Genomic DNA, 57,671 nt, shown 5'->3' with positions numbered 1-57,671 from the left:
ACTGCGCCAGCCTGACGTCGTGGTGGTGGAGCAGCTCGTCGACCCGAGCGTGGACGCTCGGCCCCACGGCGCCGTGCGCCGGCAGCATCCTCGCGTCGGCGCGCTCCTTCACGAGGCGGAGCGAGGCGAGGTAGTCCGAGAGGGACATGTGCCGCTCGTCGGTGACCTCGAACCCGATCGACGGGGTGATGCGGGGAAGGATGTGGTCACCGGTGAAAAGCACGCCGATGTCGTCGCTGGCGAAGCACACGTGGCCGCGGGTGTGCCCGGGGGTCGCGAGGGCCTCGACGGTCAGGTCGCCGAGCTCGACCTTGTCACCGTCGTGGAGCCAGTCGGTCGGCTCGGCGTACTTCTCCGACCCCGACTGCGGATGCAGGAACGGCTCGACCATCGACATCGGGACGCCGCTGCGGGTCAGCGACGAGACGAACGCCCGCCTGCCGTGGGTGCCGTCCTGGATCGCGTCGAGCGAGGCCCGCTCACCGGCGCCGAGGAGCACGCGGCACCCTCGGCTCCGCATGAGCTCGACGGCGAGCGTGTAGTGGTCGGGGTGGACGTGCGTGACGGCGATCGTGCTGACGTCGCCGAGCGAGGCGCCGACGGCGCCCAGCCCGCGCTCGAGGTCGCCCATCGCGTCGCCCGCGAACCACCCGGCGTCGACGAGCCCCACCGATCTGGCCCCGACGATCGCGTAGACGTTGGTCGCCTCGAGGGCGTCGCCAGGCATCTCCACCGGGATGCGGTGCACGTCCGGGGCCACCGTCTCGACGACCACATCTGCCCACTCACGTCGCTTCGCCATCACGCCTCCAACTCGGTTCACCCTTGGGTCGTACCGCCGGCGCTGGCTTGACAGCGTCCGACGACTTTCCTATGTTACCAACCAATCAGTTGGCTTTGGAGGTCGGCATGGACATGCTCGTGGAGACGATAGCCCCGGAGCACGAGTTCCGTCATCGCCCCGACGACGACCCGGCGTACAACGAGAGCACCTACTACAACTTCTCGTCGAGCGAGGCCGGGATCACCGGGTGGGTCCGGGTCGCCATGCAGCCGAACCAGCCGTCGGCGCAGGCGGGGATCCTGCTGTTCCTGCCCGGCGAGACCCTGTTCGACTACCGGCGGACCCGCGAGGTCTCCCCCGACCAGCTCAGCGCTGGGGGTCTGCACATCGAGATCGTCGTGCCGCTGGAGAAGCAGCGCCTCCGCTACGAGGGCACCCTCGCCTCGTTCGCCGATCCCCGCGTCCTCAGCACCCCGTCGGACGCGTTCAAGAAGGCGCCTCGGCGCCAGGTGACGATCGACCTGACCGTCGAGGGTGACGGGCGGTCCTTCGGCACCAACGGCGACGACCCCGCGAACGTCGTGGAGTCGACCATGGCGCTCGGGCACTTCGAGCAGTTCATCACGGTCAGCGGTGAGATCACCGTGGACGGCGCGTCCCACTCGCTCGACGGCGCCGGTCTGCGCGACCACTCATGGGGACCGCGCGACTGGGCCGGTCCGCTCTGGTACCGGTGGATCACGGCCAGCCTCGACGACGGCTCCGCGATCATGGTCCTGTACGTCGCACGCCGCGACGGCGAGGTGACGCGCGAGGCTGCGGTCGTCCGCGACGGTGTGTTGAGTGCGGCCGAGTTCGAGAACGTCACCGTCACGTGGACACCGGACGGCTTCGGCGAGCGTGTCGTCTGCGCCCTGCAGACCGACGACGGCCCGCTGACCCTCACGGCGACGGCGAAGGAGCCGGCGACCTTCGCGCCCCTGCGCCACAGCCGCACGGACGACGACGGCACCGTCCTGGACACCCGCATCGGCTACGCGCCGTACGAGTTCCTCACCAGCGACGGTCGACGCGGCACCGGCATCGTCGAGATCCTCGACCAGATGGTCGACGGACTCCCGATCGGTATGCGCACCGCGACGGACTCTCGATGACGACGTCCACGCATGCGCCCCGGTCCGTCACGCCCGAGGCGCAGGACTGGCTCGCGCGGGCACTGCCCGAGGCGGTCCCGCCGTTCCATCTGGTGGCCATCACCGGCGGCTACAGCATGCTGACATCGCTGATGACCGACACCGCCGGAAACACGTGGGTCCTCCGGCAACCCCCATCCGGGCAGAGCAGTGGCGGCGCCCATGACCCGTTCCGCGAGTCACGCACGATGGCGGCGCTGTGGGAGTCGGACGTGCCCGTACCCCGGGTCCGGGCCACGGGTACGTCCGACGATCCGCTCGGTCCGTGCCACGTCACCGACTTCGTCGACGGTCTCGTGCTCACCGAAGCCGCTCAGGCGCAGGCGGCGCTGACCCCGGAGGCCCTCCGAGTAGCGACGACGAATCTCGTGGAGGCGCTGGCGGCGCTGCACGATGTCGACCCAGAGGCTGTCGGGCTCGGAGATCTCGGCCCGAAGGAGAACTACAACGGTCGGCAGATCCGCCGCTGGCACTCCATCCTGGACACCCTCGCCGAGGCCGCCGCACCGGAGGTCAGCCGTCGCATCCCTGGCCTGCGGGCCGTCGGCGACGACCTGGCACGACGTCTCCCGGTCGACACCGCCGGCCGTCTGGTGCACGGCGACTACCGGCTCGGCAACACGATCACCGCCACGGACGGGACCATCCGCGCCATCTTGGACTGGGAGCTCGTCACCCGAGGGGAGCCGCTCGCCGACCTCGGGACGCTGCTCGTCTTCTGGGATCCCCCTATCGAGGCGATGCTCGGCACCCGCGTGCCGACCGCGGCGCCCGGATCGATCAGCGCCGACGAGGTGGTCGACACCTACGTGGGCGAGACCGGCGCTGACGTCAGCGACCTGTTCCTCTACCGCGCGCTGGCCAGCTGGAGACTCGCCTGCCTGACGCTGCGCACGGCCGTGCGGTTCGGCGATGGAGCCGGCAACAGCGACGCAGACCCGCTCTTGTTCCTCCGCACCTGCGACGTGTGGACCAGCCTCGCCCGCGAGCAGCTCTCGGTGCGAACCGGCGCGTGACGGCCCACGTCGTCGACGCGGGCCGTCACCGTCGGAGTCGCGTTGTCAGCCGTCCGCGAGCCGGGTCCACCGCCGCGGCAGGCTGCTGAAGGTGGCACCGCGCGACGGCGGGATGGCCTCGGCGTAGAGCCGCCGACCGTCGACCGGGTCGAGATAGCTCCGCTCGACGATGCCAGGGACGATCTCCTCGTCGAGCACCAGGCAGCCGTCGAGCCATAGGTCGGGAGCGTGGGCGAGGACGGCGCCGCTCTCGGTGGCCACCGCCGTCGCGCCGCGCTGCTCCACCCCTGCGTACAACGGGAGTGCCGGCTCGTCGAGGTCCGACGCGCGTGCCGGGGAGCTCTGCGGGCGGGCCGCAGGCGCTGCCTCGGTGAGACGCCGACCGAGCAGCGTCTCCCGCAGTGCGAGGGTCGCGTCGAGATCGAGCCCACCGTCGCTGACCGCGACGCCGTAGACCGCCTCGGCGTCGTCGACCGACACACGGCCGGTGACGAGGTCCGCGACGACGGCTTCCGGGTCGCGCGAGAGGGGATCTCCGTAGCCGCCGCCGGAGGCGATCGCGAACTCGATCGCCTCGTCGTCGGTCACCACGACGTCGCTGCACTTGGCGGGCAGCACCTCCTGGGACCCGTCCGCGCAGTGCTTGACCATGTGGTTCACCGCACCGGGCGAGCCTCCGGCGGCCCCGTTGATGGGCATGCGCTCGCGGATACCGATGAACTGTCCCTGGATGACTGGGGTGCGGTGCGGGCGGATCTGCATGTGGCACCCACCTCCGCCGCGATAGGCGCCGGCGCCGAAGCGGCCGCGGCGGATCCGCTTGAAGTCGGCGATGACCGGATAGAGCAGCTCGAGCATCTCGACGTCGATCGCCTCCATGATGGGCTTGCGCGTCACCATGAAGGTCCACAGGTCCGTCCCGTCACGGTCGTGGCTCCCCGACGCGCCACCCATCGCTCCGTCGAGCATCATCCAGCCGTCGGGCATTCCATCCGGCGTCGTGTAGGCCCAGGTCTGGATGCCCATCGCGGTGTGGGCGATCGGGCCCGTCTGGAACGGGCGCGCCTCCGACTCGGGCGAAGCCGCGATGGCGAGCATGACGCACTCGGTGGCCGCGCTGCTGGCATTCATGGCCACGTCGCAGTGGGCCGACGCGATCGGCGCGGGAGGCGCGCTGTCGACGACGGAGCCGGGCGGGCAGACGAGCGTGACAGGGTCGAACATCCCCTCGTTCAGCGGCAGCTCACTCACGAGGATGTCCGAGATGTCACCGACGACCCCGGCCGCGACGATGTGCGGCGTGGTGTTGAAGTAGTGCTGCGTCTGCGCGGGCGCCCCGGTGAAGTCCACGAGGAGCTCCTCACCGGTCACGGTGACCTCGCACGGCAGCTCGTACAGGTCCTCGCCCCACTCGGCCCAGGCACTCGTGCGGTAGGTGCCGTCGGCGAGCTGACCGATCCTGCGTCGCATCTGGACACGAGCCAGGTCACGCAGCTGTGCCACGCCGGTCTCGAACCACGCGGGGCCGCGGTCGCGCGCGATCTCGGCCAGCTTGTTCTTGGCGACCATGCACCCCGCGACCAGGCTCCGCAGGTCCATCTCGACCAGATCGGGCACCCGGACGTTCGTCCGCAGGATCTGCCAGACGTCCCGCTGCTCCTCGCCGGCCCGGAAGAGCCGCACCGGCGGCATCCGCAGGCTCTCCTGGAAGCAGTCGGTCGCCTCCGGGGTCCAGCTCCCGAAGACCATGCCGCCCATGTCCATGAGGTGGCCGGAGTTGACCACCCAGGCGACGACGGCGCCGTCGACGAACACGGGGACCTGGACCAGGACGTCCTGGGAGTGCAGCCCGCCACCGTTGAAGGGGTCGTTCGAGAAGAACACGTCGCCGTCGGTGATCGACGACCCGTGCGTCTCGAGCGTGACCCGCACGGCGGGGCCGCAGACGCCGAAGTGGTGCGTCACCGCTCCGCCGGCGACCATCAACGCGCCGTCGGCGTCGAGGATGGTGCACGAGTAGTCGCGGCACTCGGCGATCACCGGGCTGATCGCGGTCCGCTCGATCGCGATCGCGCCTTCGTCGGCGACGGCCTGCAGCCGCGAGCGGAGCACCTGCAGCTCGACACCGTCCAGGTGCGGGAGCTCGGAGATCGTGGTCATGAGCGGTCGTCCTCCATCACGATGGTGCGGAACTCGTCGAGGCGGGCGCTGAAGCCTTCCGGCACCCAGGTCGTGGTGTCGTCGGAGTCGATCACCACCGGGCCGGACAGCCGGTGTCCGGGGAGCAGGTCGCTCCTGTCGTACACGTCGGTCGCGGCGGGAGCGGCACCCTGCACCATCTGCACGTCCCGCTGCCGACGGGGCTCGGCCTCTTCGGTCGCGCGCCGAGGGTCTGGCACGAGCGTCGCCCGGACCGTGCGCCCGATGCCGGTCGCGCGCAGGGTGACGACCTCGACGGGTGCCCCGCTCACGAGGGCACCCTGGCCGTAGCGCGACTCGTACTCCGCCCGGAACCGCGCTGCCTGGCGCTCCTGGTTGTCGGCGTCCATGCCGCCCTGCCAGACGAGCTCGTGCTCGAACTTCTGCCGGCTGAAGCGGAGATCCGCCGAGATCACGATCTCGGTGGCGCCCCCGTCGATGCCGTCCGCGGCGAGGTCGTCGCGTACGCCCCGCACGAGGTCCGCGAGGACGTCGTCGAGCGGACCCTGCGGAGCGGGGACCGTGCTCGTCACCGAGCGGCTCCGCTCGCGTCGTACGTCCGAGGTGGACGCTCCGAACGCCGACAGCACCGAGGCGAGCTCGGGGACGAGGACGCGGCGGATCCCGAGCGCCGACGCGATCTCGGCGTTCGCCAGACCGCCGCAGCCGCCCATGCTCACGAGCGTGAACGCGCGAGGGTCCGCTCCGCGCTCGGCGAAGCGCGCTCGCAGCGCCCGCACCATGTTCGCCCGGGCGATCTCCCAGACTCCCCACGCCACGTCACGGGCATTCGAGCCGAGGCGCTCGCCGAGCTCGGCGCAGGCCTGACGCGCACGCTCGGCGTCCAGCGCCATCCCGCCACCGAGGAAGTGGTTCGGATCGACGAATCCGAGGACCACGAGCGCGTCGGTGACCGTGACGGCCTCCCCACCGCGCCCGTAGCAGATCGGACCGGGATCGGCCCCGGCCGACTGCGGTCCCACCTGAAGCATCCCCACCGAGTCGACCCAGGCGATGGACCCGCCGCCTGCGCCGACCGAGTCGATGTCGATCATGGGCATCGCCGTCCAGAACCCCATGAGGTTCCCTCGGGTACGCCGCGCGGGCTCGCCGCCGGAGATGAAGGAGACGTCGTACGACGTTCCTCCCATGTCACCGCTGACGGCCTCCGTCACCCCGGCAGCACGGCACACCTCCAACGCGGCGACGACACCAGCCGCGGGGCCCGACTCGGCGAGGATCGCGGGAGCAACACCCGCCTCGTGGACCGACACCGAGCCGCCACCGGAGTGGACCAGCAGCGGGGGGTGCCGCAGGCCGTGATCCATGAGCGTGGACACGAGACGTTCGACCCCGGTCAGGGCGCCGGAGGTGTAGGCGTTGAGGAGCGCGAACTGGGTGCGCTCGAACTCGCGCACGATCGGGAGGAGCTCCGCCGCCGACACGACGGCGAGTCCGGGATGGCTGCGGCGCAGCAGATCGACAGCGAGACGCTCGTTCTTGTCGTTGGCGGGCGCCCAGAGGAACGAGACGACGACCGCCTCGACACCGAGGTCGTCCACGAGGTGTCGACCGGCGGCGCCGAGCTCGGCGGGGTCGAGCTCCTTCAGGACCGATCCGTACCGGTCGACCCGCTCCGTCACTCCGACGATGTTGGCGGGGCTCACCAGCGCAGGGGGCGGGAGGAGCCAGCCGTCGGAGGGGATGCGCATCGCCCGCGCGATCGGCATCAGGTCCTCGAAGCCCGCGGTCGTGATCAGGCCCACCCGGCGACCCGCGCGAGAGGCGATCGCGTTCGTCACCGCCGTCGTGCCGAGACCGAACCGGTCGACACGAGGCAGCAGAGCCTCGAGCGTCGAGCCCACGCGCTCGGCGACGAGCCGGCACGCGGCCAGAACTCCCTCACCCAGGTCGTGCGGTGTCGTCGCGGCCTTGGCTCGCCAGACGGTGGCCCCGTCTCCGAGGACGACGTCGGTGAAGGTTCCACCGACGTCGACGCCGATGCAGAGTCCGGTCGAGTCCATGCGCGCTCCTCCTGTGCGGTGGCTGCCTGCGGGGACTATACCGACCAACTAGTTACTTGGGAATAGCCGAATCTCGTCCACTCGGCGACGCCGCCAGCGGCGGGCGCTTCGGCCAGATCGCGTCAGAGCTCTCGAGCCAGCGGGGCAGGATGAGCAGCGCCTCGGCCTCAGCGGTGACAGTGCCCTCGGCGTCTCGGCACGTCGCCCGCATGACCCGTTTGAGCCCGTCGAGCTCCTCGAGCCACGCGTCGACCGTGACCCTGCCGAGCGGCGTCGGGCGCCGGTAGCTCACCGTCAGCCTCGCCGTCATGCCGAGCTTGCCCACAGCAGCGGCCGCCTCGGTGAACAGCTGGTCGAGGACGAGGGCGATGACCCCGCCGTGCACGCACCCGGGCGGGCCCTCGTAGACGGCGCCCAGCTCGAGCGTGGCCGTGGCTCCCCTCTCGTCCCAGACCATGGCGTGCTCGCCGATCGCGACGGCCAGCGGGTTCCGCAGACCGAGGACGGCGTTGCCGTGCTCGCGTGCGCCCCCGTCGTGACCGAGCTCGATCCCGAACGACCCGTCGCGCGCCGTCTGGAGCAGGCGCGCAGTCACCGCCTCGACGGCCGACGTGGCGCGATCCACCTCGTCGAGGTCGACCTCCGTCCGCAGCTGTGCGTCGCACAGGGCCCGCACCGCGTCCGTCAGGGCCGCGTGGGCCCGATCGCTGCGTTCCAGGTGCTCTGCCGTGAGCGACGTCCGGGAGTACGTGACGAGGCCGTCGGTCATTGCTCGCTCCCTGTCACGGCGTCGCCGGTGGGAAAGACGAGTAGAAGGCGATCGACGTCCGTTCGTCCATCGCGGGACCGGGGGTGATGCCGGCAGCGCCGAGGGCAGCGAGCGCCTCGGGGACCGGTCCCTCGATCTCGTAGATCGCGAGGTACCGGAAGTCGCTGTCTCCCGAGCCGGCCGCCGGCTCGTCGAGTGCCACGTAGCGCCGTGCCCCGACGAATCCAGGGACCGACAGGATCTCCGGCACATGCTGGTCGGAGTACCACGTGTTGAACTCGTTCTCGCGCCCGTCGACCGGGTTCGTCCTGACTACCATGATCGCGCTATTCATCAGTGCTGGCTCCTCTCGCCAAGGTGTCGTGCTACGAGCTGGCGATCGCCGGCTGCGGGGACGGCAGCGTCAGGATCGCGTGGACGGGGCAGTCGAGCAGGGCGCGCCGCACGCCCTCCTCGTCCTCCGGCGCCACCTCCCCGGTCCCGGCGAGCGAGACGTAGCCCCACTCGTCGAGGGAGAACGTCTCCGGGGCGTGGGCGGCACAGAGGCCGAAACCGTCGCACAGTGTTCGGTCGAGCTTGATCTTCACCTCAGGTGTCTCCTCTCGGTGCTCAGCTCGCCGTGGGCAGGGCCACGGCGAACGGCGGATCGGACAGTCGGTCGGCGACGGCGGCGCAGGTGCTGCAGCCGTCGTCGAGGTGCGCGGAGACGAGGTCCGGGAACTCGCGCAGCAGGCTCGCGGCGACGTTCGTCGCGCCGTCCAGCGTCCCGCACGCTCCACGCCCCCGGAGGAAAGTCGACCAGTGGCGCAGGCGCTCCACGTCCGACTCCTGCGCCCGGTGGTCACCGAGCGCACCGAGCACCGCGCTCATCGCCGCCGTTCCGTTGAAGCAGGACCCGCACTGCCCCGCGTTCTCGCGTGCGAAGTACGCCATCACCGCCGCGGAGACCGCGACCGGACAGAGGGTCGACGAGATCACCGACACCGCGCCACAGCCGAGCCCGCTGGCGGCAGCCTTCATCGCGTCGTAGTCGAGCGGGACGTCGAGCGCCTGCGGCCCGACCACCCCGGAGAAGTAGCCGCCCATCAGGAAGCCGCCGACCGACCCGACGTCCTCCCCGAGCCAGCTCAGCACCGACCGCAGCGTCTCGCCGAACGGCACCTCGTACAGGCCGGCCGAACGGCACCCGGTGAGCGTCAGCAGAAAGGTGCCCGGCGAGGTGTCGGTGCCGACCTCGCGGTAGAGGCTCGGCCCCAGGCGCTGGACTACCGGCAGGTTCGCCAGCGTCTCGACGTTGCTCACCATGGTCGGCCGACCACCGACGCCCTCCTCGAACGGGCGTGGCGGCTTGTCGGTCGGGAGGGCCGGGCCACCGTTCAACGCCTGGACGGCAGCGGTCTCCTCCCCGGCCACGTACGACGGCTCGACGACGGTCACCGTGACCCGCGCGTCCCAGACTCCGCTCCCGGCGAGCTCGTCCAGCGCCAGCTCGACGCTGAGGGCGCTGGTCGGGTCGGAGACGTAGAGGTGGAGGGTGTCGCTGCCCGTCATGGTCCCGGCGAGCCGCAACCCGTCGAGGACGAGGTGCGGGCGGTGCCGGAGCAGCCACCGGTCCTTGACCGAGGCAGGCTCGCCCTCCTCTCCGTTGGCAACCACGACCGGTGAGCCGTTCGCGCGTACCGTCGCGATCTTCTGGCTGATCGGGAAGGCCGCACCGCCACGGCCCCGTACGCCGGCCTGCAGGACGTCGTCCAGCAGCCGGTCGGCGTCGTCGACCGCGGCGTATCCCCCGGTCGCGAGGTACGCGGCGAGATCCTCGCGTTCGGCAAGCTCCGTCAGGAGACGCGGCTCGATGCTCGGGTAGGACGCGACCACCTCCATGGAGACGGCGTCGTCTGCTGTCAGGCTCATCGATGTCCTCTCATGCCGTCACGATGACGTTGTCGCCGTCGATCCGGACGGGGTACGTCCGGATGCTCCACTCCGGCTTGACGGCGGTCGTCCCGGTGGCGAGCTCGAACCCCCACTGGTGCCAGGGGCAGTAGATGAACTCGCCGTCCCTCACCTCCGCGGCGCCACCGGGCAGGTCGGTGTCGACGACCGTCTGGCCGTGGGTACGACCTCCGCACAGCGGTCCGCCCTCGTGAGGGCAGTAGTTGGCGATCGCGTAGAACTTGCCGTTCACGTTGTAGACGCCCACGCCGTACCGCCCGATCGGGACGACCTTCGATGCGCCGGGCTCGATCTCGTCCACGGTCGCGACGACGTGCTCGCGCCCTCGGGCGAGAGGCGCCTTGACCGTCTCTCTCTCGCGCATCTAGTACGGCCTCTTCTGACCGGGCAGAGCAGGAACCGTGCTCGGCAGCTTGAAGAGCTCGATCGAGTTCTCGAACATGATCTTGTCCCGCCACTGCTCGGGCATGTGCTTGGCCACCCACTGCGGGTCGTCGAACGTCCAGTGCGGGTAGTCCGACGAGAACAGCAGGAGCTTGTCGGCCTCCATCCACTCGAGCGCGTGGGTGAGCTCGAGCTTGTCCTCCGGATAGTCCAGGGGCTGGGTCGTGAACCAGATGTGGTCCTTGACGTAGTCGGACGGCTTGCGCCTCAGACCGTTCTCCGGCCCACGCGCCGCGTAGATCGCGTCCATCCGCCACATCAGCGGCAGGACCCAGTTGAACGCGTGCTCGATGAACACGATCTTCAGCGTCGGGAAGCGATCGAACACGCCGTCGAAGATCAGGCTCATGACCTGGTTCGCGGCGAGCATCGAGTAGGAGACCATCAGGTCGTGGTTGTACGTCATGAACCCGACCGGTGACATCGGCAGCTCGTTGTGCTGGCCTCGCCCGAGGTGGCACGCGACAGGGATGTCGTGGCGGGTCGCAGCCTCCCAGATGGGGTCGTACTTCGGGTGCCCCCAGGAGGGACGCATCTCGGCGCTGATGAGGACCTGGGACATGTACGGGTGTCCCACCCACTCCTCGATCTCACGAGCGCCCGCCTCCGGCATCTCGATCGCGGCGCAGATCGAGCCGCGGTAGCGCTGGTGCCAGTTGTTCTCGCTGTCGAGCCAGCACTTGTCCTGCCACTTGTTGTACGCGGAGGCGATCTCGTGTGCCTCCTCGTCGGTCTGCCCGCCGTTCGGGAGAGGACCGAGGATCGCGATGTCAGAGCCGGCGTCCATGATCAGCTGCCGGAACGTGAGGTCGGGATCGGACCCGGCGAAGTTGCCGTCGTCGGGGAACGAGTCGGTCCTCATCGCGTACGCGTGGTTGTAGTCGGGCGCGTCGTAGTACACCGGATTGCCGGCCATCGCACTGCGCTGCGCGAGCAGCTTGCGCAGGCTGTCCGAGATGAACTGGTCGATCTCTCCGTAGCGCGGAGTCGGGTGGACATCGCTGTCGACCACGCGAACCTGCACCTGCTCGGAGCCGACCTTGCGTTCTTTCGTCGTGTCGATCGTCATCTGTCTCTTCCTCTCGTGGAGTGGCCGATCGTTGGTGGGTCGATTCAGGCGGGTGCCGGCACGGCGGCATCGAGCCCGTAGAGGGTGGCCGCGTTGCCACCGAGCACCTTTGCTCGCTGGTCGTCGCTCCAGGCTCTGGGGAGGTCGTCGGGACCGACGGTCTGCCAGCTCGGGTAGCTCGAGCCGAAGAGGAGCATGTCCTCCTTGCCGGTCATCCGGAGCCACTCGTCGGCGAAGTCCGCGTCACCAGGACCGTCGAGCAGTCCGTTCACGAAGTAGACGTGGTCGGGCAGGTACGAGCTGGGGATGTTCGGCGACCACGGCGTCTGCTCCAGGTGCGGTCGGCCGAAGGTGTCGAACCGCCAGATGAACGGTGTCAGCATGTCGGCCGCCCCGTCGGTCCACACCACCTTGAGATCGGGGAACTCCTGGAAGACCCCCTCCGCGATCATGTTGAGGAGGTGCCAGACGAAGGTCATCGGCTGGTACGCCGCGAGGTGGGAGTACGTACGCGTGATGCCCGACGGTGTCGGAGGGTGCGTGATCCCCGCACCCATCTCCAGGTGGACCGCGACCGGGAGGTTCGCGTCGCAGGCGGCCCGCCAGAGCGGCTTGAAGTGGGACCGCCCGTACGGCTCCTCGGTCTGCATCGGGAGCCCGATCTGCACGATGCGCGGATGCCCCTTCCAACGCTCGATCTCACGGACCGCGCCGTCGATGTCGCGCGGATTGACCCGGATCGTGCCGCGGAACCGGTCAGCGTAGGTGTCGGACTCCAGCCACCGCTCGACCAGCATCTGGTTGGTTGCGGAGAGGATGGCCGTGCCGAGGTGCCAGTCGGGGAGGATCGATGCCGCGGTCATCGGGTGCAGGATCGCGAAGTCGAAGCCTCGGTCGTCGAGGATCACCTTGCCGACCTGCTCGGGGTCGGATCCGGGGTGGGTCCCGTCGGGGTTGTCCGATCCCTCGACGTACCTCGGGCCGGGCGGGGCGAACCAGGCGACGTCCACGTGCGGATAGCCCCGGCTCTTGAAGGGCTCGCGCAGGTAGGTGCGTAGGTCAGCATCGGACTTGAAGAACACCTGGACGCTCGCGTCGATCAGGTGACCACGTGGTGCGTTCATCTCGGCCTCACTCTCTCTCGGAATGCCAGTCGTTCTCGGAGCGCCAGGGAAGCAAATTATTGCTCCGCTAGACGGTACTGCGGGAATGTCGAGGCTGCAGGGATCTCGCGTCCCACAAGCCTCTGATCTGGGAGCTCGTTCGCGGTGTCGCGCGGGATGAACCACACGAGGACGCTCGCGACGACGCCTGCGCCGGCGAGCACCCAGCACGTGACGTGGATGGTGGTGAGCGTCGGGAACTCGTGACCGCCGACCACGACGGCGGTCGCGGACGTCAGGGCGGCCAACGCCGCGGTGGACGCCGAGGTACCGATCATCCGGCACAGCGAGTTGACGCCGTTCGCCGACGCCGTGTGACGTCGCGGCACGGCCGACATGATGATCATCGGCATGGCCGCCATCGCGAGCGTGCTGCCTGCGCCGATCAGCACCGAACCGAGCACGACATGCGCAACGGTGTCGTCCAGAAGCACCCGCAGCGCGTACGCGACCGCCATCGTCAGCGAGCCCGACAACAGGACGAGACGTCCGCCGTACCGGCGCAGCAGCAGACCGAGCAGCGGGGCGGCGACCACGAAGACGGCAGCGGGCAGCGCCATCGCCAGACCGGTCTGGCCGGCGGTGAGGCCGAGCCCTGCCTCGATCTCGGCGGGGCTGCCGAACTGCAGCGAGGCGAGCAGCAGGTTCGAGAGGAGCCCGAGCGCGATGATCACCGAGGCGACGTTCGTCAGGAGGACCGGGCGACGAGCGGTCAGTCTCAGATCGATCAACGGCTCGTGCTTGCGCAGCTCCCAGGGAACCCACACCGCGACCGCGACCACGGCCGCGACGAGGAGGGAGAGCGTCGTGGCGCTCGCCCATCCCCAGGTGTTCCCCTGGGAGAGGACGAGCAGGAACGGCACCAGTCCCATGGCCAGCAGGACGGCGCCGACCCCGTCGAACCGCTCTTTCCTGCCGTCGGGTGCTCCGCGAGGGAGGAGCCACCAGGCGGCGAGCGCCAGCAGCCCGGCGAACCCCGCGACGAGCCAGAAAAGCGAGCTGTAGCCGAGCGAGCCGTACAGCAGGCCCGCCAGCGGGAGCCCGACGGCCGAACCGATCCCGAGGGTGGCGCTCACCAGGGCGATCCCGGAGCCGACGCGCTCGGGGGGAAGGACGTCCTTGAGGATGCTCATCGAGACCGGGAGGACCGACGCGGTCACGCCCTGCAGCGTGCGGCCGACGAGCGCCACGGCGTAGTCCTCGGTGAGCGCGAGCATCACCGAACCGACGAGGAGCACGACGAGCGCGAGGAGGACGAGGCGCCGCTTGCCGTACATGTCGGCGAGCCGGGAGACGATCGGCGTCGCCAGTGCCCCGGCGAGCATCGTCGCCGTGATGATCCACGAGGCCTCGACCGTCCCGACCCCGTAGATCTCCGGCAGCCGCGACACGAGCGGAAGCAGCAGCGTCCCCTGCAGCGCCGCGAGGACACCCGTCACGGCGAGCACGCCGATGGTCGCCCACGGCGGGACGGGATGACGGTCTCGGGTACGGATCACGCCGTTTCCCCGTCGATGGTCTGCTCATCGATGAAGGCGAGGAACGACGGCGCGCCGTCGACCCAGAACTCGAAGCCGACGTCCTCGCCGTCGCGGCGTCGTACGCCGCGCTGCTCCCAGGCGTCCTCGGGCCACGGCGGCTCGATCAGCCGCGCACCCTCGATCAGCGACAGCACCTCCCGCGACGTCCGCGCCGGGTGGTCGTAGTCCTTCACACCCCCACGCACGATCAGCGTCGGAACCTTGACCTGCGCGAACTCCCAGTCAGCCACACCCGGGATCGCCTCGTTCGCCTTCGGGATGTACGCGTCGAACCAACGCTCCATCACCCGCTCGAACTCCTCGGCCCCGACCTCCAGCAGCCGCTCCTTGTTCCGAGGGTTCGCCTCGCACAGATCCGCCCAGCTCCCCGCCGCACCAGGAATCGAGAGCACCGCCTCGATCCCCCCAGCACGAACCGCCCGAAGCTCCGGCAGCACGTACACACCCGCCAGACTCATCGTGGAGAACGTGCCCCCGACGATGCACCAGGTCAACAGCTTCGTGACCTTCTGCGGATACATCATCGTGAACACGATCATGTCCCGGGCACCGCCCGATCCCCCGGCCGCGACGACCTTCTCGATCCCGAGCACGTCGAGCATCAACCCGAGCGTCTCCGCCCGCATGTGCGACTCCGACCGCCCGTACAGCTGCACGTCCGAACGACCACAGTTCGGCCGATCCCACAGCAGCACCCGCTTGCCACCCGCAGCCAACGCCTCCGCCAGCTCATGGACACCGCCGTAGTCCTTGCCGAACCGACCACCCGGCGTCAGCACCACCACCTCGCCGTCCTCCGGACCGACGAACTCGTACACCACGACCCCGCCGTTGACCTCGACCTCGGCGTCGGGCATCTCCATCTCCCGTCCTCGATGGTGTCGACTACTCGTTGACGCTCACTCGTCGATGAAGGCGAGGAACTCGGGAGCGCCCAGCTGCCAGAAGTCGAACAGGCTGCCTCGGCCCTGTCCGGTGGCCGCCGCGGCCTGCTCCCAGGCGTCCTCGGGCCACGGCGGCTCGATCAGCCGCGCACCCTCGATCAGCGACAGCACCTCCCGCGACGTCCGCGCCGGGTGGTCGTAGTCCTTCACACCCCCACGCACGATCAGCGTCGGAACCTTGACCTGCGCGAACTCCCAGTCAGCCACACCCGGGATCGCCTCGTTCGCCTTCGGGATGTACGCGTCGAACCAACGCTCCATCACCCGCTCGAACTCCTCGGCCCCGACCTCCAGCAGCCGCTCCTTGTTCCGAGGGTTCGCCTCGCACAGATCCGCCCAGCTCCCCGCCGCACCAGGAATCGAGAGCACCGCCTCGATCCCCCCAGCACGAACCGCCCGAAGCTCCGGCAGCACGTACACACCCGCCAGACTCATCGTGGAGAACGTGCCCCCGACGATGCACCAGGTCAACAGCTTCGTGACCTTCTGCGGATACATCATCGTGAACACGATCATGTCCCGGGCACCGCCCGATCCCCCGGCCGCGACGACCTTCTCGATCCCGAGCACGTCGAGCATCAACCCGAGCGTCTCCGCCCGCATGTGCGACTCCGACCGCCCGTACAGCTGCACGTCCGAACGACCACAGTTCGGCCGATCCCACAGCAGCACCCGCTTGCCACCCGCAGCCAACGCCTCCGCCAGCTCATGGACACCGCCGTAGTCCTTGCCGAACCGACCACCCGGCGTCAGCACCACCACCTCGCCGTCCTCCGGACCGACGAACTCGTACACCACGACCCCGCCGTTGACCTCGACCTCTCCCTCAGCCATCCGTACGCCTTCCTCTCGTTGTGTCATGCGACCACTGCGCGCCCTGCGGAGTGGTCTGTCTGCGCCGACGTGTCGAGCTGCGGCTCATCCGTCGCCGACTCGTCCAGCGGGAAGTGGCAGGCCGCGAAGCGGCCAGGACGCACCTCGCGGACCTCCGGCTCCTCCCTCGCGCAGACCTCCTGCGCCAAGGGACATCTCGTACGGAAGCGGCACCCCGTCGGTGGGTTCAACGGTGACGGGAGATCGCCGGAGAGGGCCGCTTCCTGGATCTGCGCCTCGGGGTCCGGTTCCGGGATCGACTGGGCCAGCGCCCGCGTGTAGGGATGCGCCGGCGACGCGAAGAGGTCGTCGGAGCTGGCCACCTCGCAGACCTTGCCGAGGTACATCACGACGATCCGGTCGCTCAGGTTCTTGACCACGGCGAGGTCGTGCGCGATGAAGACCATCGTGAGCTGGTAGCGCTCCTTCATCTCCTCGAGCAGGTTCATGATCTGGGCCTGGACCGACACGTCGAGCGCGGAGACCGGCTCGTCGCAGATGAGCACCTCGGGGTCGAGCACCATCGCGCGGGCGATGGAGATGCGCTGGCACTGACCGCCCGAGAACTCGTGCGGACGTCGGTCGGACGCCGTGTCCGGGTCGAGCCCGACCCGTTCGATCATCGACTGGACCCGCGCCGCGACCTCCTTCCTGCTGCTGCCGCCCTGGACACGAAGCCCTTCGGCGATGATGTCCTTCACCTTGCGGAGCGGGTTGAGTGACGAGATCGGGTCCTGAAAGATCATCTGCAGCTTGCGCCGCTGCCGGCGCAGGGTGGCGCCCTTCGCACCCGCGATCTCCGCCCCTTCCAGCAGGATCGATCCGGAGGTCGGTGCCGGCAGCTGCATCACGGCCTTCGCCACGCTCGACTTGCCGCACCCGGACTCGCCGACCAGTCCGACCGTCTCTCCTCGCCTCGCGTCGAAGCTCACGTCCGACACCGCGTAGACACGTTCGCCCCGGCTCCCGACGTACTCGACCGTCAGGTTGCGGACGCTGAGCACGATGTCCTGCTCGTCGCGCAGGTGCGCCGTCCCGCTGCCGGCCATCAGACCGTCACCCCCGACAAGACGGGCGTTCCGGCCGCGGTCACGCCTGCTTCGATGTTGCGCCGGCGAGCGACGTCTCCCTCGGGCGTCCCGAGGGGGAAGAAGCACGCCGCGGAGTGGCGCTCGGAGTCCGGTGTCGTCACCAAGGTCGGGGTCTCCTTCGTGCAGCGGTCCTGGGCGGACGGGCAGCGTGCGGCGAAGCTGCATCCTGGCGGTGGATCGACGATGGTCGGGGGTCGCCCGGGGATCGACGCGAGCCTCGTGTGGCTCGGATGGTCGAGCTTCGGGATCGCGTCGATGAGCGCCCGCGTGTACGGGTGACGCATGTGGGAGAAGAGGCGTCGGGTCGGCGCCATCTCGACGACGCGCCCGGCGTACATCACGGCGATGTTGTCGGTCCGCCCGGCGACGACGCCGAGGTCGTGGGTGATGAGGATCATCGCCATCCCGGAGCTCGCCTGGAGGTCTCTCAGCAGGTTGAGGATCTGGTGCTGCACCGTGACGTCGAGCGCCGTGGTCGGCTCGTCGGCGATCAGGAGCTTGGGCGAGCACGAGATCGCCAGCGCGATCGTGACGCGCTGCCGCATTCCGCCGGAGAGCTCGTGCGGGTACTGGTCGAAGCGCTTCTCCGGCTCGGGGATGCCCACCAGGCTCAACAACCGTACGGCCTCCGCGCGCGCCGCCTTGGCGTCCAGGTCGAGGTGGTAGCGCAGCGTCTCGGTCAGCTGCTTCCCCACGGTGACCACCGGGGTCAGCGACGTCATCGGGTCCTGGAACACCATCGCCAGGTCGACGCCCCACAGGTGCTTGTTCTTCTTGGGGTTCACCGTGGCGAGGTCGACGCCGTCCAGCCTGATGTGGCTGCCGTCCAGGACGCGGGCGTTGGGCGCAAGGATCTTCATGATCGCGCGGGAGAGCACCGACTTGCCCGAGCCCGACTCGCCGACGACGCCGAGTGTCTCCCCCTTGCGCAGCTGCAGCTCGACGCCGTCGACCGCACGGACCATCCCGCGAGGCGTGCCGAACCACACCCGGAGGTTCTCGACCTCGAGGAAGCTCTGGTGCTGCTCGATGTCGCCGACCACGGCATCGTCCACGAACGGTTCCGTACCGGTGCTCATATCGAGGACTCCCTACCGACGCGGCCCCGCGCCCAGTCGCCGAGCCTGTTGAACGAGAAGACAGTGAGGAAGAAGAAGAGGGCGGGTACGAGGACGAGCTGCGGCTCGTCGCTGAGCGACTCGCGCCCCGCCGCCAACATGCCGCCCCAGCTCGGCGTCGGCGGTGGGACGCCGACTCCGAGGAAGCTGAGGCTGCCCTCGGCGACGACGAGCGTGGCCATCACCACGAGGGCGAGGGACAGGATCGGCAGCATGACGTTGACCAGGAGCTCGCGCGTCAGGATGCGCAGCGGCCGTGCGCCCAGTGCCTTCGCGGCAGTGACGAACTCCCGGTCGGCGAACGCGATCGTGTTGGCGCGCGCCACCCGGGCGAAGTTGGGGATCCCGACCAGCGCGAGCGCCACCACGAGCGTCAGCAGTCCCGGCTGGAGCGCGGTGACGACGGCGATCAGGAAGATCAGCGGCGGGAACGCCAGCATGAAGTTCACGAACAGCGAGCTCGTGGCGTCGGCGGCACCGCGGAAGTATCCGGCGATCATCCCGATGGTGACGCCGATGAGGAGCGACAGGCTCGTCGCTCCGATCGCGACCGCCATCGAGACGCGGGCTCCGTAGACGATCCGCGACAGCACATCCCGGCCGATAGCGTCCGTGCCGAGGAGATGGTCCGCCGACGGCATGGCACTGAACGAGTTGGTCACCTCGTTCGGGTCCGGGATCGGCAGCACGCCAGCCAGGAGCGCCGCCAGCGCGACGAGCGCGATCCACACGACGCCGAAGAAGGCCCCGTAGTCACGGCGCCGCCGCACCGGTCGTACGTGCTCGTCGAACACCTCGAGCGGTGCTTCGATCTCCGTCGCGCTCTCCGGCCCAGGTCGCTGCTGGACGAGCTCGGTCATGACGTCCTCACCTTCCTCACGCGCGGGTCGAGCAGTGGGTACGAGACATCGACGAGGGTGTTCATGAGCAGGTAGACGATCGCGCTGAGGAGGACTACGGCCTGCACGACGATGTAGTCCCGCGACTGGATGGCGGTGATCACCAGCGTCCCCATCCCGGGGAGGGAGAAGATCGCCTCCACGAGGACGGTGCCGCCGATGAGTCGACCGATGACCACACCGGAGACCGTCACCAGGGAGAAGGAGGACTGCCGCAGGGAGTGCCGCGTGAGGATGCTCCGGGTAGGGAGGCCTCGCGCGCGGGCCGAGAGCACGTGGTCCTGCTGGAGGGTGGCCATCATGTCGCCCTTGAGGAGCCGGGTGAAGAGGACGCACTCGCCGGCTGCCAGCGTGATCACAGGCAGGATCAGCCGTTTGACGTGCTCGGCGGGGTCCTCGGAGAACGGGACCCACCCGAGCACGGGCAGGACGCCGAGCTTCACGGCGAAGACGTAGACCAGGAGGATGCCGAGGACGAAGGCCGGCGTGGCCAGCGTCGCTGAGATCATGAAGGTGGAGGCACGGTCGACGACACTGCCCGGGCGGTACGCCGACCAGACCCCGACCGGGATCGAGACGGCGAGCGCCACGATCATTGCGAGGACGGCCAGCTCGATCGACACCGGTGCGCGTTCGAGGATCTGGTCCGAGACGCTGAGGCCCGTCTGGAACGAGCGCCCGAAGTCGCCCTGCAGGATCCCTCCGAGCCAGTCGAGGTAGCGCTGCCACATCGGGTCGTTGAGGCCGTACTGCTCCGCCGCCGCGGCGCGCTGCTCGGCCGTCGCGTCCGGGGGGAGGATCGCGTCGACCGGGTTCCCCGGGATCAGATCGAGGAGCAGGAAGACTGCCACCGTGACGAGGAACAAGAGCAGGAAGAACCTCGCCACCGAGCTGGCACGACGTCTCCAGACCACCACATTCATGTCTCGACCATCCGTTCACTCGCTGTCGGTTCGGCGGGTGCGGGGCGGAGGGAGTTGCCCCGCACCCACCGAGTGGCGGACTACTCGGGGACTACTCGTTCAGCCACGCGTACTGCCAGTACGCGCTCGCTCCCGACGAGGTGCCGGCGAGCACGATGCCCTGGACCATGTCGTTCGCGAAGAGGTGTCCCGTCTGGTAGCGCCAGTTCCGCAGCGGCCCGTCCTTGGACAGCTCGCCGTTGACGGTCTGGTACGCCTTCTCCACCTCGCCCGGCTCGTTCGAGCGACGCGTCGTCTCGAGCGCGGCGTCGACGGTCGGGTTGGAGTAGCTCATGACGTTGAGCGGTCCGTCGGTGTGGAAGACGGCGTACAGGCGGTCCATGTCCTGGGACAGCGTGGCGCCCATGATGGTCTGGAAGTCACGTGCCGTCGAGCGCTGCGAGAGCGTCGCGCCGTCGACCGGCTCGAGCTTGAAGTCCAGGCCCTCGATCTTCGACATCTGTGACTGGATGAGCTGAGCGACCTGCTCGAGGGCTGGGATCCCGGCGTAGCAGACGAAGGTGACGGTCTCACTCGTCTTGCCGGTCCGCTCGAGATAGTCGTCGAAGAGACGTTGCGCCTCGTCGAGGTCCTTCTCCGGGAACATGCCGAGCTCGTCGTCCCGGTAGGGGCTGTCCGGCCGCAGGAAGGCGTCGACCGGCTCGTCGCCCGGGTAGACCGCATTGTTGATCTGCGCGCTGTCGAAGGCGCTCAGCATCGCCTGCCGGAGGCCCTCATCGGCCATGACCGGGTCCTTGAGGTTGAACTGCAGGCCGGTCCCTCCATTGAGGGGCACACGGTAGATGTCGTAGCCGCCCTCGCTCTCGATCGCCTTGGCGTCCTTCGTCAGGAGCGACCAGTCGACGTCGATCTCACCGCTGCGCAGCGCGTTGAGCCGCTGGTCATCGGCTCCGATCACCTTGATCACGAGCTTGTCGAGGTACGGCAGGCCCTCCTCGAAGTAGCTGTCGTTGCGCGAGTACTCGGCCTGCGAGTTGCGCGTCCACTTGTCCAGCACGAACGGGCCGGCTCCGACCGGAGAGCTGGAGACGTCCTCGCCGGCTGCTTCGATGGCCTTCGGGGAGCCGATGGTGCTCAGTCCCTGGGTGAGCGCCCACGGAAGCTGGAAGTTGGGCTCCGCCGAGGTCACGGCGACGGTCAACGGATCGACGACCTTCCAGCTCAGTCCCTCGGTGTAGCGCGCCGACGGTGCCAATGTCTTGGGGTCCTTGATGCGGTCCCAGTTGTAGACGACCGCCTCAGCGTCGAAGGGCGTACCGTCGCTGAACTCGACGCCCTCGCGCAGCTTCAGGGTCCAGCTCTTGCCGTCGGTGCTCTCGAACGACTCCGCCATCTGGCCGACGAACTGCTGCTTGTCGACGTCGTAGCGCATCAACGTCCCGTAGATCGGGGCACAGCGGTCGAACGACAGGGTGCAGAACGCGGGATCGAGCGAGACGGTCTCGACGTTCACGGCGTACGTCAGGGTCCCGCCCTTCTGCGGCTCTCCGGCAGCGCCGCCGCCGCCGTCGCTCCCTCCTCCGCCGCATCCAGCCAGCACCACTCCGAGCGCGGCCGCTAAGGCCACTGACCGCGACAAGACCCGCCAACCCTTCATCTGCAAATCCCTTCCTCGTACGACGCCGATGTGGGGTCGCTCGACGGAACACGCCACCGAGCCAGCTGTGTGATGGCCGCCACTGCGACTTCGCACCCAACATAGGCAACCGACCAGTTGGTGGGTATACGCAGGGTGTCAGAGTGGGAGCCGCGTTCCTGACACGCTGTCAACGCGGAGCGCCGACCGTCGGTCAGGCACCTGTCTGTGCCTGGACCACCAGCGTGGAGGGGAGGGCGGACGTCGGCGAGGCGTCGCCGGCGGTGGCCTCGATCACCATGATCGCGGCGTACAAGGACGTCGTCGTCTCGGGATCGTCCAGGTCCACTCCGAGGAGACGTTGGATCCGCGCCAGGCGTTCGTACAACGTCGGTCGAGAGATCCCGAGCTGCTGCGCGGCGAGCGACTTGTTGCTGCGCACCCGGAGGTACGCCGCCAGCGTGCGCACCCAGTCACCCCCATCGAGCGCGTCGCGCAGCTGCAGCGGCCCCAGCGTCCGCTCGACGAACGCCTGGAGCCGGGCGTCGTGCCGCAAGGTGTAAAGGAGGCCTCGTAGCTTGATGTCGTCGATCGAGTGGAGGACCCGACGTCCCGCCATCGGCGACGTCGCTCGCGCCGCAGACGCGACGTCGCTCGCCTCGGCGAACGACCTCCCCACCTCTGCGAGGTCCGAGACGACAGCACCACGGCCGAGCGTCGGAGGAGCAACCCCCGCGTCCTTGCACGCCTGAGCGACCTTCGTCGCGAACTCGTCAGCCGCGGAGGCGTCGGCGCGCTTGAGCAGGAGCAGGACGCCCCACCTCTCCGGCGTCAACCGTCCGACGAGGGCGTCGACCTGCACATCGTCGAGCGCGCGCGACAGGACTGACCGCAAGTCGCGTTCACGATCGGGAGCCACGATGATCGGGAGATAGTGGCGGTGCCGGGTCGGGTGCCCGAGGGCTGCCGTACGTGCATGGATCGACTCGGTCCGGGAGCAGCGTCCGGCGACGAGGTCGGCGAGCACGGTCCGCTGAGCGTTCGCCACCACGACGTCGTCGTCCTCGAGCAGCAGCCGCATCGCCAAGGCCGATGCGGCGCGTTCGAGGACGATGACCTGCGCCGGGTCCGGCGGCCCTGAAGTGAAGAGCACCAGGCGCCCGCGCTGCTGACCGCGGGCCTCGACCGGCACGACCACACAGCGGTCGGCCTCGTCGACCCGGGTCCCGAAGGACTGCGTCAGGGTGAACGCCTTCCGGCTCCATCGTCGCAGGAGGTCGTCGGCGACGCCGTCGACCGTGTGAACCGCCAGCACCTGGTACATCAGGTTGGAGAACACGATCTGCCCCTCGGCGAGCTCCCCGGCTGCAGCGACAAGCTGGTCCACGGACGCATCGGCGGCGCCCAGCTCGGTGAAGCGCTGGTGCGCCATCGCTGTGGTCTGCAGCAGCCGCCGCTGCCCCATCAGGATGATCGAGTGGGCCGTCTCGGTCATCTTGACGAACGGCACCTCCCTGTTCAGCACGATCAGTGGGAGTCCCCGGCGCCGGCACGCCCGGACCATCTCCGGAGGGACTGCGGAGAAGCGGCGTCCGAGCTCGATGACGAGGCCGGCGACCCTCTCGTCGGCGAGGGCGTCGACATATCGGACGCCCTCGTCCGGCGAGTCGGCGAGGCCGACCCCGGTCGCCAGGATCAGCTCGCCTCCCTGGAGGAGCCCGTGCGTGTCCACCAGCTCGGTGACATGGAGCCACCGGATCCTTCGGTCGAGGTGCTCTTCGCCCGCGACGACGACAGGCTCCCCCTCGAGCGTGACGCCCATCGCGAGGAAGTCGGCGATCGTGAAGGTGCTGATCGAGGCGTGCTCGGCCTGCGAGCTTCTGGCCGTCGCCTCGACGAGTCGCATGCGTCGCTCTCGGTCCACGCTTCGGTGAGATCTCTCCGGCACCTCGGGTCCTTTCGGTCGCCTGGGCCGCGGACGCGCCGAAGCGCCTGGCGCGGACCCGTCGCTGTGACTCGAATCACAGCAAGTATTGCCAGATCCCAGGCGATTGTGGAACCCCTTGCGGAACGAACATTTGATCGCACCGCCGCTGACACGACGACTGACGGACGCCCCGTGCCGCCCCCATACTGTGAGGATGACGTCGCTCTCTCGCCGGAAGCTCACCCCGAGCGCACCCACCACCAGCGCTCGCTCGGACGAGATCCTCACGACGGCGGCGCGCCTCTTCCAGGAGTCCGGGTACGCGACGACGACGATCCACGACATCGCCGACGCTGTTGGCGTTCTGCCAGGCAGCCTCTACCACCACTTTCCGTCGAAGGAAGAGATCGCCATCGGCCTGCTCTCGCGATTCGGCCGCGCCCTGAACGAGGTCGGGCTCGTCGCAGCGCGCCGTGTGCGCACCCACGACGGGACGCCCGAGGAACTCGTCGAGGCGCTCACCGCCGATGTCGTCGCGCTGAGCTTCCGTAACGCCGCGGCCATCCGACTACGGGCCTACGAAGCGCCGCCGAGCGTAGCGTCGGAGCGCTTGACCACCGCGATGCAGCTCCGCTCGCCGGCCCTGGAGCGAGCCTGGCGCGATGCCGTGTCGGCACTCGGCTCCGAGGCGACGGACCCGACGGTCGATCGCGGCCTCCTCCGATTCACCCTAGGACGACTGGCCTTCTACTCGTCGACCTACTACCCGCTCGAGACGGACCCGCGCGAGCTCGCCGCGCATCTGTGCGACGTGGTGCTCCATGGGGTTGCGACCTCACCTCCCAGCGACGCCGAGCTCGAGGCGTCGGCGGCCTACCGTACGGCGATGGCCGTCGTCGCGGACTGGAAGCGAGAGAACGCAACCGATCCGGCCGGGGCCAGAGAGGCGGTCGTCGCTGCCGCGCGCGCCGAGTTCGCACGTCGCGGCTACGCGGCGACGACGATCCGCGACGTCGCTCACTCGGCCGGTGTCGGCATGGCGACGCTCTACCGGCGGTTCGACTCCAAGGAGGCCCTGATCCGGGAGATCCTCGACGCATACGCCGACCGCCTCGACCATGCGTTCGCCGCGGTCCTCGAGTCCGGCTCGCCCGAGTCCGAGACACTGAGCGCAATCGCGCGCGTCTTCGTCCGTGCCAGCCGGGAGTACCGCGAGGAGTCGGCGATCGTGAACCTGGGCTGGACCGGACGCGAGGCGCCCAGCAGCCCTTTCCACGACTACTTCCTGGCAACGCAGAATCGTCTGAAGTCACTGGAAGGACTCACCTCGCAGGGCATCGCGAGCGGAGCCTGGCGGCCGGTCGCCGCTCCCCACGAGCTCGGCTTCCACTTCCGGTCGGTGATGTGGACGCCATTCCACGAACATGCCCGGAGCAGCGAGACGCGCGCGTACGCGTTCGTGCGTCAAAGCCTGATCCGGGGAGCCGTCGACACCCCCGGATGAGGGTCAACTGCCGACGACGATGCGAACCTCGCAGTTGAGCGCCGCCTCGAGGGCGGTGTGGAGCCTGCTCTCGGGGACGCGTCGCAGGTGGAGGGGGTCGAGTGTCACCGCGACCACCTCGTCGTCGCCTTCGAGGATGCGCTCGACCTTCCCGTCGATGTCGAAGGCCTGGAGCACTCCGCGGGCGTCGTCGTCGGTGCCTCGACTGATGAAAGTCACCACCCCCGGGGTCGCCGGGATCCCGAACGCACGGCGGCATGCGGCAACGTGCGCTTCTTGGGCGTCAGGATCGAACTCCTCGATGATCATCTCGATCTCCCGCCCTTTGTCCGGCAGCTTCTCGGCGGGGGTCGCCACTACGTCGAATCCTTCCTCGCGAAGGCAGCTCAGCCCGGTCTCGTAGTCGCTCCCGGAGAGCAGGCCTTCATGGTCGACGACGATTCTCATCACGGCGGTTCGCATAGTCGGGACGGTAGCGTCCATCTGGCGCGCCGGGCCAGCGTCACAGTGTCGAGTCCTCGGCGGCCCTGGGCGGAGCTAGTAACTCCGGCCCAGGGCCTCGGTCCACAGGAAGGCGAGTTCCCATGAACCGTCCGATCACAGTACCGCCCGCAGCATCCGCGCTCTGCGCAGCCTCAACTGATTCTGGAGCCGGTGACAGGAGTCGAACCCGCGACATCCTCATTACAAGTTGTCGGGAACCGGTTCGCGGATGGTCGGTCTTGTGCGTTTGCGCAGGTCAGAGGCGGTGTCGATTCCGTGGCCGTCCGCGCGGGTTCGCTGTTTCACGCCCGTTTGGCTACTTGTTTGGCTACTCGCGGTGGTCGTTCGCGGTGATGACCCTGCACAAGCTCCACGCGGGCGACGGCTACACCTACCTCACCCGTCAGGTCGCCTCCGGCGACGTCGTACGCCGCCCGGGTCAGTCGTTGGCGGACTACTACACGGCGAGCGGGAACCCGGCGGGGCGATGGGTCGGACAGGGCGCTGCCGACCTCAAGGTGAGCGGGATGGTGCGCGAGGACCAGATGCGGTCGCTGTTCGGCGCCGGCATGCATCCCGATGCCGAGCAGATCATCGCGCTCGAGGTCACCAACGGAGCTGACCCCGACCAGGCACTGGCATCTGCGCGGCTCGGGCTCGCCTTCCCCACCTTCCAGACACGGGAGTCGCGCGACGCACGGGTCGCGGAACGCGTCGAGCGGTACGCGAGCAAGCACGGGCATCTTCCGGATGCGGCGGCGCGGGCGCGGATCGAGGCATCGGAAGCCTCGAAGGAACGCCGTGCGGTCGCCGGTTATGACCTGGTGTTCACTCCGGTCAAGAGCGTGTCGATCCTGTGGGGACTCGGCGACGCCGCCACCCGCCAAGCAGTCACCGATGCCCACCATGCGGCGGTCGCGAACGTGCTCGCCTGGCTGGAGGACGAGACGTGCTTCGCACGGATCGGCGCCGGCGGTGCTCAGCAGGTCAGGGCACGTGGATTCATCGCCGCCGCGTTCGACCACTTCGACTCTCGAGCCGGTGACCCCGATCTGCACACCCACCTCGCGATCTCGAACAAGGTCCGCGCCGTACACGACCATCCCGACGGCAGCCCACGCTGGCTGTCCCTGGACGCCCGCGTCCTGCACGCGGCCGGGGTCGCTGCGTCGGAGCGGTACAACACGCGCATCGAGGACGAGCTCGCCCGCCGGCTCGGTGTCGAGTTCACCGAACGCCCCGACACCATCCGCACCGACAAGCGGCCTGTTCGCGAGGTAAGCGGGATCCCGTACGCGCTGATCCGCTCGTTCTCCCAACGCCAGGCCGCGATCGAGGACCGCTACCGCGAGCTCGCCGTCGACTACGCCACCGCGCACGGCCACGATCCCGACGCCGGTGCGCAGCTGCGGTTGGCGCAGCAGGCGACCCTCGACACCCGCGGCGAGAAGATGCTCGGCGAGCCGCTGGCCGACAAGATCACCCGCTGGCGCCGAGAAGCTGGACCATTCCTCGGCCAACACCCGGCACGCGCGATCAGCGAGCTGACGACTCCAGAAACGCCTGCCCGGGTGTGGCGCCCAGACGAGGTTCCCATCGACCTTGTCGCCGAGGTCGCGACCGGTGTGGTCGCCGAGCACAAAGCGACCTGGACCCGATGGAACGTCCTCGCCGAGGTCGAGCGCCAGATCCGCCATCTCAGGTTCGTCAACGACTCTGACCGCGAGCTCGTCACCCTGAACGCACTCGAGCGGGCGCTGTCGCCGGACGCGTCGGTCACCGTCGCCGACGAAGGACCCAGCTACGGGTCGGCACGGTTCACCACACAGAGCATCCTCGACGCCGAACAACGCCTCCTCGACACCGCCTCCGCACCGGCCGCGTCTCCTGTGATGTCCGAGTCAGAAGCCAATGTCCGGCTGTGGGCGTACGAAGAGAAACAGGGAAAGAAGCTCGACGAGGGCCAGCGCCGCCTCGTCCTAGACTTACTCACCAATCCTCACGCCTTGAGCGTCGGTATCGGGCCGGCCGGATCAGGAAAGACCACCGCAATGCGCGCCCTCGCCGCCATCTGGCAGGCAAGCGGGCGGCGCGTCATCCCGCTCGCGCCGTCGGCCAGTGCCGCGCAAGTCCTCGCCGACGAGCTCGGATGCCGCTCGGAGAACCTTCACAAGTTCCAGCACCTCAGCACCGAATCAGCCGAGACAGACGACTGGGCGAGCCTTCGTCCTGGCGACCTGGTGCTCGTCGACGAAGCCAGCCTCGCCGGCACCGCCCGCCTCGACTGGCTCACCCAGCACGCCCGGGCAGCCGGCGCGGTCGTGCGGCTCCTGGGAGACCCTTACCAACTCTCCGCAGTCGAGGCCGGTGGCGCGTTCCGACTCCTCGTCGACGACATCGGCGGACCCGAACTTGACACCCTGCACCGCTTCCACAACCCCGCTGAAGCACAAGCAACCCTCAAGCTGCGCGAAGGCAACGCGAACGGGCTTCGCTTCTACCTCGACAACGGACGCATCACGACAGGAAGCGAACCCGAACTCCTTGACCGCGCCTACAACGCCTGGCTCGCCGACACCGAGCGCGGACTCAGCAGCCTCATCATCACCACCACCGAACACGACGCACGCGCCATCAACACCGCGGCGCGCACCGCGCGCATCGCGGCCGGCGACATCAACCCGCGCGGCGGTGTCCACCTCCGCGACGGAACCACCGCCAGCGTCGGCGACACCATCATCACCCGCCGCAACAACCGAACCCTCACCACGGCCGGCGGCGGCTACGTGAAGAACGGCGACCGCTGGATCATCGCGACTCAGACCAACGACGGCGGCCTCGTCGTCACAGGCCGCGGCGCCACCACCACCCTGCCGCCTGACTACGCCGCCGAACACGTCCAGCTCGGCTACGCCGTCACCGCCCACCGCGCCCAAGGCCTCACCGTCGACACCGCCCACCTACTCATCGACGACACCACCACACGCGAAGCCCTCTACGTCGGCGCAACCCGCGCACGGCAGCACACGCAGATATACGTCGGCGACCGACAAGGACTCGACCTCGACGCCGAACGACCACCCCCGCCCAAGCGTGATCCGGTCGACACCCTCCGGACTGCGCTCAATCGATCCAGTGCAGATTGCTCAGCAACGCAGACCCGGCGAACACATCGCGCTCGACGGACGCTGGAGCGGGACAGGCGACCGAGTCTGATTCTCATGAGTTGATCACCCGTGCAGGTGATGCGGGTGACGGTTGGTCGGGCGAGACTTGGGACGCCAACAGTCGACGCACCAGGGGGACCATTCACATGTCGAACGAGTCGAAGGGCGCCACGACGGCAACTGCCACCGCCAACCGCGAGGCAGGCGCCCACTACGCGATGGAGGATCGGCAGGACTTCGCCGATGCCGACCGCGGCCTGATCGCGCCCCTGCCGGGTCCTGTCCTCGGCTCGGACGGCCACACGATCTTCGACCCGCACGCCTTCGACTACCTGGCGGACGACAAACCGGCGCCCGACACGGTGAACCCAAGCCTCTGGCGGCAATCACAGGTGATGCGTCGGGGCGGCGTGTACGAGGTCGTTCCCGGCCTCTATCAGGTGCGGAACAACGACCTCGCCAACCTGACGGTGGTCGAGGGGGACGACGGCCTCGTCGTCATCGACTGCATGGCTGGGGTCGAGTCAGCCCAGCAGGGCATGGCGCTGATCCGTGAGCACGTGAGCGACAAGCCGGTCGTGGCCGTGATCTACACCCACACCCACATCGACCACTACGGCGGTGTCAAAGGTGTCGTCGACCTCGGCGACGTGGCGTCGGGGAAGGTGCCGATCATCGCCCCGGGGACGATCGCCTCGTTCGACAAGTACGCGATCGGGGAGAACGTCGTCGCGGGGAACGCAATGGCCCGGCGGGCGTCCTACGCCTTCGGCGGCCACCTCGACCTTGACCCCCACGGCACCGTCTCCTGCGGAATCGGGATCGCGAGCACCGCCGGTCCGATCGTCTCCTATATCTCCCCGACCGACGGCATCACCAAGACTGGGACGAAGCGTGAGCTGGCCGGGATCGAGTTCGAGTTCCTCTACGCCCCCGACACGGAAGCACCGGAGGAGATGCACATCTGGATCCCGCAGCTCAAGGCGCTCACCTGTGCCGAGAACGCGAACCACAGCCTGCACAACATCCAGACTCTGCGCGGCGCCCGCACCCGCGACGCGCGCAACTTCGCTCGCTACCTCGACGAGACCCTCGAACGGTGGGGTGACGAGGCCGAGGTCCACTACGGTCCGCACACCTGGCCCGTCTGGGGCAACGAGGAGCTGACGTCGTTCATCTCCTCGCAGCGCGACACCTACAAGTACATCCACGACCAGTCGTTGCGTCTGGCGAACAAGGGCTACACCCCGCTCGAGGCCGCCGAGGAGATCGCGCTCCCCGACGAACTCGGGCGCAAATGGTTCAACCGCGGCTACCACGGGACGGTCCACCACGACGTCCGTGCCGTCTTCACAAAGGAGCTCGGGATGTGGGACGGCGACCCGGTGTCGCTACACCCGCACCCGCCGGTCGAGTCGGCGAAGCGGTTCGTCGCCCTGGTCGGACCGGACCGCATCCTCGAGGAGGGACGCCGAGCGATCGAGGCGGCCGACTACCGGTGGGCCGTGGAGATCCTGCACAAGCTCGTGTTCGCGCAGCCGGACAACACCGAGGCACGCGAGCTGCAGGCGGATGCGTACGAGCAGATGGGATACCAGGCCGAGGGGCCGCAATGGCGCGGGATCTTCCTCACGGCCGCCAAGGAGCTCCGGGTTGGCGCACTCCCACCACCGTTCACGACCGCGAGCGAGGACAGCATCCACGCGATGCCGATCGACATCCTGTTCGACTTCGCCGCCGTGCACGTGATCGGTGAGAAGGCAGCCGATGTGGAGGTTCGCATCGACTTCACGTTCACCGACCTCGACGAGGCGTGGACGATGTGGGTCGCGCGCGGCGTGCTCAACGCGCGGCGCGGAACGTCGAGCGGAGCAGCAGTCGCGGTCGCCGGTCCGAAGGCCGCGCTCGTTGCTGTACTGCTACAACCTGGTGCGGCGGAGAGGCTCGCTGCCGCGGGCACGATCACCGTCGACGGCGATGCCGCCGTTCTCGAGACCTACGGAGAGCTGCTCGATGTGTTCGATGCCTCGTTCCCGATCGTCACACCATGACGTGACGGTCCTACGCCGCCCGCCGCGGCCCTGCCTACTCTTTCCGGGACGCCGATCGGGAAGTTCTTGTCGAGCTCATCAAGGACGCTCGCGTATGTCGCCAGCACCGCGCGATCGCCCTCCGCGGTCACGATCCCGGACTCAAGTGCCTCTCCAGCATGCGCCGGCTGAAGGACCGTCGCGATGAGTGCCGCCTTCGTGCCCGTGAGGTGGAGCTGAGCGAGGTCGGACGCGCCCCGGCGGGCATGGAGCACGCCGCGCGCGACCCACATCGTCCACGTCTCGTCGAGGTCGGTGAACGTGAAGTCGATGCGGAGGTCACAGTTGGCGGCGCGATCGCCCACCACGCGGACCGCCGCGTAGTCGAACAACAGGTCGACGGACATCCCGAGAACAATGTCGCCGGCAACCGAGCTGAAGGTCTGCTCGATGACTCCCTCGCGGAGCTCGCGGGCCATCGTCAGAAAGACCCCGCGCCATTGCGGCCCCTCGGCTTGGTAACCCATCTGCTCGTACGCATCCGCCTGCAGCTCGCGTGCCTCGGTGTTGTCGGGCTGCGCGAACACGAGCTTGTGCAGGATCTCCACGGCCCACCGGTACTCTCCCGCCTCAAAGGCGCGGCGCCCCTCCGTGAGGATCGTGTCGGCCCCGATGAGGTCGACATAGCGTCGCCCCGACTCGGCCGGTGGAAGCGGGTGGAGGGTGACCGGGTCGCCGTCCCAGAGCCCCAGTTCCTTATGGAACACCGCGCGGACGTTGTGGTGGACCGTCCCGTGGTAGCCGCGGTTGTACCACTTGCGGCCCAGCCCTTCGGGGAGCTCCAGGATCTCGGCCGCCTCGATCGCGGTGTAGCCCTTGTTCGCCATCCGAAGCGCCTGGTCGTGGATGTACTTGTAAGTGTCGCGCTGGGACGAGAGGAACTCGACGACCTCCTCGTTACCCCACACTGGCCAGGTGTGCGGCCCGAAGTGCACCTCGGTGTCGTCTCCCCAGCGCTCGAGGGTCTCGTCGAGGTAGCGCGCAAAGTTGCGCGCGTCCCGCGTCCTCGCACCGCGCAAGGTCTGGATGTTGTGGAGGGAGTGCTGCGCGTTCTCGGCGCAGGTGAGCGCCTTGAGCTCCGGGATCCAGATGTGCATCTCCTCGGGCGCCTCGGTGTCGGGCGCGTAGAGGAACTCGAACTCCAACCCCGCGAGCTCTCGCCGCTCCCCCGTGCGCGTCACGAGGTCGGTCGGCGGAAGGTATGAGACCGTGCGTCCAGGACCGCCCGGCCCGATCCCGATGCCGCACGTGACGGTCTGGCGAGCGCCCGGCTCGAGAAGGCTCCCGAACGCGTACGAGGCGCGCCGCGACATCGCGTTGCCGACGATGATGTTCTCGCCGATCGCATGCTTCTCGAACTCGTAGCCGGGCGCGATGATCGCGACCTTGCCGGCAGCGACGTCGGCAGGATCGACGATGCCCTTCACGCCGCCGTAGTGGTCGACGTGCGTGTGGGTGTAGATGACGGCGACGACTGGCTTGTCGTTGACGTGCTCGCGGAAGAGATCGAGGGCCTGACGCGACGCCTCCACCGAGGTCATGGTGTCGATGATGACGAGACCGTCCTCGCCGTCGACGACCGTCAGGTTCGCGATCTCGCTGTTGCGGACCTGGTAGAGCCCCTCGACCACCTCGTACAGGCCGCCGGTGTGCAGGACCTGCGACTGGCGCCACAGGCTCGGGTTGACGGTGTGCGGACATGGGGCGTCGTCGGCGAGATAGGCGTAGGCGCTGTTGTCGATCGGCGCGATCAGGCCTCGTCGCGCGTCCACGAAGTCCTGTCGGTCGTCGAGGTCGTACGCCGTGGTCGCGTCGCGGTGGGCGGCGACGGTCGACGGGGTCGCGTCCTTCGGGATGTACGCCATCGGTCCTCCTGGGTTGTCGAGTCGGAGTCGGCACGCGCTCGTTGCCGGGAGGCGCGACGCAGGTGCGCGCGCCTCCCGGCAACGAACTGCCTCAGCCCTTCGACGCGAGGTAGTCCTCGACGGAGGGGTCTGTCATGCCTTCGTCGAGGTCGGTGATCCCGCCGACGGCAGCCTTCGACGGCTTCTGGAGGAACGTCGTCGTGCTCGGCGGCAGTTCGGGGCTGGTGAAGTCGAGCGTCGTGCCGACCCCGCTGTTGAAGTCCGGAAGCTTGCGGAGGGCGGCGGTGATGCCCTCACGCGAGAGGTCCTCCGACGTGCATGCGCCCTCGAGGGCGGCGACCATCATCCGCATCAGCGTGCCGCCCTGCAGCGTTGCCGACTCGGGCTTGCCCTCCGGGTTCGCGGCTGTGTAGTCGGCGATGAACTTCTTGACCTCGGGGACGTCGGAGTTCGGACCGGCCGCAGGCGACGCGATCAGGAGCATCTTCTCCAGCGCGGGCGCTGCCGGTGTGCCGAGCAGCTGGACGGCCCACCCGACGGAGTTCGTCAGCACGGGCACGCGGAGTCCGGTGGCCGCCGAGACGCCGACGAACGATGCGGTGGCCGGCGGGAGGACTGTCATGAGTACGGCCTTGACACCGGCGGCCTTGAGGGCGGACACCTGGGGTGTCAGGTCCGTCGCAGTGGGTGCGACCTGCTGCTCGACGATCTCGAGGCCGAGGTTCTTCGCGGCGAAGGTCGAACCCTCGAGCGCATTAGCCCCCGCCTCGCCCTCGACGAACACGTGGCCTACTTTGTCGCCCTTCTTGAGCCCGGCCTGCTTCGCGAGGACGGTGAGGCCGTTGATCATGTCGATGTCGTAGGTGCTGCCGGGGATCTGGATGTGCTCGTACCCCAGGAGGTCGGCGGAGAACCCGCCGACGAGGGTGAGCATCTCATCGGCCTCGATGCTGTCCACGAGAGCAGCGGTCGGTGCCGAGCCGAGAAGCTGGGAGATGCCGGCGACGTCGCCCTTGATCTCGTTGTACGCCGCGACCGCGCGTTGCGGGTCCAGCGCGGTGTCGCGCACCTCGAGCTCAAGATCGCGGTCGCAGATGCCGCCGTCGGCATTGACCTGGTCGACGATGAGCTGCTGACCCTCGAGCACGGACGTCCCCAGCGAGGCACCCGGGCCGCTGGCCACGGTGAGGGCACCGAGCGTGATAGTCGAGTCTGTTACTCCGGGACCGGTCTTGATGCCGTCCGAACCTTGCTCCGCACCGGCCTCGCTCTTGGTGCTGCAACCGGAAAGCGCGAGCGCGATCGCTGCCGCCGCGATTCCTGTCTTCTTGAAGTTGTTCACGGATACTCCTTGATGATGTGCGCACACCACGGGCGTGGGATGCGGGGGGGTCTTCTTCAGGACGACGTGGGGCCACCGCGGGATCGTCGGCGACGACGGCGGGCCGAGATCGCACGGGGGATCGCCGCGAGGCCGCCGGGCGCGAAGATCATCACGATGAGGATCGCTGCGCCGTACAGATAGTTGGAGGCCTCGACGGGGAGGATGCCCTGCTCGATGGACCCCGCCGGTACGACGAGCGGGAGGTGCGTGGCGTAGTGGCCGATGACGTGCGGGAGGGACGAGACGAAGACCGCCCCGACGATCGCGCCGCCGACCGAGCCGAGCCCGCCGATGACGATCATGGCGAGGAAGTTGACCGAGACCATGATACCGAAGGAGTCCGGGACGATCCGTTCGTAGGTGAGCCCGAGCAGAGCACCGGCTGCTCCGGCGTACATCGACGAGACCGTGAACGCAGCGGCACGGTAGCGCGCGACGGGAACGCCCATGACGGACGCGGCGATCTCGCTGTCCCGCAGCGCACCGAGCGCCCGACCCGACCGCCCGCGCAGCAGGTTGTGTGCTAGGAACCAGGCGATCGCCACGATGATCAGCCCGAAGTACCAGAGGCGCTCGAGGCGGTCGAACGGGACACCCATGACCAGCAGTTGCGCGGCTCCGGAGTCGGCCAGCGGGAACCCGAGGACCTCCATCGCCGGGACGCGTCGCCCGTTGAAGCCGCCGGTGACGGACTTCGCGTTGAGCAGCACGTGCTGGCCGACGTAGACCAGGGCGAGCGTCGCGACACCGAGGTAGAGACCGCGGAGCCGTCCGGAGATCGGGCTGAAGAGGACACCGGCGAGTCCGGCGGCCAGCACAGCGAGGACGAAGGCGACCAGCGGCGGCGCATTCAGCCCGGAGAGGTCGAGCGTGCCGGCACGCCCGGCGTCGCCGGCGAACCAGGCGTAGCCGTACGCGCCGACGGCGAGGAAGAACGAGTGCCCGAGCGACAGCTGGCCCGCCGTCCCGAGGAGGATGTTGAGGCCGATCGCGCCCACGGCGGCTGACATCGCGAACAGTCCGATCTGGAGCCAGAAGGACGACACGTAGAGCGGGAGCGCGAGCAGCACGAGCGCTCCGCCGACGAAGGTCGCGGCTCGTCCCCACCGGCGGCTCGACGGAGCGGGCGACTTCGTGGCGGGCGTGGCGACGGTCGTGGTCGCGGGTGGTGCGACGGTGTCAGACACGGGTGCTCTCCTTCGTGCCGAGCAGGCCCTGCGGCCTGACGAGCAGGACGGCGACCATCACGACGTAGGGGGCCAGGACGGGGAGGCCGGACCCGAGTGCGGTGAGGTGGCTCTGATAGGTCGCGGCGGCCGCCTCGGTGATCCCGATCGCGAGGCTCCCGAGCAGGGCCCCTGCAGGGTTGCCCATCCCGCCGATGATCGCGGCGGGGAAGCACGCGAGAGCGATGAGACCGGTCGACTGGTCCAGTCCCTGGCTCGGGAAGGCTGCGATGAACACCGCAGCGACCGCAGCGAGGGCGCCGGCGATCGCCCATCCGGAGAGCTCGAGGCGCCCCTGCCGGACCCCCATCAGCGCGGCCGCTTCGCGATCCATCGACGACGCACGCATCGCGAGCCCCCAGCGGGTGAATCGGAAGGCTAGGAAGAACAGCCCGATCAGAGCACTGGCGATGAGGAGCGAGGCGAGGCGGGTCTGAGCGACCGTGACCCCACCGAGCTCGACGACGTCCGACCCCCACGGGTCGCCGAGGCTGAGCACGTCGATGCCGATCTGGCGGGCGAGTTCGGCGGTGAGGAGGATGTTGAAGCCGATCGTCATGATCGCGAGCGTCGCGACGTCGTGACGACGCGACGCACGCAGGATCATCGCCTCGACCAGCGCCAACCCTGCCGTCGCCAGCGCGGCGACGACGACCGCCAGCCAGAACCCAAGCGGGTCGTGGAGGCGGGCGACGACGAGGCCGCCAAAGACGATGAGCGATCCGTGAGCGAAGTTCATCGCGTGCGAGGCGCGGAAGATGACGGTGAAGCCGAGGGCGACCAGGGCGTACACCGAGCTGAGAGCCAGCCCGTTCATCAGCATCTGGGCGAGAGTGGTCACTGCTCCTCCTCGTGTTCAGGCGTACGTCCGCTGCCGAGGTAGGCGCGTACGACCTCCGGGTCGTTCTGCACCTCGTCCGGTCGGCCGGCGGCGATCCGTCGCCCGAAGTCGAGGACCGTGACGTCGTCTGCCAGTCGCATCACGAGCCCCATGTCGTGCTCGACGAGGAGGATCGACAGGTCGAGCGTCGACCGGACCTGCTCGATCGTCTGGGCCATCGCGGCGCGCTCGGCAGTGTTCATGCCGGCGACCGGCTCGTCGAGCATCAGCAGCCGCGGCTCCATGCACAGCGCCCGGGCAAGCTCGACCCGCTTGCGGTCGCCGTACGGCAGTGCCGCCACCGGCGCGTCGAACACCGCGCCCAGACCGACGAACTGCGCGATCTCACGGGCACGTGCGCGGTGGCGGCGCTGCTCTGTTGTCGCGAGCGGCAGGCGGAGGGCAGTCGCGACGAAACCGGCGCGCGTGATCGTGTGCCGTCCGAGCATGAGGTTGTCGGCGACCGTCCCTCGGGTGAGGACGATGTTCTGGAATGTCCGCGCGACGCCGAGCGCGGCGATCCGGTGCGGACGCAGGCTGGTGAGCTCGTTGTCGCCGAGGTGCACGCTGCCAGAGGTCGCTTCGTAGACGCCGGAGACGACGTTGAAGCAGGTCGACTTGCCGGCGCCGTTGGGACCGATGAGCCCATGGACGGTCCCCGGGCGGACGGTGAAGCTCACCGCGTCAAGCGCGACGAGGCCGGCGAAGCGGACGGTGAGGTCGGAGACGATCAAGGGCGGGTTCTCGTCGGCGCGCCGGGACGAGGCGGCCCGATCGACCGTCTGGCTCGTCGATGTCATCGGATCCACCGCTCCAGCGGCGCGGCCGCGCCGGCCAGGACGGCCCCCGTATCGTCCGTGAGCTCCTCGGGGATCTCGCCGAGGTAGAGCCTGCGCACCTCGTCCGACGCGGCGAGGTCGGACGAGGCACCCTGCAGCCGGACCCGCCCCACGTCGAGGACGTACGCGTGGTCGGCCAGCTCGAGCGCCAGCGCGGCGTTCTGCTCGACGAGGAGGACGCCGACGCCCTGCTGGTTGATGATCGCGATGATGTCGGCGATCCGCTCGACCATCTGAGGCGCAAGACCCAAGGATGGCTCGTCGAGCAGGAGGAGCTCGGGATCCGCCATCAGCGCGCGCCCCATGGCGAGCATCTGCTGCTCGCCGCCGGACAGCAGCCCTGCTGCCTGGGCGCGGCGGTCGGCCAGTCGGGGGAAGAGGTCGAAGACCCGCTCCTTGGCCTGTGCCGTGGCTCGCTTGGACCGTCCGCGCACGCCGAGCTCGCCGGCGCGCAGATTCTCGTCGATGGACATGTCCGCGAACACACGCCGGCCCTCGGGGACCTGGACGATGCCGCGGCGCACCGGGACGCTCGGATCGGAGCCACGCAGCGTCTCGCCACCGAAGGTGATGGTCCCGCTGTCGATTGCCCCCGAATGGAGCGGGAGGGTGCCCGAGACCGCACGTAGCAGCGTCGACTTGCCGGCGCCGTTGGCCCCGAGGAGTGCGACGACGCCTGAGGCGGGCACCTCGAGATCCACGCCGCGCAGCGCCCGGACGGACCGCCCGTAGCTGACGCGGATGTCGCGCAGCACGAGTGCTCTTCCGTTGGTCGTCGTCATCTCATCGCCTCTCGGTGGTTATCGACGCTTAACTTAGTTTGTCGTAGACCTTTGATGTCAAGGGTTTGTATTGAATCGTTGAGGCTACTTATTGGACACATCTGACGCTCCGGTGATCTCGCACGGGTATGCCGACACGCCTCGGCAGCGGATCGGACGGCCGAGGTACGCAGATGCTTGTCGGGTCTAGACGGCGGGCGTCACAGTCCGAGGTCCTTGGCGATGATCGTCTTCATGACCTCGCTGGTTCCGCCGTAGATGCGGGTGACCCGTGTATCGGCGTACAGACGCGCGATCGGGTACTCGAGCATGTAGCCGTACCCCCCGTGCAACTGCAGGCACTTGTCGATGACACGGCCGGCGACCTCGGTGCAGAACAGCTTGATCTTCGCGGCGTCTGCACCGGTCAGCTCGCCACGCTCATCCAGCTCGAGCCCGCGATCCAGCAGCGCCGTCGCCGCCTCGACCTCGGTGGCGCACTCGGCGAGCACGAACTTGGTGTTCTGGAATGCCGCGACAGGCTTGTCGAAGACCCGCCGCTCGAGGGTGTACGCGCGCGCTTGCTCGATCGCCGCGCGTGCGGCGGCGACAGTCGTCACCCCGATGGCGAGGCGCTCGCGAGGCAGGTTCTGCCCGAGGTAGGAGAAGCCCTGCCCTTCCTCGCCCAAGAGGTTCTCGGCGGGAACGTGAACATCGGTGAACGACAGCTCGTTGGTGTCGGCGGCCTGCTGGCCGAGCTTGCGGAGCTTGCGACCGAACCCGAAGCCCTCGCTGGCGGTGTCGACGACGAGGAGCGACAGGCCGGACCGCCGATCGTCGGAACTGGCAGGCGAGGTCCGCGCCACCACGACGACGAGCTCGGAGTTACGCGCCCCCGTGATGAAGGTCTTCGCCCCGTTGAGCACGTAGTGGGACCCGTCCTCGGAGCGCCTAGCCGTCGTCCGGATGCCGGCCAGGTCCGACCCGGTCCCCGGCTCGGTCATCGCGATGGCAAAGGTGATGTCTCCGGAGGCGATCCCGGGAAACCATCGGGCCCGCTGATTAGCGTTCGCGAGTCGGAGGAGGTACGGGAGCACGATCCCGGCGGTGACGCCGAAGTGGCCCAGGATCACGCCAGCGCGACCCGCCTCCTCGAGCACCACCGCCTGGTACGTGAAGCTCGTCGGTCCGGCGCCGCCGTACTCCTCGGGGATGTCGAACCCCATCACCCCGAGGTCGCCGAGCTTGCGGAAGAGCTCGCGTGGCGCGCCCTTCTCAAGCCACGTGTCGTACTCCGGGAGGACCTCCTTCTCGATGAACGCTCGGACGGTCTGCCGAAACGCCTCGTGGTCGGCGTCGAAGACGGTGCGTTGCATGGCTCTCCTCAGCGCTGTCCGCCGTCGACGACCAGGCACTGGGCGTTGACGTAGTCGGACTCGGGCGTGCACAGCAGGTAGACGGCACCGGCGGCTTCGACGGGCGTGCCCGGCCTGCCGAAGGGGATGGTGCGCGCGGCCATCGCTGCACGGTCCGGGTTGATGCCGACCTTGATCTTGCGTCCCTCGATCTCCACGAAGGCGTCGTCGCCCGCGACTGCCTCGGTCATCCGGGTGAGGATGAAGCCGTACGCCACCGCGTTGACGTTCACCTTGTAGCGGCCCCATTCCTTCGCCATCGTCTTCGTCAACCCGATGACTCCCGCCTTCGCGGCCGAGTAGTTGGCCTGCCCTGGGTTGCCGAAGACCCCCGAGACGGACGAGACGTTGACGACCTTTCGGTGGTGGTCGACCGGGTGCTCCTTGAACCAGGGTTGCGCGGCGCGCAGTATCTGGAACGGCGCTTTGAGGTGCACGTCGACGATGGCGTCCCACTGCTCGTCGGTCATCTTCTGGATCACGGTGTCCCAGGTGTAGCCGGCGTTGTTGACGATGATGTCGAGGCCGCCGAACGACTCGGTCGCCGTCTGCACGAAGCGCTCGGCGAACCCGTCCTCGACCACCGAGCCCGCACAGACCACGGCGTTGCCGCCGGCCGCCTTGATGTCAGCCGCGGTCTGCTCCGCAGGATCCGGGTCGAGATCGTTCACGACCACCGACGCACCCTCGCGCGCCAGCTTGAGCGCGATCTCACGACCGATGCCGCGGCCCGATCCGGAGACGATCGCGACCTTCTCTTCCAGCGTTCCCATGAGTGACTGGCCTTTCGTAGGTGGAAGCGAACGACGTCGCGTGGTCACGCGAGGTCGATGACGGTGCGCAAGGCCTCACCGGTGTGCATCTGGCGGATCGCTTCGTTGATGCCGTCCAGGGGCACGTGGTGGGTGATCATCGACTCGAGGTCGATCTGCCCCTCCCGCCAGAGGTCGATGATGCGGGCGTAGGTTCGGCGTACGTCGGTCCCGCCGTAGAACGACGGCAGCAGCCGCTTCTCGTTGAACACCAGCTCGGCCATGGTCAGGTCCGGCAGGTCGGTGGACGATCCCGCGCCGACCAGGCACACGGTCCCGCCCATGCGCGCTGCGTCGTAGGCCGCCCGGAGAGTCGAGGGCTTGCCGACAGCCTCGAACGCGTAGTCGAATCCCCGCCGACCGGTGATGCGCTTGGTCGCGCCGGCGAGCTCCTCGGGGGCGATCGCCTCGGTCGCGCCGAGCTTGAGCGCCCACTCGCGACGGTTCGGTGTCGGGTCCACCGCGAGGATCGTCGAAGCACCGGCAACTTTCGCGCCCTGAACGATGCTGATCCCGACACCGCCGAGCCCGACGACCACGACGGTCGAGCCGGCCGCGACCTGAGCGGTGTTGAGGGCGGCACCGATGCCCGTCGTCACGCCGCACCCGATGAGCGCGGCGACGTCGTACGGCACGTCGTCGGGGATGGGGATCGCTGCGTACGCGGCGACTACGATCTCGTCGGCGAACGTCCCTTTCCCGAGCATGCCCGGGAGAGGCGCACCGTCGAGGGTGAAGTTCGGGACGGCGAGGTCGCGGTATCCCGCGCGGCAGAGGTGCCCGTCGCCGGCTCGGCAGGCCGAGCAGGCGTCGCACGGCGGCATCCAGCAGACGATGACGCGATCGCCCGGAGCGACGTGGGTGACCCCGTCACCGATCTCGAGGACCTCTCCGGCTCCTTCGTGTCCGGGCACGAACGGGGCGGGATGCTGGAGCACGCCGTTCATCGCCGACACGTCGGAGTGGCACAGCCCGGCGCGGTGGAGTCGGATGCGGACCCGGCCGGGTCCGAAGGAGGTGGTCGCGACCTCGCGGACGTCGAGCGACTCGTGGCCGGTCTGGTGGAGGACTGCTGCACGCATCGGAGATTCCTCTGCTCGTGGGTGGATCGTCGGGTCAGGCGCCGACGCGCGGGAGGTGAACCGTCTTGGTCTCGAAGTACGCCGCGAGACCCTCGGGGCCGTACTCGCGACCGATCCCGGAGTGCTTGTAGCCACCGAACGGGGCGGCGACGTCGAAGCGGACGCAGTTGACGGCGTACGTCCCGGTGCGGATGCGGCGCGCGATCTCGACCCCGTGGTCGACGTCGCCGGCCCACACGGTCCCGGACAGCCCAAAGTCGGAGTCGTTGGCGATTCGGATCGCCTCCTCCTCGTCGCGGTAGCGGATCAGGCACACGACGGGTCCGAAGATCTCCTCGCGGGCGATTCTCATCGCGTTGTCGACTTCGCCGAAGAGGGTCGGCTCGACGTACCAGCCCGTAGGCTGGTCAGCCGGGACGCCGCCGCCGGTGAGGAGGGTCGCGCCCTCGTCGATCCCGGTCTTGACGTAGTCGAGCACCCGCTGCTGCTGGGCCGCGCTGACCATCGGACCGACCATCGTCGCGGGGTCGGACGGGTCACCGACGGCGAGCTTGCCGACCGCCGCCGCGAGCATCGCGGCCATCTCGTCGTACCGGCTCTCGGGCAAGAGGATGCGGGTCCGTGCAACGCACGCCTGACCGCTGTTCGGATAGGCGTCGGCGAGGAGAGCCGGGAGGGCAGCGTCAAAGTCCGCGTCCTCGAGCACGATCGCCGCGGACTTGCCACCGAGCTCCAGCGTGATCCGTGTCAGGTTCTCCGACGCTGCAGCCATGATCGCCTTTCCGACGGCGGCAGATCCGGTGAACGCCACCTTGTCGACAGCCGGGTGGGCGACGAGGTAGGCACTGACCTCACGCTCGGCGGGCAGGACGTTGAGGACCCCCGCGGGGAGCCCGGCGGTCGCGCAGACCTCGGCGAGGAGGTAGGCGTCGAGCGGGGTCTGCGGCGCGGGCTTGAGGACGACGGTGCAGCCGGCCAGCAGAGCCGGCGCGACCTTGCCGGCGATGACGAGCTGCGGGACGTTCCACGGGACGACCGCGGCGACGACGCCGACAGGCTCCCGACGGACGAGCAGAGGTCCGGTCAGACCCGGCCGCTCCTCCTCGAGCTCGGTCGACGAGGCCACGGCCAGGGCGGACGCGTACGCCGCGACCGCGCTCAGCGCCTGGCCACGCACAGCGAAGCTCATCGGTGAGCCGTTCTGCGCGGATACGAGAGCGGCGAGCTCCCGGTGACGGGCGGCAAGCTCGTCCTTGATCCGCGTCACGACCTCGATGCGCTCGGCCATCGTCATCCGCGGCCAAGGACCGTGGTCGAACGCCTCACGCGCAGCCGCGAGCGCCCGGTCGACGTCGTCGGACGTGGCACTCGGCACGCGGGCGATGGTCTGCTCGGTGTGCGGGGAGACGACGTCGATCGTCGCGGTCCCCGTGGAGCGGACCCAAGCACCGTCGATGAAGACGGTGTCGCGCACGTCGACGGCGGTCATCGGACGAGCTCGAGGATCGTCGCGTTGGCCATGCCGCCGCCCTCGCACATCGACTGAAGCCCGTACGCGATGCCGTTGTCGGACATGTGGTGCACGAGCGTGGTCATCAGCCGCGCGCCCGAGCCGCCGATGGGGTGCCCGATCGCCATCGCGCCGCCGTTGGGGTTCATGCGGGCGTAGTCGGCGCCGGTCTCGCGCAGCCAGGCAAGGGTGACCGATGCGAAGGCCTCGTTGATCTCGTACGCCCCGATGTCGTCGAGCGACAACCCGGCCCGCTTGAGGGCCTTGGCGGTGGCCGGGATCGGCCCCTTCAGCATCGTCACCGGGTCGGTTCCGGCGAGGACGGCGGTGTGGATGCGAGCGATCGGCGTCCAGCCGTACTGCTTGGCGATCTCGCTCGTGGTGACGAGCAGTCCCGCGGCGCCGTCTGAGACCTGCGACGCGTTGCCGGCAGTGATGCTGCCGCCCTCGCGGAACGCGGGGCGCAACGCGCCGAGCGTCTCCATCGACGAGCCGCGGCGAACTCCTTCGTCGGCCTTGAACTCGATCTGTGTCCCGTCGGGGGTCGTCACGGGGACCGGCGCGAGCTGCGCCTCGAACCGTCCCTCGTCGATCGCTGACGCCGCGCGGGCGTGCGAGTCGAGGGCGTGCTGATCCATCTCTGTCCGAGTGATGCCGTACTCGTCGGCGATCATCTGCGCACCCGTCCCCTGATGGAACGGGACGCCGTAACGTGCCTCGACCAGCGGGCCGAACGGCACGCCGAAGCGCTCGTCGCTGCGGGTCGCGCCGAGGGGTACGGCGCTCATCACCTCGACGCCGCCGGCGACCGCGATGTCGTACTGGCCGGAGATGACGCCGGCGGCCGCCTGGTGCACCGCCTGCTGCGACGACCCACATTGCCGGTCGACGGTGACACCGGGGACCGACTCGGGCCACCCGGCCGCCAGGACCGCGGCTCGACCGATGCACCCGGACTGCATCCCGACGGTTCCCGCGCATCCCCACACCACGTCGTCGACGAGGGCAGGCTCCAGGCCGGTTCGCGCGACCAACGCGTTGAGCACGTGCGCGGACAACGTGGCGGCATGCACCTGGGACAGGGCCCCACCGCGCTTGCCCACGGGTGTGCGTACGGCATCGACGATCACGGCGTCTCGCATGACTCTCCTTCGGACGGTCCTGGAAGTACGTGGACGCTCGGGCAGGTGGCCCGCTCGGTGCTCGTAAGTTAATCTTCCATAACCATCATGTCAAGCCACGCAAGTCGCCGGATTGCGCCCAGTTGCCTGTTGCAACGGGACTCGGCCGCGTCAGAAGTGAAGGTGACGAAACCTTCATCGACCTGATGAAACTCTAGACACATTCGTTATGGGGGATTAACTTAGCCCTGTGACGACCGACACACCCTAGGAGTTCCCTTGTCCAGCGCCCCCCGTCCCCAGTCCGACATCGAGACCAGCCCCCGCCAGGACGGCTTGGCCTCACCCTGGCTCCGAGGCATGCCGCGCTCACTGACCTACCCGTCCGTCGGGATCGACGCCCTTCTCTCCGGCGCCGCCCGGGCGTACCCGCAACGCGTCGCGCTGCAGGACGGCGCGACGACGTTCACCTACCCCGAGCTCGAGGACGCTGCTCGACGCGTCGCCGGAGGCCTGCGGGAGCGGGGCATCCGGCCCGGCGACGCCGTCGCGCTCCATATGCCCAACACGTGGAGCTTCATCGTCGCCTACTACGGCGCGCTGTGTGCCGGTGCGGCCGTCGCGCCCGTCAACCCGGCCCAGCCCATCGATGCCCTGCGGCAGCAGCTCGAGGACGTGGCAGCGAAGGCCGTCGTCACGAGCCCGCTGTGCCTCGACGCCGCCGTCGCGGCACGGACGCCCGAGATCGAGCTGCTCGTGTGCGTGCCCGGCCCGGACAGCGTGGAGCCGGAATCGCTGCCCGCGGACGTCGTCGCGCTGTCCGAGCTGACGGCGAGCGATCCGCTCGACGGCTACGCGGTCGACCCGGACCTCGTGGCCCACCTGCAGCTCACCGGCGGTACGACCGGACGTTCCAAGGCAGTGCGTGTCCTCCACCGCAACCTGGTCGCCAGTGTGGTCCAGAACGCGTGCTGGCGCGCGACCGGACTGGTCGATCTCGACGACCAAGGTGGCCTGAGGATCACGCAGGTTCCCGAGGCCGTCGCCAAGGGCTCTCTCGTCCCCGGCGCCGGCATCTATCTCGCGGTCCCGCCGTTCTTCCACGGGCTCGGGCTGGTCGGTCACAACATCGAGGTGCTGCTCGGCTCAACCGTCGTCGTCCCCGACGGCGGATTCTCGCCCGACGGCTTCCTGTCCGACGTCGAACGCTACGGGGTCACACACATCGTGGGGTCTCCCGCGATGTACTACGCGCTCATGCGCAGCCCCACGATCTCACAGCGCGACCTCTCGAGCGTCTCGCTGCTCGTGTGCGGGGCGGCACCGATCGACACGTCCGCGCTCAAGGCCTTGGGCGACACGTTCGCGAACGCGTTCGTGATCGAGGGCTACGGGCTGAGTGAGGCCACGATGGGCGTGTCGGGCTCCGGCGGCGGGGTCGAGCCGCTCGTCCCTGCGGGAAGCATCGGTGTCCCGTTGTTCGACACCGAGGTGGAGATCCGCGACACCGACGGGCAGGTGCTGCCCGACGGGGTGGTCGGTGAGCTCTGGGTCCGTGGGCCGCAGGTCGCTGACGGCTACGAGGGGCACCCTGAGCTGAGCGCAGCACAGTTCCGCGACGGCTGGCTCGCCACCGGTGACAGCGGACGCTCCGAGGACGGGTTCCTCTACCTCGTGGGACGCTCGAAGGACCTGATCATCTACAAGGGCTACAACGTGTATCCGCAGCCCCTCGAGGAGATCCTCTGCTCCCACCCAGCGGTCTATCAGGCGGCTGTCGTCGGGCAGCACAGCGAGGCCGTGGGCGAGATCCCCGTCGGGTTCGTCGTGCTACGGCCCGGCGCGCAGAGCTACGACGGGCTCGCCGAGGAGATCATGGCGCACCTCGCGGACAAGGTCGCCCCCTACCAGCGGGTGCGCGAGGTCCACGTGCTCGAGGCCCTGCCGGTCACGCCGACCGGCAAGATCCGCAAGGTCGACCTGCGCGAGCGACTCGCCTGACAGGCCGGGCTGGGCCCGGGGCGCACCACGCGGTGCGCTCCGGGCCCGAGCTATGCGTGAGGGTTCTCCAGCAGCGCGAGACAGATCCGGGAGAGCCGGGCAGCAAGGTCCGGGCGGGCGCTCAGGGGCGGTGTCCGGACGACGTTGTCGACGACCGCCAGGGTCGCGAGCACGGTGATCTTGGCGACCTTCGGATCGAGCTCAGGCCTGTCTTGGGTCAGGACGCCGACCCACAGTGCCAGGAAGTCACGCTGTGACTGCCGGCTGGCTCGACGCTGGACTTCGGGCAGCTGGTCGAGCTCGCTGACGAGCACACCGAGAAGATGGCTGTTCTCGATCGCGAAGCCCACGTACGAATCAACGAGCCGGCCAAGGAGGTCGGCGGGATCCTGCGCACGAACGAGAGCCTCCGACGTGGCCGACCGACGTCGCTCACCAGCGCGGAGCACGGCCGCCTCCAGCAGCTCGGTCTTGGTGGTGAAGTGCTTGTAGATGTTCGGTCCTGAGGTGCCCACAGCGGCGCCGATGTCGTCGGTGCTGACCGAACGGAACCCACGTTGGTCGAAGAGGCGGACGGCCTCGTTCAGCAAGGTCTCGCGCATCGACGACGGGAAGCCCTCGATGGCCGGAGCCGGGGGCCGCTCCGGCGCGTTCTCGGGCTCACCGCCGGGGCCGTACAGGTCGCAGGAGACGACCGACTCGCCCAGCGATACAAGCAGGCGCTCGTACGCTCGGCGCGGGATCGTCACCCGGTGGAACGAGACGCTGCTGTAGATCGACGTCGTCGCCCAGGCCAGCAGGCGCGCGTCGTCGGGTGAGAGCTCCGGACGGCGACGCCGGATCAGCTCCGAGACTTTCGACTCGATGAGCGTGAGCTCGTCCCAGAGCTCCGCACGGTCGCTGTCTGCGAGGTGACGCGACTCCCGCTGCCACAGGATCGGTGCCGACCGGCGATCGAGGCAGCGGGCCGCGAACGCCTTCAGCAGCGCCTCGATCGAGCCGGTCGCCGACACCATCTCGTCGGTTCCCTCCATGCTCGCGTGCACGACCGCGCGTAGGAGGTCGTGCTTGTTGCGGAAGTGCCGGTAGAGCGAGGGCGCCGTGATGTCGACGACCGCGGCAACCTCGGCGAGCGAGACATTGTGGTAGCCGCGCTCGGCGAACAGGTCGCCGGCTGCGGTGGTGATCTGCTGGCGACGGTTCGCGGGACGGCGACGGACCGGGACCGGACGCGATGATGCGGTCGTCACGGTCCTCCTCCAGCGCTCGTGCTCACGTCATCAGGACTCATCGGTCACCGACTCTATCCCCGGTGCCGCGCCGGATCTCACAGACCGGCGCCGAAGCTCGCGCTTGAGCACCTTGCCCGCGGATGACAGCGGGAGCGCATCCACGATGTCGACCTGCCGCGGCGCCTTGTACGCCGCGATTCTCCCGCGCACGTGAGCGACGAGCTCGTCGGGGGACGCCGAACGACGGTCGTGCAGCACGACTGCGGCGTGGACGACCTCGCCCCACTCCTCGTCGGGGACGCCGAAGACGGCGCACCCCGCGACGGCGGGATGGTCGGCGAGCGCGTTCTCCACTTCGCTCGAGTACACGTTCTCCCCGCCGGAGATGATCATGTCTTTCAGGCGGTCGACGAGGAAGAGGTAGCCGCCGGAATCCAGATAGCCGAGGTCACCGGTGTGCATCCAGCCGTCCTGGACAGCGTCCGCCGTCAGATCTGGTCGCCCCCAGTAGCCGAGCATGAGCTGGTCCCCGCGGACGACGACCTGCCCGATCTCGCCCAGTGGAACCTCCTGGCCAACCTCGTCGACCACGCGGATCTCCAGCTGCGGCACGCCCCGGCCGACCGATCGCAGGCGTCGACCTCGACAGCGGTGATCCTCGCGTCCCAGCATCGTGACGGTGCCGGTCTCAGTCATGCCGTATCCCTGAACGAACCCGCTGTTGGGGAAGGCCTCGAGCGCTCGGGCGAGCAGCGCCTCCGAGATGGGCGACGCGCCGTACCCGAGCGTGTGCAGGCTCCGCAGGTCGTACGACGCGAGGTCAGGATGGTCGACCACCCGTTGGAGCATCGTGGGCACGAGAGTCGTCCGCGTGACTCGGTGTCGGGCGATCGCCGCGAGCACCGCGACGGGGTCGAACGCGCGCAGGAAGACGAAGCTGCCACCGACCAGCTGTTGTGTGATCCACCCCTGGATCGCCGCGATGTGGAACAAGGGGGCCACAACGAGGTTGACCCCGCCGGGCACGCTCGTCGGTTCGGCGACCTGCGCCGTGAGGGCAGACGTGACCAGTCCGCGGTGGCTGACCATCACCCCTTTGGGGTGCCCGGTGGTCCCCCCGGTGTAGAGCACGGCGGCAAGGGCGTCGTCTCCGCGACGCCGGTCCTCGATCGGCTCGGCCGCGCTGATCAGCTCCTCGTACCCGACCATCCCGTCGGGCGCCTCGCCCTCGCCGCAGTACACGACCAGCAGGTCGAGCCGTCGTACCGCCGGGTGTGCGAGGACCCCAAGGAACTCGTCATCGACGAAGAGCACCCGCGAGCCGCAGTCAGCGAGCGAATACGCGATCTCGGCTGCGCTCCAGCGGACGTTGACGGGATTGATCGCGGCTCCGCACCACCACGTCGCGAGGAAGACCTCGTGGTGGCGGTCGGAGTTGGCCGCGAGGACGGAGACACGATCGCCTTCCTCGACGCCGAGCTCACCCAGTCCGCCCGCGAGGTGCGCGACACGGTCGGCGACCTCGCGGGCGGTGCGGACACGATCACCGCAGCGGGTGAGCGGCGCGTCGGGTGCGCTCACTACGGTTTGGTGCAGCGCATGGGTGAGGTGCATTGCGCTCCTACGCGGCCGTCGCGACCGAGGTGCTCACAGCCCCATGTCCTTGGCGATGATCGTCTTCATGACCTCGCTCGTACCACCGTAGATCCGCTGGACACGGGTGTCGGCGTAGAGGCGGGCGATCGGGTACTCGAGCATGTAGCCGTAGCCGCCGTGCAGCTGGAGGCATCGGTCGATGACGCGCTGAGACGTCTCCGTGCAGAACAGCTTGATCCGCGCGGCGTCCGCGGCGGTAAGCGTGCCCGCCTCGTCGAGCGCGAGGCCCCAGTCGACCATCAGCTGCGCGGCCAGGACGTCGGTGTCGCAGGCCGCGAGCTCGAACTTCGTGTTCTGGAAGGTCGCAACGGTGCGCCCGAAAACCTCGCGCTGCTCGACGTAGGCCTGCGCGTGGCTGATGGCGCTCTGTGCCATCGACACTGCGCCGACGGCGATCGCCAGCCGCTCACGCGGAAGGTTCTGGCCCAGGTAGGAGAAGCCCCGATCCTGCTCGCCGAGGAGGTTCTCGGCCGGGACCAGCACGTCGGTGAACGACAGCTCGTTGGTGTCGCTCGCACGCAGGCCGAGCTTGTCGAGCTTGCGCCCGAACGCGAAGCCCTCGGTATCGATCGGGACGACCAGCAGGCTGAGCCCGAATCGGCGGTCGTCGGCGGTGGCGGGCGACGTCCGCGCGACGACCACGCACAGCTCGGAGTTCAGGGCGCCGGTGATGAACGTCTTCGCACCGTTGAGGACATAGTGGCGTCCGTCCTCGCTCAGCCGCGCGGTCGTACGGATCCCCGCGAGGTCCGAGCCCGTGCCCGGCTCCGTCATCGCGATGCACAGCATGGTCTCGCCCGAGGCGATTCCTGGGAGCCAGCGCTGCTTCTGCTCCTCGGTCGCGAGCCGAAGGAGGTACGGCAAGACGATGCCGATACTGACCGAGTAGTGCCCGATCCCGACTGCGGCGCGGTTCGCCTCCTCGGTCAGGATCGCTTGGTACTTGTAGCTGGTCGGGCCGGCTCCGCCGAGCTCTTCGGGAATGTCGAACCCGGTCGCGCCGAGGTCGGCGAGCTTGGTGAACAGGTCGCGCGGGACCCTGCCGGCCTCCATCCAGGACTCGAAGTGGGGAGTCACCTCCTTGGCGATGAACGTACGGACGGTCTGGCGGAAGGCCTCTTGGTCGTCGTCGTAGACGGTGCGCTTCATGGTTTCCTTCGAGGTCGATAGGTCAGTCGAGTGAGACGGCGGCGTTGCCGACGAGGGTGTCCGTGCCGTCGGTGAGCGTCACGCGGAGGTCGACGTAGGCGATGCCGTCCTCGATCGCCGTCACCGTGCCGGAGCAGGTCGGCTCGGCGTGCACGGGCGTGATCGCGGCGAACCGCACGCCGTACGAGCGGATCCGCTCCTGCGGCAACCAGCTCGTGAGCAGGCCCGCGAGGTAGGCCATCGAGAGCATGCCGTGGGCGAACACGTCGTCGATGCCGACCGCACGGCACGCGTCGATGTCGATGTGGACGGGGTTGTGGTCTCCGGACGCGCCCGCGTAGAGGGCGAGCGTGCTCCTCGTGATCTCGGGGGCCTCGAGGACATGGGTGTCACCGACCTTCATGGCTCACACCCGCCCGCCGTCGACGACGAGGCACTGCGCGTTGACGTAGTCGGACTCCGGCGCGCACAGCAGGTAGACGGCGCCAGCAGCCTCCTGCGGTGTGCCGCCCCGGCCGAGCGGGATCATCTTCTCGATCGTCTCGAGGCGTTCGGCGCGGACGCCGACCTTGATGTCTCGACCGTCGATCGTGAGGGTCTTGTCGTCCTCGATCGCCTCGGTCATCCGGGTGCGGATGAAGCCGTACGCCACCGCGTTGACGTTGACCCTGTAACGGCCCCATTCCTTGGCGAGGGTCTTGGTGAGCCCGACGAGTCCGGCCTTGGCCGCGGCGTAGTTCGCCTGGCCGGGGTTGCCGAAGACGCCGGAGGTCGACGAGACGTTGACGACTTTGCGGTGGTGGTCGACGGGTTGCTCCTTGAACCACGGCTGGGCGGCGCGCAGTATCCGGAACGGCGCTTTGAGGTTAACGTCGACGATCGTGTCCCACTGCTCGTCGGTCATCTTCTGGATCACGGTGTCCCAGGTGTAGCCGGCGTTGTTGACGATGATGTCGAGGCCACCGAAGGACTCGGTCGCCGTCTGCACGAACCGCTCGGCGAAGCCGTCTTCGACCACCGACCCCGCACAGACCACGGCATTGCCGCCGGCCGCCTTGATGTCAGCCGCGGTCTGCTCCGCCGGATCGGGGTCGAGGTCGTTCACCACGACCGACGCGCCCTCGCGCGCCAGCTTGAGCGCGATCTCACGACCGATGCCACGGCCGGACCCCGACACGAGGGCGACCCTTCCGTCGAGCGTTCCCATGAGTTCTCCTTCTGCTGTCTGAGGTGTTCAGTGGCGTGAGACGTCTACGCCGAGCTCGGCGAGGATCCGTTCGGTGTCCGCCCCGACGAGTGGAGCCGCACGCGGCGCGTCGCTCGGCGTACCGAGGAACCGCGGCGCGGGGTTGGGTTGGACGTGACCGTCCTCGAGAGGGCTGAACGTGCCTCGGGCCTGGTTGTGCGGGTGGTCCGCGGCCTCGGTGAGCGAGAGCACCGGCGAGACGCACGCCGCCTGTCCCTCGAAGGCCTCGGCCCACGCGTCACGTGAGCGCGAGGCGAAGAGACCGGCGAGGCGGCGAGCCATTTCCGGCCAGGCTTCGCGATCGTGCTGCTTCGCGAACGCCGGGTCCTCGGTCAGCCCAAGGACCCGGAGCATCGCGGCGTAGAACTGGGGCTCCACGCAGCCGACGGCCACGAAACGATCGTCCGAGCACCGGTACGCGCGGTAGAACGGCGCTCCCCCGTCGAAGAGGTTCGTGCCGCGGTCATCGGTCCAGCGGCCGCGAGCGCGCAGGCCGTGGACAAGCGCGAGCTGGACGGCGGTCCCGTCCGTCATCGCCGCGTCGACGACCTGGCCTAGCCCACTCACCCGTGCCTGGTAGAGCGCGGTGGTGATGCCGAGCGCGAGGAGCATGCCGCCGCCGCCCATGTCGCCGACGAGATTCAGCGGGACCGCCGGGACGTCGTCGGCAGGTCCGAAAGCGCCGAGCGCGCCCGCGACGGCGATGTAGTTGATGTCGTGACCCGGCTCTTGCGCGAGCGGTCCATCCTGACCCCAGCCCGTCATCCGGCCGTAGACGAGCCGCGCGTTCCGAGCGAGGCACGCGTCAGGGCCGAGACCGAGCCGCTCTGTGACGCCGGGACGGAAGCCCTCGATCAGCGCGTCGGCGGTGTCGATCAGCCGGGCGGCGACCTCGATGTCGTGGGGATCCTTGAGGTCCAGCGTGATCGACCGCCGGTTCCGGTGCAGGACCGGGTGCGCCGACGGCTGGCCCGCGTCGGCTGGTCGGTCGATGCGGATCACCTCGGCGCCCTGGTCGGCGAGCAACATTCCGCAGAACGGCCCGGGACCGATGCCACCGAGCTCGATCACCCTGACACCGGCGAGGGGCCCCCGCGCCGTGGCGATCACGACGCGACCGCTGCGGGCTCGCGGATCACGGCGGTGGAGCGGAGGGTCGCGATGGGCTCGCCGTCGCGTGTCACCTCCGTCGTCCGCACCAAGAACTGGAGCGCGCCGCCCTTCTTGGAGTAGACGTCGCTGACGTGCGTGGCGAAGCTCAGCACGTCGCCGGCATAGGCCATCGCGTGGTAGTCGAAGGCCTGCTCGCCGTGCAGGATCGTCCGGGGGTCGATCCCGAGCGTCGTGTAGAGGGCGAACGGCTCGGGGGTTTCCATGTTCAGGCAGAACAGGAAGGTGGGCGGAACTGGGAGGTCCGGGTGCCCGGCCGCTCGTGCCTGCTCGACGTCGGAGTAGACCGGGTCCCTCTGACCGGTCGCTTTCGCGAAGAACCGCAGTCGGCCGCGCTCCACCTCGGCGGTGTGCTCCGGCACGCGGGTGCCGATGATCTGATCGTCCAGGGTCACGGTGTCGTCCTCACAGGAGCTCGAAGATGGTGGCGTTGGCCATGCCGCCCGCCTCGCACATCGCCTGGAGCCCGTATCGAGTGCCGGTGTCGCGCAGGTGGTGGAGGAGGGTCGTAGTGATGCGGGCACCGGACGCGCCGAGGGGGTGGCCGATGGCCATCGCGCCCCCGAGCGGGTTCAGCCTCGCGTAGTCGGCCCCGGTCTCGGCCAGCCACGCGAGCGTCACCGGCGCGAAGGCCTCATTGATCTCGAAGACCCCGATGTCGTCGAGGACGAGCCCTGCCCGCTGGAGGACCTTCGCCGTGGCGGGGATGGGGCCGAGGGCCATCGTGACGGGATCGGCACCGGCGAGAGCGACAGTGTGGACTCTCGCCATCGGGGTCCAGCCTCGCTGGGCGGCGATCTCAGGAGTCGTGACCAGAAGGGCCGCGGCACCGTCGGATATCTGCGACGAGTTGCCGGCGCTCACGCGCCCGCCCTCTCGGAACGGCGTCGCCAGACCGGCGAGCCGTTCGAGGGTCCCGCCCCGACGGACGCCTTCGTCGGTGTCGAAGAGGAAGGACGTCCCGTCCTCGCGCACTACCTCCACCGCGGCGATCTGATCCTTGAACCGCCCTTCGTCGATCGCGGCAGCCGCGCGGGCGTGGGAGTCCAGGGCGTGCTGATCGAGGTCGGCGCGCGTGAGCCCATATCGTTCGGCGATCAGCTCGGCCCCGACGCCCTGATTGAACTCGACGTGGTCGTAGCGCTCGAGGACGGCCGGGCCGAATGGCTTCCCGCACCCGGGGACCGTGTGGCTGGACCCCATCGGCACACGAGACATGCTCTCCACGCCGCCGGCGACCGCGATGTCGTAGTGACCAGCCGCGACACCGGCGGCAGCGAAGTGCACCGCCTGCTGCGACGAGCCGCACGCCCGGTTCACGGTGACCCCCGGGACAGACTCTGGCCAGCCGGCGGCGAGGGCGGCGAAGCGACCGACGCCGCCGGCCTGCTCACCGGCCTGTGTGACACAGCCCCAGACGACGTCGTCGACCTCGGCGGGATCCAGCCCCGTGCGTCGCGCGAGGGAGGTGAGCACGTGGGCAGACAGGTCGACCGGGTGGATGTCGGCCAACGCGCCGCCGCGCTTGCCGACCGGGGTGCGCACGGCATCGACGATCACGGCATCCGTCATGGTTCCTCCTAGGGTTGCGTAGGTCATGATTGCTCGTCTCGCGTGGATAGTCAAGATTCACTTAGGGAGCATTCCGACTTGTTATTTCAGCATCGCACGGCCTATCGTACGGGCAGCATTGAGTCCGCAGCAGGTAGATCGAGAGAAGGAGCGTGACGCGAGATGACCTCCCTCGTCGCCCTCGAGGCCACGGAGCTGAGCCCACAGGAGCGAGAGCTCCGGCGCCAGGTCCGCGAGTACCTCGCCGAGCGGCTGCCTGCCGGCTCGTACCACGTGGGTCTCGGGATGAGCGGCGGGATCGACCGTGAGTTCTCCCGCGATCTCGGCCGACGCGGATGGCTCGGTATGGCCTTCCCGAAGCCGTACGGCGGTGGCCGCACGGCGGTCGAACGGCTCATCGTCGTCGAGGAGCTGCTTGCCGTCGGAGCGCCGGTCGGGTGGCACTGGATCGCCGACCGCCAGTCAGGCCCGAACATCGCGGCAAACGGGACCGACGCACAGAAGGACCGTTTCCTCCCTCGCATCGCCGCCGGCGAGCTGTGCTTCGCGATCGGGATGAGCGAGCCTGATTCCGGCTCAGACCTCGCGTCGCTGCGCACTCGAGCCGTGCCGGTCGACGGGGGGTGGCGTGTCAACGGCACCAAGGTCTGGACCACTGGCGCCTTCGAGGCAACGCACCTGCTCGCGCTCTTCCGTACGTCGGACGACCGTCACCAGGGCCTGACGCAGTTCATCGTCGACCGCCACCAGCCAGGGGTGACCGTCTCCCCCATCACGTTCATCGACGGGAACGCCGACTTCTGCGAGGTCGCCTTCGAGGACGTCTTCATCCCCGACGACATGCGGCTGGGGGCCGTGGGTGCCGGCTGGGGCCAGAACACCGGCGAGCTCGTCCTCGAGCGCGGAGGCGTCGACCGATGGATGTCTCTCGTCCCGATCCTCGAACGGTGGGCTGCATCGGTCTCTGACGAGGGGTCGACGAGTGCGTACGAGGACCTGGGCGCGATCACCGCACGGTGCTGGTCCTTCCACGGGATGTCGCTGTCGATCGCGCGAATGGTGGATGCCGGTACCTCGCCGAGCCTGGAGGCGGCGCTCGTCAAGGACATGGCCACCCGCTTCGAGCAGGAGTGCATCGAGATCGTCACAAGGCACCTCGGCCACTCACCCGACCTCGGGAGCCCGGACCCGTACGAGGCGCTCCTCGCCCGTGCCGTCCTCGTCGGCCCGTCGTGGACGATCCGCGGCGGGACGACCGAGATTCTCCGCAACATCGTCGCGAAGGGGTTGGGACTGTGACCGGAGCAAGCGACATCGGGCTCGGGCGTCTCGTCGACTCGCTCTTCGCCGAGACGTTCCCGGCGCACGACCGCGCAGAGGCCGAGCGAGTCGGGCTGTCGGTCGCGCAGTGGAAGTCGGTCGCGGAGCTCGGGTTCCCGCTCGTCGGGATCACCGAGGAGGCCGGCGGGTCCGGCGGCACTCTCCTCGATCTCCTGGTCGTGCTGCAGGCGGCAGGGCGACATGCGGTCCCGCTGCCCCTGGCCGAGACCGCGCTGGCCGCCGGAGTCCTCGCCGACGCCGGTCTGGAGATCACCGCCGGCCCACTCGCGACCGTCCCCGACGTGGGCGGCCTCACGCTGCGCGGGGGACGCCTCAGCGGCACCGCGTCCCGGGTTCCCTGGGGTCGGACCGCCGACTTCGTCGTGGCCGTCATGACCGACGAGCTCGGCGAGCAGCGAGCCGTACGCTGCGCACCACCGCTCTCCTCGATCGAGCCCGGGTCGGACCTGGCCGGGATGCCCTGCGACACGATCACGTTCGACGAGGTTCCCGTCGACACCGCGGCGTGGCCCACAACGGCGGGAGATCCCCTGCTGAAGGGCGCGCTGCTGCGCTCGGCACAGATCGCCGGCGCCGTCACGGGAGCCTTCGAGCTCACCCGCGACTACGTGACGTCGCGAGTGCAGTTCGGGCGTCCGGTGTCGCGGTTCCAGTCCGTACAGGCCCACGTCGTCGAGCTGGCGCAGGCCACGACGTCGACACGGCTGTGCGTCGAACGCGCAGGCGTCGCCGCGTCCTGCGGGCCGGCGACGTTCGAGATCCTCGCGACGAAGTCGGTCGCCAATCGAGCCGCAGCACGGGCGGCAGCAGCGGCCCACCAGGCGCACGGCGCGATCGGGATGACACGGGAATACCCGCTGCAGCTGCTCACGCGCCGGCTGCACCAGTGGCGCGGCGAGTTCGGCGCCGCAGCAGAGGTCGAGGCACGGATCGGCGCGGCGGTCGCACGCGCCGGTGGCGTCGTCGCCCTGGCGACGTCCGACGGCGGCGAAGGGGGCGCGCAGGCATGAGTCAGAGTATCGAGGTCACCTCCTCGGGACACGTCGCGACGATCGAGCTGCGACGTCCTCCTTCCAACTACTTCGATCGGGAGATGCTCTCGAGCATCGCCGACGCCGCACAGAACCTGCATCGTGACGGCGTCCGCGCGATCGTGCTGTGCGCCGCGGGGCGCCACTTCTGCGCCGGCGCGGACTTCGCGACCGACGACATGGCTGACAACCGCGAGGAGTCGGCGGCTCTCCTGTACGCCGAGGCCGTGCGCCTGCTCACGATCCCGGTGCCGGTGATCGCGGCGGTCCAGGGCTCTGCCGTCGGGGGCGGTGTCGGGCTGGCCTGCGCAGCCGACTTCCGTGTCGCCTCGCCTGCGTCGCGCTTCCACGCGAACTTCTCGTCACTCGGTTTCCACCACGGGTTCGCGCTCAGCGTGACGCTGCCGGAGATCGTCGGGACCCAGCACGCCGCCGACCTGCTCTACGCGAGTCGGCGGGTGGACGGCCAGCGCGCGTACGACATCGGGTTGGTCGATCGCCTCGTGCCGGACGGAGAGCAGCGCGCGGAGGCGGTGCGCTGGGCGCAGGAGATCGCCACGCGGGCGCCGCTGGCGGTGCAATCGATGAAGCAGACGCTGCGGGCGCCCCTGGTCGAGAAGGCCCGTGCCGCACTCGAACGTGAGCACGCCGAGCAGGCCCGACTGTGGGCGACCCGCGACAGCGCGATCGGCATCGCCGCGAACCTGGCCCGCGAGACGCCGGTCTTCACCGGCCGCTGACCGCTCCCCACGACCCGATCATCTCAACCCCTCGAACGCTCGAAACCCACGAAAGAGATGCCATGACAGGTTCCGCACTGGTCGCCGGCGTCGGCATGGTCCCGTTCGCCAAGCCGGGCCGCAGCGACGACTACGACACGATGGGCGCCCGCGCCGTGCGCGCCGCGCTGACCGACGCCGGACTGCCGTACGAGAAGGTGCAGCAGGCGTACGCCGGATACGTCTACGGCGACTCGACGTGCGGGCAGCGGGTCGTCTACGAGGTGGGGTTGTCCGGCATCCCGGTCGTCAACGTCAACAACAACTGCGCCAGCGGCTCGAGCGCGTTGTGGCTCGCACGACAGGCGGTGGAGAGCGGAGCAGTCGACTGCGCGCTGGCGGTCGGGTTCGAGTGGATGCAGCCCGGCCCCCTTGCTTCGGCCTGGACGGACCGCACCAGCCCTCTCGCCAACTTCACCCAGGTGCTCGACGACGTGCACGGCATCGAGCCCGATGTCCCGAGGGCGGCCCAGTTCTTCGGCGCGGCCGGCATCGAGTACGCCGAGGCGTACGACATCAGGCCGGAGACGTGGGCGAAGATCGCCGTGAAGGCTCGCGCTCACGCGGCGAACAACCCGTACGCGGTCTTTCGTGACCCCGTGACGGAACAGCAGGTGCTCGACGCTCCGCGCCTCTACGGGCCGATCACCCGTCTCCAGGCCTGTCCCCCGACGTGCGGCGCGGCCGCGGCGATCATCGTGAGCGCGGAGTTCGCCCGCGCGAACGGTCTGCGCACCGACGTCGCCATCGCCGCCCAGGCGATGGCGTCCGACCTCCCCGGCACGTTCG

49 protein-coding genes (2 of these 49 running past the window's edge) are annotated in these 57,671 nt (G+C 69.0%); 10 read left to right on the top strand and 39 right to left on the bottom strand.

The window, feature by feature from the left end; genetic code table 11:
- Nucleotides 1-802, bottom strand: the 5' portion of a protein-coding gene (locus AB3M34_RS03750) for an MBL fold metallo-hydrolase (protein ID WP_370617744.1). 212 nt of this gene lie to the left of the window's left edge; only the first 802 of its 1,014 coding nucleotides appear in the window; the start codon lies at nt 800-802; the stop codon falls past the left edge of the window.
- Between the two features lie 107 nt (nt 803-909).
- Between AB3M34_RS03750 and AB3M34_RS03745 the strand changes: the two genes are divergently transcribed.
- Nucleotides 910-1,938 (top strand): DUF7065 domain-containing protein, encoded by a 1,029-nt coding sequence (locus AB3M34_RS03745; RefSeq protein WP_370617743.1) that lies wholly within the window; start codon nt 910-912, stop codon nt 1,936-1,938.
- Entirely contained in the window at nt 1,935-2,993 is a 1,059-nt protein-coding gene (locus tag AB3M34_RS03740; protein WP_370617742.1) for a phosphotransferase family protein, read from the top strand. Before AB3M34_RS03745 ends, AB3M34_RS03740 begins: the two co-directional genes overlap by 4 nt.
- Nucleotides 2,994-3,038: 45 nt before the next feature.
- Here AB3M34_RS03740 and AB3M34_RS03735 read toward each other — a convergent pair whose 3' ends face one another.
- The 18 genes from AB3M34_RS03735 to AB3M34_RS03650 form a co-directional block, all read right to left on the bottom strand.
- A complete protein-coding gene (locus AB3M34_RS03735) occupies nt 3,039-5,153 on the bottom strand; it encodes a hydantoinase B/oxoprolinase family protein (protein WP_370617741.1) in 2,115 nt (704 codons plus the stop codon).
- Nucleotides 5,150-7,216, bottom strand: coding sequence for a hydantoinase/oxoprolinase family protein (locus AB3M34_RS03730; RefSeq protein WP_370617740.1), 2,067 nt, complete (start codon nt 7,214-7,216; stop codon nt 5,150-5,152). The genes AB3M34_RS03735 and AB3M34_RS03730 overlap by 4 nt, the downstream gene beginning before the upstream one ends.
- Nucleotides 7,217-7,268: 52 nt before the next feature.
- Nucleotides 7,269-7,985 carry a PaaI family thioesterase gene (locus tag AB3M34_RS03725; protein WP_370617739.1) on the bottom strand — a complete coding sequence of 239 codons (717 nt, stop codon included), beginning with the start codon at nt 7,983-7,985 and terminating at the stop codon, nt 7,269-7,271.
- A gap of 13 nt (nt 7,986-7,998) precedes the next feature.
- Complete coding sequence (locus tag AB3M34_RS03720) at nt 7,999-8,304, bottom strand: hypothetical protein (RefSeq protein WP_370617738.1); 306 nt, start codon at nt 8,302-8,304, stop codon at nt 7,999-8,001.
- 46 nt (nt 8,305-8,350) lie between these two features.
- A complete protein-coding gene (locus AB3M34_RS03715) occupies nt 8,351-8,572 on the bottom strand; it encodes a ferredoxin (RefSeq protein ID WP_370617737.1) in 222 nt (73 codons plus the stop codon).
- Nucleotides 8,573-8,594: 22 nt separating this feature from the next.
- Nucleotides 8,595-9,896 carry an NADH-ubiquinone oxidoreductase-F iron-sulfur binding region domain-containing protein gene (locus AB3M34_RS03710; RefSeq protein WP_370617736.1) on the bottom strand — a complete coding sequence of 434 codons (1,302 nt, stop codon included), beginning with the start codon at nt 9,894-9,896 and terminating at the stop codon, nt 8,595-8,597.
- Nucleotides 9,897-9,906: 10 nt separating this feature from the next.
- On the bottom strand, nt 9,907-10,302 hold the full coding sequence (locus tag AB3M34_RS03705) for a Rieske (2Fe-2S) protein (RefSeq protein WP_370617735.1): 396 nt from the start codon (nt 10,300-10,302) through the stop codon (nt 9,907-9,909).
- Entirely contained in the window at nt 10,303-11,451 is a 1,149-nt protein-coding gene (locus AB3M34_RS03700) for an amidohydrolase family protein (protein WP_370617734.1), read from the bottom strand.
- Between the two features lie 44 nt (nt 11,452-11,495).
- Nucleotides 11,496-12,575 (bottom strand): amidohydrolase family protein, encoded by a 1,080-nt coding sequence (locus AB3M34_RS03695; protein ID WP_370617733.1) that lies wholly within the window; start codon nt 12,573-12,575, stop codon nt 11,496-11,498.
- A gap of 56 nt (nt 12,576-12,631) precedes the next feature.
- Nucleotides 12,632-14,113 (bottom strand): MFS transporter, encoded by a 1,482-nt coding sequence (locus AB3M34_RS03690; protein WP_370617732.1) that lies wholly within the window; start codon nt 14,111-14,113, stop codon nt 12,632-12,634.
- Complete coding sequence (locus AB3M34_RS03685) at nt 14,110-15,018, bottom strand: alpha/beta fold hydrolase (RefSeq protein WP_370617731.1); 909 nt, start codon at nt 15,016-15,018, stop codon at nt 14,110-14,112. The genes AB3M34_RS03690 and AB3M34_RS03685 overlap by 4 nt, the downstream gene beginning before the upstream one ends.
- 36 nt (nt 15,019-15,054) lie before the next feature.
- The gene (locus AB3M34_RS03680) at nt 15,055-15,933 is read right to left on the bottom strand and encodes an alpha/beta fold hydrolase (RefSeq protein WP_370617730.1); all 879 of its coding nucleotides are present in this window, start codon (nt 15,931-15,933) and stop codon (nt 15,055-15,057) included.
- 23 nt (nt 15,934-15,956) lie between these two features.
- Nucleotides 15,957-17,021, bottom strand: coding sequence for an ABC transporter ATP-binding protein (locus AB3M34_RS03675; RefSeq protein ID WP_370617729.1), 1,065 nt, complete (start codon nt 17,019-17,021; stop codon nt 15,957-15,959).
- Nucleotides 17,021-18,142, bottom strand: coding sequence for an ABC transporter ATP-binding protein (locus AB3M34_RS03670; RefSeq protein WP_370617728.1), 1,122 nt, complete (start codon nt 18,140-18,142; stop codon nt 17,021-17,023). The genes AB3M34_RS03675 and AB3M34_RS03670 overlap by 1 nt, the downstream gene beginning before the upstream one ends.
- On the bottom strand, nt 18,139-19,041 hold the full coding sequence (locus AB3M34_RS03665; protein WP_370617727.1) for an ABC transporter permease: 903 nt from the start codon (nt 19,039-19,041) through the stop codon (nt 18,139-18,141). The genes AB3M34_RS03670 and AB3M34_RS03665 overlap by 4 nt, the downstream gene beginning before the upstream one ends.
- A complete protein-coding gene (locus tag AB3M34_RS03660) occupies nt 19,038-20,003 on the bottom strand; it encodes an ABC transporter permease (protein ID WP_370617726.1) in 966 nt (321 codons plus the stop codon). Before AB3M34_RS03660 ends, AB3M34_RS03665 begins: the two co-directional genes overlap by 4 nt.
- A 91-nt stretch (nt 20,004-20,094) precedes the next feature.
- Nucleotides 20,095-21,603, bottom strand: coding sequence for an ABC transporter substrate-binding protein (locus AB3M34_RS03655; RefSeq protein WP_370617725.1), 1,509 nt, complete (start codon nt 21,601-21,603; stop codon nt 20,095-20,097).
- A 250-nt stretch (nt 21,604-21,853) separates the two neighbouring features.
- Entirely contained in the window at nt 21,854-23,545 is a 1,692-nt protein-coding gene (locus AB3M34_RS03650; protein ID WP_370617724.1) for a PucR family transcriptional regulator, read from the bottom strand.
- A 235-nt stretch (nt 23,546-23,780) separates the two neighbouring features.
- On the opposite strand from AB3M34_RS03650, the gene AB3M34_RS03645 reads away from it, so the two are divergent.
- Nucleotides 23,781-25,070: a TetR family transcriptional regulator gene (locus AB3M34_RS03645; RefSeq protein ID WP_370617723.1), complete on the top strand. Its 1,290-nt coding sequence runs from the start codon at nt 23,781-23,783 to the stop codon at nt 25,068-25,070.
- Nucleotides 25,071-25,073: 3 nt separating this feature from the next.
- Here the strand turns inward: AB3M34_RS03645 and AB3M34_RS03640 are convergent, their stop codons facing one another.
- Nucleotides 25,074-25,553: a hypothetical protein gene (locus AB3M34_RS03640; protein WP_370617722.1), complete on the bottom strand. Its 480-nt coding sequence runs from the start codon at nt 25,551-25,553 to the stop codon at nt 25,074-25,076.
- 353 nt (nt 25,554-25,906) lie between these two features.
- Between AB3M34_RS03640 and mobF the strand changes: the two genes are divergently transcribed.
- Together mobF and AB3M34_RS03630 are read left to right on the top strand one after the other, a co-directional pair.
- Nucleotides 25,907-28,783, top strand: coding sequence for a MobF family relaxase (mobF, locus tag AB3M34_RS03635; RefSeq protein WP_370617721.1), 2,877 nt, complete (start codon nt 25,907-25,909; stop codon nt 28,781-28,783).
- Nucleotides 28,784-28,866: 83 nt separating this feature from the next.
- Nucleotides 28,867-30,771, top strand: coding sequence for an alkyl/aryl-sulfatase (locus tag AB3M34_RS03630; RefSeq protein WP_370617720.1), 1,905 nt, complete (start codon nt 28,867-28,869; stop codon nt 30,769-30,771).
- Here the strand turns inward: AB3M34_RS03630 and AB3M34_RS03625 are convergent.
- From AB3M34_RS03625 to AB3M34_RS03575, 11 genes are all read right to left on the bottom strand, one after another.
- On the bottom strand, nt 30,717-32,675 hold the full coding sequence (locus AB3M34_RS03625; protein WP_370617719.1) for an alkyl/aryl-sulfatase: 1,959 nt from the start codon (nt 32,673-32,675) through the stop codon (nt 30,717-30,719). The two genes, AB3M34_RS03630 and AB3M34_RS03625, sit on opposite strands and share 55 nt — an antisense overlap.
- A gap of 91 nt (nt 32,676-32,766) precedes the next feature.
- Entirely contained in the window at nt 32,767-34,017 is a 1,251-nt protein-coding gene (locus AB3M34_RS03620) for an ABC transporter substrate-binding protein (protein ID WP_370617718.1), read from the bottom strand.
- 56 nt (nt 34,018-34,073) lie between these two features.
- A complete protein-coding gene (locus AB3M34_RS03615) occupies nt 34,074-35,246 on the bottom strand; it encodes a branched-chain amino acid ABC transporter permease (protein WP_370617717.1) in 1,173 nt (390 codons plus the stop codon).
- Nucleotides 35,239-36,126 carry a branched-chain amino acid ABC transporter permease gene (locus AB3M34_RS03610; protein ID WP_370617716.1) on the bottom strand — a complete coding sequence of 296 codons (888 nt, stop codon included), beginning with the start codon at nt 36,124-36,126 and terminating at the stop codon, nt 35,239-35,241. The genes AB3M34_RS03615 and AB3M34_RS03610 overlap by 8 nt, the downstream gene beginning before the upstream one ends.
- Nucleotides 36,123-36,965, bottom strand: a complete 843-nt coding sequence (locus tag AB3M34_RS03605) for an ABC transporter ATP-binding protein (RefSeq protein WP_370617715.1) — start codon at nt 36,963-36,965, stop codon at nt 36,123-36,125. The genes AB3M34_RS03610 and AB3M34_RS03605 overlap by 4 nt, the downstream gene beginning before the upstream one ends.
- Nucleotides 36,962-37,786: an ABC transporter ATP-binding protein gene (locus AB3M34_RS03600; protein ID WP_370617714.1), complete on the bottom strand. Its 825-nt coding sequence runs from the start codon at nt 37,784-37,786 to the stop codon at nt 36,962-36,964. Before AB3M34_RS03600 ends, AB3M34_RS03605 begins: the two co-directional genes overlap by 4 nt.
- A 200-nt stretch (nt 37,787-37,986) precedes the next feature.
- Nucleotides 37,987-39,141, bottom strand: a complete 1,155-nt coding sequence (locus AB3M34_RS03595) for an acyl-CoA dehydrogenase family protein (RefSeq protein WP_370617713.1) — start codon at nt 39,139-39,141, stop codon at nt 37,987-37,989.
- A gap of 8 nt (nt 39,142-39,149) precedes the next feature.
- On the bottom strand, nt 39,150-39,953 hold the full coding sequence (locus AB3M34_RS03590; RefSeq protein ID WP_370617712.1) for an SDR family NAD(P)-dependent oxidoreductase: 804 nt from the start codon (nt 39,951-39,953) through the stop codon (nt 39,150-39,152).
- A 44-nt stretch (nt 39,954-39,997) separates the two neighbouring features.
- Nucleotides 39,998-41,074, bottom strand: coding sequence for a zinc-binding dehydrogenase (locus AB3M34_RS03585; protein WP_370617711.1), 1,077 nt, complete (start codon nt 41,072-41,074; stop codon nt 39,998-40,000).
- Nucleotides 41,075-41,108: 34 nt separating this feature from the next.
- A complete protein-coding gene (locus tag AB3M34_RS03580) occupies nt 41,109-42,563 on the bottom strand; it encodes an aldehyde dehydrogenase (RefSeq protein ID WP_370617710.1) in 1,455 nt (484 codons plus the stop codon).
- Nucleotides 42,560-43,726 (bottom strand): thiolase family protein, encoded by a 1,167-nt coding sequence (locus AB3M34_RS03575; protein ID WP_370617709.1) that lies wholly within the window; start codon nt 43,724-43,726, stop codon nt 42,560-42,562. The genes AB3M34_RS03580 and AB3M34_RS03575 overlap by 4 nt, the downstream gene beginning before the upstream one ends.
- A 258-nt stretch (nt 43,727-43,984) precedes the next feature.
- Between AB3M34_RS03575 and AB3M34_RS03570 the strand changes: the two genes are divergently transcribed.
- On the top strand, nt 43,985-45,706 hold the full coding sequence (locus AB3M34_RS03570) for a class I adenylate-forming enzyme family protein (RefSeq protein WP_370617708.1): 1,722 nt from the start codon (nt 43,985-43,987) through the stop codon (nt 45,704-45,706).
- A gap of 50 nt (nt 45,707-45,756) precedes the next feature.
- Here AB3M34_RS03570 and AB3M34_RS03565 read toward each other — a convergent pair whose 3' ends face one another.
- Genes AB3M34_RS03565 through AB3M34_RS03530 form a run of 8 tightly spaced genes read right to left on the bottom strand, consistent with a single transcriptional unit; the run spans nt 45,757 to nt 53,731 of the window.
- Nucleotides 45,757-46,956 (bottom strand): TetR/AcrR family transcriptional regulator, encoded by a 1,200-nt coding sequence (locus tag AB3M34_RS03565; protein ID WP_370617707.1) that lies wholly within the window; start codon nt 46,954-46,956, stop codon nt 45,757-45,759.
- A 30-nt stretch (nt 46,957-46,986) separates the two neighbouring features.
- Nucleotides 46,987-48,552: an acyl-CoA synthetase gene (locus tag AB3M34_RS03560; RefSeq protein ID WP_370617706.1), complete on the bottom strand. Its 1,566-nt coding sequence runs from the start codon at nt 48,550-48,552 to the stop codon at nt 46,987-46,989.
- 33 nt (nt 48,553-48,585) lie between these two features.
- Nucleotides 48,586-49,743, bottom strand: coding sequence for an acyl-CoA dehydrogenase family protein (locus tag AB3M34_RS03555; RefSeq protein WP_370617705.1), 1,158 nt, complete (start codon nt 49,741-49,743; stop codon nt 48,586-48,588).
- 22 nt (nt 49,744-49,765) lie between these two features.
- Complete coding sequence (locus tag AB3M34_RS03550) at nt 49,766-50,146, bottom strand: MaoC/PaaZ C-terminal domain-containing protein (RefSeq protein WP_370617704.1); 381 nt, start codon at nt 50,144-50,146, stop codon at nt 49,766-49,768.
- Between the two features lie 3 nt (nt 50,147-50,149).
- The gene (locus AB3M34_RS03545; RefSeq protein ID WP_370617703.1) at nt 50,150-50,950 is read right to left on the bottom strand and encodes an SDR family NAD(P)-dependent oxidoreductase; all 801 of its coding nucleotides are present in this window, start codon (nt 50,948-50,950) and stop codon (nt 50,150-50,152) included.
- Between the two features lie 27 nt (nt 50,951-50,977).
- The gene (locus tag AB3M34_RS03540) at nt 50,978-52,099 is read right to left on the bottom strand and encodes a CaiB/BaiF CoA transferase family protein (protein WP_370617702.1); all 1,122 of its coding nucleotides are present in this window, start codon (nt 52,097-52,099) and stop codon (nt 50,978-50,980) included.
- Nucleotides 52,096-52,554 carry a MaoC family dehydratase N-terminal domain-containing protein gene (locus AB3M34_RS03535; protein ID WP_370617701.1) on the bottom strand — a complete coding sequence of 153 codons (459 nt, stop codon included), beginning with the start codon at nt 52,552-52,554 and terminating at the stop codon, nt 52,096-52,098. The genes AB3M34_RS03540 and AB3M34_RS03535 overlap by 4 nt, the downstream gene beginning before the upstream one ends.
- A gap of 10 nt (nt 52,555-52,564) precedes the next feature.
- On the bottom strand, nt 52,565-53,731 hold the full coding sequence (locus AB3M34_RS03530; RefSeq protein ID WP_370617700.1) for a thiolase family protein: 1,167 nt from the start codon (nt 53,729-53,731) through the stop codon (nt 52,565-52,567).
- Nucleotides 53,732-53,893: 162 nt separating this feature from the next.
- Here AB3M34_RS03530 and AB3M34_RS03525 point away from each other — a divergent pair, with 162 nt between their 5' ends.
- From AB3M34_RS03525 to AB3M34_RS03510, 4 genes are all read left to right on the top strand, one after another.
- Nucleotides 53,894-55,030, top strand: a complete 1,137-nt coding sequence (locus AB3M34_RS03525; RefSeq protein WP_370617699.1) for an acyl-CoA dehydrogenase family protein — start codon at nt 53,894-53,896, stop codon at nt 55,028-55,030.
- Nucleotides 55,027-56,082: an acyl-CoA dehydrogenase family protein gene (locus tag AB3M34_RS03520; RefSeq protein WP_370617698.1), complete on the top strand. Its 1,056-nt coding sequence runs from the start codon at nt 55,027-55,029 to the stop codon at nt 56,080-56,082. Before AB3M34_RS03525 ends, AB3M34_RS03520 begins: the two co-directional genes overlap by 4 nt.
- On the top strand, nt 56,079-56,843 hold the full coding sequence (locus tag AB3M34_RS03515; protein ID WP_370617697.1) for an enoyl-CoA hydratase/isomerase family protein: 765 nt from the start codon (nt 56,079-56,081) through the stop codon (nt 56,841-56,843). Before AB3M34_RS03520 ends, AB3M34_RS03515 begins: the two co-directional genes overlap by 4 nt.
- A gap of 62 nt (nt 56,844-56,905) precedes the next feature.
- Nucleotides 56,906-57,671 carry the 5' portion of a lipid-transfer protein gene (locus AB3M34_RS03510; RefSeq protein WP_370617696.1) on the top strand. Its footprint extends 422 nt past the window's final position, so 766 of the gene's 1,188 nt are visible here — the first part of the coding sequence; its start codon is at nt 56,906-56,908; its stop codon lies off the right edge, out of view.

The sequence above is a fragment of the Mumia sp. Pv4-285 genome (genome assembly GCF_041320275.1).
Taxonomy (GTDB): Bacteria; Actinomycetota; Actinomycetes; order Propionibacteriales; family Nocardioidaceae; genus Mumia; species Mumia qirimensis.
Note: the sequence above shows the minus strand (reverse complement) of the source record. Positions and strands in the feature narration are given on the sequence as shown.

Excerpts from the sequence above, each read along its gene's own strand:
- AB3M34_RS03745 (WP_370617743.1), top strand. The coding sequence starts at position 910 with ATGGACATGCTCGTGGAGACGATAGCCCCGGAGCACGAGTTCCGTCAT.
- AB3M34_RS03740 (WP_370617742.1), top strand. The coding sequence starts at position 1,935 with ATGACGACGTCCACGCATGCGCCCCGGTCCGTCACGCCCGAGGCGCAG.
- AB3M34_RS03735 (WP_370617741.1), bottom strand. The coding sequence starts at position 5,153 with ATGACCACGATCTCCGAGCTCCCGCACCTGGACGGTGTCGAGCTGCAG.
- AB3M34_RS03730 (WP_370617740.1), bottom strand. The coding sequence starts at position 7,216 with ATGGACTCGACCGGACTCTGCATCGGCGTCGACGTCGGTGGAACCTTC.
- AB3M34_RS03725 (WP_370617739.1), bottom strand. The coding sequence starts at position 7,985 with ATGACCGACGGCCTCGTCACGTACTCCCGGACGTCGCTCACGGCAGAG.
- AB3M34_RS03720 (WP_370617738.1), bottom strand. The coding sequence starts at position 8,304 with ATGGTAGTCAGGACGAACCCGGTCGACGGGCGCGAGAACGAGTTCAAC.
- AB3M34_RS03710 (WP_370617736.1), bottom strand. The coding sequence starts at position 9,896 with ATGAGCCTGACAGCAGACGACGCCGTCTCCATGGAGGTGGTCGCGTCC.
- AB3M34_RS03705 (WP_370617735.1), bottom strand. The coding sequence starts at position 10,302 with ATGCGCGAGAGAGAGACGGTCAAGGCGCCTCTCGCCCGAGGGCGCGAG.
- AB3M34_RS03700 (WP_370617734.1), bottom strand. The coding sequence starts at position 11,451 with ATGACGATCGACACGACGAAAGAACGCAAGGTCGGCTCCGAGCAGGTG.
- AB3M34_RS03695 (WP_370617733.1), bottom strand. The coding sequence starts at position 12,575 with ATGAACGCACCACGTGGTCACCTGATCGACGCGAGCGTCCAGGTGTTC.
- AB3M34_RS03685 (WP_370617731.1), bottom strand. The coding sequence starts at position 15,018 with ATGGAGATGCCCGACGCCGAGGTCGAGGTCAACGGCGGGGTCGTGGTG.
- AB3M34_RS03680 (WP_370617730.1), bottom strand. The coding sequence starts at position 15,933 with ATGGCTGAGGGAGAGGTCGAGGTCAACGGCGGGGTCGTGGTGTACGAG.
- AB3M34_RS03675 (WP_370617729.1), bottom strand. The coding sequence starts at position 17,021 with ATGGCCGGCAGCGGGACGGCGCACCTGCGCGACGAGCAGGACATCGTG.
- AB3M34_RS03670 (WP_370617728.1), bottom strand. The coding sequence starts at position 18,142 with ATGAGCACCGGTACGGAACCGTTCGTGGACGATGCCGTGGTCGGCGAC.
- AB3M34_RS03665 (WP_370617727.1), bottom strand. The coding sequence starts at position 19,041 with ATGACCGAGCTCGTCCAGCAGCGACCTGGGCCGGAGAGCGCGACGGAG.
- AB3M34_RS03660 (WP_370617726.1), bottom strand. The coding sequence starts at position 20,003 with ATGAATGTGGTGGTCTGGAGACGTCGTGCCAGCTCGGTGGCGAGGTTC.
- AB3M34_RS03650 (WP_370617724.1), bottom strand. The coding sequence starts at position 23,545 with ATGCGACTCGTCGAGGCGACGGCCAGAAGCTCGCAGGCCGAGCACGCC.
- AB3M34_RS03645 (WP_370617723.1), top strand. The coding sequence starts at position 23,781 with ATGACGTCGCTCTCTCGCCGGAAGCTCACCCCGAGCGCACCCACCACC.
- AB3M34_RS03640 (WP_370617722.1), bottom strand. The coding sequence starts at position 25,553 with ATGGACGCTACCGTCCCGACTATGCGAACCGCCGTGATGAGAATCGTC.
- mobF (WP_370617721.1), top strand. The coding sequence starts at position 25,907 with ATGACCCTGCACAAGCTCCACGCGGGCGACGGCTACACCTACCTCACC.
- AB3M34_RS03630 (WP_370617720.1), top strand. The coding sequence starts at position 28,867 with ATGTCGAACGAGTCGAAGGGCGCCACGACGGCAACTGCCACCGCCAAC.
- AB3M34_RS03625 (WP_370617719.1), bottom strand. The coding sequence starts at position 32,675 with ATGGCGTACATCCCGAAGGACGCGACCCCGTCGACCGTCGCCGCCCAC.
- AB3M34_RS03605 (WP_370617715.1), bottom strand. The coding sequence starts at position 36,965 with ATGACATCGACGAGCCAGACGGTCGATCGGGCCGCCTCGTCCCGGCGC.
- AB3M34_RS03600 (WP_370617714.1), bottom strand. The coding sequence starts at position 37,786 with ATGACGACGACCAACGGAAGAGCACTCGTGCTGCGCGACATCCGCGTC.
- AB3M34_RS03595 (WP_370617713.1), bottom strand. The coding sequence starts at position 39,141 with ATGCAACGCACCGTCTTCGACGCCGACCACGAGGCGTTTCGGCAGACC.
- AB3M34_RS03590 (WP_370617712.1), bottom strand. The coding sequence starts at position 39,953 with ATGGGAACGCTGGAAGAGAAGGTCGCGATCGTCTCCGGATCGGGCCGC.
- AB3M34_RS03585 (WP_370617711.1), bottom strand. The coding sequence starts at position 41,074 with ATGCGTGCAGCAGTCCTCCACCAGACCGGCCACGAGTCGCTCGACGTC.
- AB3M34_RS03580 (WP_370617710.1), bottom strand. The coding sequence starts at position 42,563 with ATGACCGCCGTCGACGTGCGCGACACCGTCTTCATCGACGGTGCTTGG.
- AB3M34_RS03575 (WP_370617709.1), bottom strand. The coding sequence starts at position 43,726 with ATGCGAGACGCCGTGATCGTCGATGCCGTACGCACACCCGTGGGCAAG.
- AB3M34_RS03560 (WP_370617706.1), bottom strand. The coding sequence starts at position 48,552 with ATGCACCTCACCCATGCGCTGCACCAAACCGTAGTGAGCGCACCCGAC.
- AB3M34_RS03555 (WP_370617705.1), bottom strand. The coding sequence starts at position 49,743 with ATGAAGCGCACCGTCTACGACGACGACCAAGAGGCCTTCCGCCAGACC.
- AB3M34_RS03550 (WP_370617704.1), bottom strand. The coding sequence starts at position 50,146 with ATGAAGGTCGGTGACACCCATGTCCTCGAGGCCCCCGAGATCACGAGG.
- AB3M34_RS03545 (WP_370617703.1), bottom strand. The coding sequence starts at position 50,950 with ATGGGAACGCTCGACGGAAGGGTCGCCCTCGTGTCGGGGTCCGGCCGT.
- AB3M34_RS03530 (WP_370617700.1), bottom strand. The coding sequence starts at position 53,731 with ATGACGGATGCCGTGATCGTCGATGCCGTGCGCACCCCGGTCGGCAAG.
- AB3M34_RS03525 (WP_370617699.1), top strand. The coding sequence starts at position 53,894 with ATGACCTCCCTCGTCGCCCTCGAGGCCACGGAGCTGAGCCCACAGGAG.
- AB3M34_RS03515 (WP_370617697.1), top strand. The coding sequence starts at position 56,079 with ATGAGTCAGAGTATCGAGGTCACCTCCTCGGGACACGTCGCGACGATC.